General features: G+C 40.8%; 52 protein-coding genes (2 of these 52 only partly in view). 37 read left to right on the forward strand and 15 right to left on the reverse strand.

What is annotated here, in order from left to right; all coding sequences use genetic code 11:
• On the forward strand, positions 1-226 hold the final stretch of the coding sequence (mnmA, locus tag ACHLI0_RS14785; RefSeq protein WP_490749499.1) for a tRNA 2-thiouridine(34) synthase MnmA. It extends 908 nt beyond the left edge of the window; only the last 226 of its 1,134 coding nucleotides appear in the window; its start codon lies beyond the left edge, outside the window; the stop codon is at positions 224-226.
• A gap of 205 nt (positions 227-431) precedes the next feature.
• Here mnmA and ACHLI0_RS14790 read toward each other — a convergent pair whose 3' ends face one another.
• Positions 432-1,943, reverse strand: a complete 1,512-nt coding sequence (locus ACHLI0_RS14790) for a GH3 auxin-responsive promoter family protein (RefSeq protein ID WP_490749500.1) — start codon at positions 1,941-1,943, stop codon at positions 432-434.
• Positions 1,944-2,080: 137 nt separating this feature from the next.
• On the opposite strand from ACHLI0_RS14790, the gene ACHLI0_RS14795 reads away from it, so the two are divergent.
• Entirely contained in the window at positions 2,081-3,091 is a 1,011-nt protein-coding gene (locus tag ACHLI0_RS14795; RefSeq protein ID WP_008767561.1) for an ATP-dependent 6-phosphofructokinase, read from the forward strand.
• A gap of 43 nt (positions 3,092-3,134) precedes the next feature.
• On the opposite strand, the gene rnc is transcribed toward ACHLI0_RS14795, so the two are convergent.
• The 3 genes from rnc to ACHLI0_RS14810 are packed head-to-tail and all read right to left on the reverse strand — an operon-like array spanning position 3,135 to position 5,592.
• Positions 3,135-4,109: a ribonuclease III gene (rnc, locus tag ACHLI0_RS14800; RefSeq protein WP_490749501.1), complete on the reverse strand. Its 975-nt coding sequence runs from the start codon at positions 4,107-4,109 to the stop codon at positions 3,135-3,137.
• Positions 4,075-5,337 carry a beta-ketoacyl-ACP synthase II gene (gene fabF, locus ACHLI0_RS14805; RefSeq protein ID WP_008762962.1) on the reverse strand — a complete coding sequence of 421 codons (1,263 nt, stop codon included), beginning with the start codon at positions 5,335-5,337 and terminating at the stop codon, positions 4,075-4,077. The genes rnc and fabF overlap by 35 nt, the downstream gene beginning before the upstream one ends.
• An 18-nt stretch (positions 5,338-5,355) precedes the next feature.
• Entirely contained in the window at positions 5,356-5,592 is a 237-nt protein-coding gene (locus tag ACHLI0_RS14810; RefSeq protein ID WP_004291965.1) for an acyl carrier protein, read from the reverse strand.
• A 98-nt stretch (positions 5,593-5,690) separates the two neighbouring features.
• On the opposite strand from ACHLI0_RS14810, the gene purN reads away from it, so the two are divergent.
• A complete protein-coding gene (gene purN / locus ACHLI0_RS14815) occupies positions 5,691-6,317 on the forward strand; it encodes a phosphoribosylglycinamide formyltransferase (protein WP_202572915.1) in 627 nt (208 codons plus the stop codon).
• A 72-nt stretch (positions 6,318-6,389) separates the two neighbouring features.
• On the opposite strand, the gene pdxB is transcribed toward purN, so the two are convergent.
• The gene (gene pdxB / locus ACHLI0_RS14820) at positions 6,390-7,436 is read right to left on the reverse strand and encodes a 4-phosphoerythronate dehydrogenase PdxB (RefSeq protein ID WP_490749502.1); all 1,047 of its coding nucleotides are present in this window, start codon (positions 7,434-7,436) and stop codon (positions 6,390-6,392) included.
• 117 nt (positions 7,437-7,553) lie between these two features.
• Here pdxB and ACHLI0_RS14825 point away from each other — a divergent pair, with 117 nt between their 5' ends.
• The 8 genes from ACHLI0_RS14825 to ACHLI0_RS14860 all read left to right on the forward strand — a co-directional run bounded on the left by ACHLI0_RS14825 (position 7,554) and on the right by ACHLI0_RS14860 (position 16,727).
• Positions 7,554-8,159, forward strand: a complete 606-nt coding sequence (locus ACHLI0_RS14825; RefSeq protein ID WP_055219340.1) for a DUF4254 domain-containing protein — start codon at positions 7,554-7,556, stop codon at positions 8,157-8,159.
• 3 nt (positions 8,160-8,162) lie between these two features.
• Positions 8,163-9,194 (forward strand): glycosyltransferase family 9 protein, encoded by a 1,032-nt coding sequence (locus tag ACHLI0_RS14830; RefSeq protein WP_055219342.1) that lies wholly within the window; start codon positions 8,163-8,165, stop codon positions 9,192-9,194.
• A gap of 31 nt (positions 9,195-9,225) precedes the next feature.
• Positions 9,226-10,200 (forward strand): glycosyl transferase family 90, encoded by a 975-nt coding sequence (locus tag ACHLI0_RS14835; RefSeq protein WP_490749503.1) that lies wholly within the window; start codon positions 9,226-9,228, stop codon positions 10,198-10,200.
• A gap of 40 nt (positions 10,201-10,240) precedes the next feature.
• Positions 10,241-10,984 carry a BUD32 family EKC/KEOPS complex subunit gene (locus ACHLI0_RS14840; protein WP_032814211.1) on the forward strand — a complete coding sequence of 248 codons (744 nt, stop codon included), beginning with the start codon at positions 10,241-10,243 and terminating at the stop codon, positions 10,982-10,984.
• A gap of 20 nt (positions 10,985-11,004) precedes the next feature.
• The gene (locus ACHLI0_RS14845) at positions 11,005-13,044 is read left to right on the forward strand and encodes a glycosyltransferase family 2 protein (RefSeq protein ID WP_490749504.1); all 2,040 of its coding nucleotides are present in this window, start codon (positions 11,005-11,007) and stop codon (positions 13,042-13,044) included.
• A gap of 162 nt (positions 13,045-13,206) precedes the next feature.
• Positions 13,207-14,217: a glycosyltransferase family 2 protein gene (locus ACHLI0_RS14850; RefSeq protein ID WP_008767570.1), complete on the forward strand. Its 1,011-nt coding sequence runs from the start codon at positions 13,207-13,209 to the stop codon at positions 14,215-14,217.
• Position 14,218: 1 nt separating this feature from the next.
• On the forward strand, positions 14,219-15,460 hold the full coding sequence (locus ACHLI0_RS14855; protein ID WP_225657722.1) for a glycosyltransferase family 4 protein: 1,242 nt from the start codon (positions 14,219-14,221) through the stop codon (positions 15,458-15,460).
• 25 nt (positions 15,461-15,485) lie between these two features.
• On the forward strand, positions 15,486-16,727 hold the full coding sequence (locus tag ACHLI0_RS14860; RefSeq protein WP_490749505.1) for a glycosyltransferase family 4 protein: 1,242 nt from the start codon (positions 15,486-15,488) through the stop codon (positions 16,725-16,727).
• A gap of 4 nt (positions 16,728-16,731) precedes the next feature.
• Here ACHLI0_RS14860 and ACHLI0_RS14865 read toward each other — a convergent pair whose 3' ends face one another.
• A complete protein-coding gene (locus ACHLI0_RS14865) occupies positions 16,732-17,973 on the reverse strand; it encodes a glycosyltransferase (RefSeq protein ID WP_490749506.1) in 1,242 nt (413 codons plus the stop codon).
• A gap of 132 nt (positions 17,974-18,105) precedes the next feature.
• Between ACHLI0_RS14865 and ACHLI0_RS14870 the strand changes: the two genes are divergently transcribed.
• The gene (locus ACHLI0_RS14870) at positions 18,106-19,095 is read left to right on the forward strand and encodes a glycosyltransferase family 2 protein (RefSeq protein ID WP_413555489.1); all 990 of its coding nucleotides are present in this window, start codon (positions 18,106-18,108) and stop codon (positions 19,093-19,095) included.
• Positions 19,085-20,074, forward strand: a complete 990-nt coding sequence (locus ACHLI0_RS14875) for a glycosyltransferase family 2 protein (RefSeq protein ID WP_011108798.1) — start codon at positions 19,085-19,087, stop codon at positions 20,072-20,074. Before ACHLI0_RS14870 ends, ACHLI0_RS14875 begins: the two co-directional genes overlap by 11 nt.
• Positions 20,075-20,126: 52 nt before the next feature.
• Here ACHLI0_RS14875 and ACHLI0_RS14880 read toward each other — a convergent pair whose 3' ends face one another.
• Genes ACHLI0_RS14880 through ACHLI0_RS14900 form a run of 5 tightly spaced genes read right to left on the reverse strand, consistent with a single transcriptional unit; the run spans position 20,127 to position 25,033 of the window.
• On the reverse strand, positions 20,127-21,107 hold the full coding sequence (locus ACHLI0_RS14880; protein ID WP_062695836.1) for a glycosyltransferase: 981 nt from the start codon (positions 21,105-21,107) through the stop codon (positions 20,127-20,129).
• Between the two features lie 6 nt (positions 21,108-21,113).
• The gene (locus ACHLI0_RS14885; protein ID WP_008767578.1) at positions 21,114-21,557 is read right to left on the reverse strand and encodes a GNAT family N-acetyltransferase; all 444 of its coding nucleotides are present in this window, start codon (positions 21,555-21,557) and stop codon (positions 21,114-21,116) included.
• A gap of 3 nt (positions 21,558-21,560) precedes the next feature.
• Positions 21,561-22,760: an ATP-grasp domain-containing protein gene (locus ACHLI0_RS14890; protein ID WP_225011792.1), complete on the reverse strand. Its 1,200-nt coding sequence runs from the start codon at positions 22,758-22,760 to the stop codon at positions 21,561-21,563.
• Position 22,761: 1 nt separating this feature from the next.
• The gene (locus tag ACHLI0_RS14895; protein ID WP_011108801.1) at positions 22,762-23,922 is read right to left on the reverse strand and encodes a pyridoxal phosphate-dependent aminotransferase; all 1,161 of its coding nucleotides are present in this window, start codon (positions 23,920-23,922) and stop codon (positions 22,762-22,764) included.
• A gap of 1 nt (position 23,923) precedes the next feature.
• Positions 23,924-25,033, reverse strand: coding sequence for a DegT/DnrJ/EryC1/StrS family aminotransferase (locus ACHLI0_RS14900; protein WP_008762980.1), 1,110 nt, complete (start codon positions 25,031-25,033; stop codon positions 23,924-23,926).
• 244 nt (positions 25,034-25,277) lie between these two features.
• On the opposite strand from ACHLI0_RS14900, the gene ACHLI0_RS14905 reads away from it, so the two are divergent.
• From ACHLI0_RS14905 to ACHLI0_RS14930, 6 genes are all read left to right on the forward strand, one after another.
• The gene (locus ACHLI0_RS14905) at positions 25,278-26,156 is read left to right on the forward strand and encodes a beta-1,6-N-acetylglucosaminyltransferase (protein ID WP_032850643.1); all 879 of its coding nucleotides are present in this window, start codon (positions 25,278-25,280) and stop codon (positions 26,154-26,156) included.
• A gap of 219 nt (positions 26,157-26,375) precedes the next feature.
• The gene (locus ACHLI0_RS14910; RefSeq protein WP_011108802.1) at positions 26,376-26,756 is read left to right on the forward strand and encodes a GtrA family protein; all 381 of its coding nucleotides are present in this window, start codon (positions 26,376-26,378) and stop codon (positions 26,754-26,756) included.
• Positions 26,753-27,688 carry a glycosyltransferase family 2 protein gene (locus ACHLI0_RS14915; protein WP_008767584.1) on the forward strand — a complete coding sequence of 312 codons (936 nt, stop codon included), beginning with the start codon at positions 26,753-26,755 and terminating at the stop codon, positions 27,686-27,688. The genes ACHLI0_RS14910 and ACHLI0_RS14915 overlap by 4 nt, the downstream gene beginning before the upstream one ends.
• Before the next feature lie 8 nt (positions 27,689-27,696).
• On the forward strand, positions 27,697-29,028 hold the full coding sequence (locus ACHLI0_RS14920) for a DUF6056 family protein (protein ID WP_490749507.1): 1,332 nt from the start codon (positions 27,697-27,699) through the stop codon (positions 29,026-29,028).
• 190 nt (positions 29,029-29,218) lie between these two features.
• A complete protein-coding gene (locus ACHLI0_RS14925) occupies positions 29,219-30,916 on the forward strand; it encodes a DUF5722 domain-containing protein (RefSeq protein WP_008767586.1) in 1,698 nt (565 codons plus the stop codon).
• Between the two features lie 30 nt (positions 30,917-30,946).
• On the forward strand, positions 30,947-33,139 hold the full coding sequence (locus ACHLI0_RS14930) for a DUF5722 domain-containing protein (RefSeq protein ID WP_414203252.1): 2,193 nt from the start codon (positions 30,947-30,949) through the stop codon (positions 33,137-33,139).
• A 251-nt stretch (positions 33,140-33,390) separates the two neighbouring features.
• Here ACHLI0_RS14930 and ACHLI0_RS14935 read toward each other — a convergent pair whose 3' ends face one another.
• Positions 33,391-34,002 (reverse strand): HU family DNA-binding protein, encoded by a 612-nt coding sequence (locus ACHLI0_RS14935; RefSeq protein WP_054959935.1) that lies wholly within the window; start codon positions 34,000-34,002, stop codon positions 33,391-33,393.
• 640 nt (positions 34,003-34,642) lie between these two features.
• Between ACHLI0_RS14935 and ACHLI0_RS14940 the strand changes: the two genes are divergently transcribed.
• The 6 genes from ACHLI0_RS14940 (at position 34,643) to ACHLI0_RS14965 (ending at position 43,077) form a co-directional block, all read left to right on the forward strand.
• Positions 34,643-36,733, forward strand: coding sequence for a virulence-associated E family protein (locus tag ACHLI0_RS14940; RefSeq protein ID WP_414203253.1), 2,091 nt, complete (start codon positions 34,643-34,645; stop codon positions 36,731-36,733).
• Positions 36,734-36,868: 135 nt separating this feature from the next.
• Positions 36,869-38,704 carry an ABC transporter ATP-binding protein gene (locus ACHLI0_RS14945; RefSeq protein ID WP_225719350.1) on the forward strand — a complete coding sequence of 612 codons (1,836 nt, stop codon included), beginning with the start codon at positions 36,869-36,871 and terminating at the stop codon, positions 38,702-38,704.
• A gap of 60 nt (positions 38,705-38,764) precedes the next feature.
• Positions 38,765-39,553, forward strand: coding sequence for a polysaccharide deacetylase family protein (locus ACHLI0_RS14950; protein WP_414203255.1), 789 nt, complete (start codon positions 38,765-38,767; stop codon positions 39,551-39,553).
• Complete coding sequence (locus ACHLI0_RS14955; protein WP_414203256.1) at positions 39,550-41,451, forward strand: glycosyltransferase 87 family protein; 1,902 nt, start codon at positions 39,550-39,552, stop codon at positions 41,449-41,451. Before ACHLI0_RS14950 ends, ACHLI0_RS14955 begins: the two co-directional genes overlap by 4 nt.
• Positions 41,436-42,596, forward strand: a complete 1,161-nt coding sequence (locus ACHLI0_RS14960; RefSeq protein ID WP_272185862.1) for a glycosyltransferase family 87 protein — start codon at positions 41,436-41,438, stop codon at positions 42,594-42,596. Before ACHLI0_RS14955 ends, ACHLI0_RS14960 begins: the two co-directional genes overlap by 16 nt.
• A gap of 49 nt (positions 42,597-42,645) precedes the next feature.
• A complete protein-coding gene (locus tag ACHLI0_RS14965; RefSeq protein ID WP_008767594.1) occupies positions 42,646-43,077 on the forward strand; it encodes a GtrA family protein in 432 nt (143 codons plus the stop codon).
• A gap of 12 nt (positions 43,078-43,089) precedes the next feature.
• Here the strand turns inward: ACHLI0_RS14965 and ACHLI0_RS14970 are convergent, their stop codons facing one another.
• Positions 43,090-43,725 carry a ribonuclease H1 domain-containing protein gene (locus ACHLI0_RS14970; protein ID WP_008763654.1) on the reverse strand — a complete coding sequence of 212 codons (636 nt, stop codon included), beginning with the start codon at positions 43,723-43,725 and terminating at the stop codon, positions 43,090-43,092.
• Between the two features lie 138 nt (positions 43,726-43,863).
• Between ACHLI0_RS14970 and ACHLI0_RS14975 the strand changes: the two genes are divergently transcribed.
• The 6 genes from ACHLI0_RS14975 to ACHLI0_RS15000 all read left to right on the forward strand — a co-directional run bounded on the left by ACHLI0_RS14975 (position 43,864) and on the right by ACHLI0_RS15000 (position 48,934).
• Positions 43,864-44,466, forward strand: coding sequence for a nitroreductase family protein (locus ACHLI0_RS14975; protein WP_414203258.1), 603 nt, complete (start codon positions 43,864-43,866; stop codon positions 44,464-44,466).
• Positions 44,467-44,526: 60 nt separating this feature from the next.
• Positions 44,527-45,054 (forward strand): shikimate kinase, encoded by a 528-nt coding sequence (locus ACHLI0_RS14980; protein ID WP_055219379.1) that lies wholly within the window; start codon positions 44,527-44,529, stop codon positions 45,052-45,054.
• 117 nt (positions 45,055-45,171) lie between these two features.
• Positions 45,172-47,064, forward strand: a complete 1,893-nt coding sequence (gene speA / locus ACHLI0_RS14985; protein ID WP_008767598.1) for a biosynthetic arginine decarboxylase — start codon at positions 45,172-45,174, stop codon at positions 47,062-47,064.
• A gap of 59 nt (positions 47,065-47,123) precedes the next feature.
• Positions 47,124-47,897 (forward strand): acetylglutamate kinase, encoded by a 774-nt coding sequence (gene argB, locus ACHLI0_RS14990; RefSeq protein ID WP_061473291.1) that lies wholly within the window; start codon positions 47,124-47,126, stop codon positions 47,895-47,897.
• Positions 47,898-47,958: 61 nt separating this feature from the next.
• Entirely contained in the window at positions 47,959-48,468 is a 510-nt protein-coding gene (locus ACHLI0_RS14995; protein ID WP_008763658.1) for an RNA polymerase sigma factor, read from the forward strand.
• A complete protein-coding gene (locus ACHLI0_RS15000; RefSeq protein ID WP_414203261.1) occupies positions 48,458-48,934 on the forward strand; it encodes a PG0215 family putative anti-sigma factor in 477 nt (158 codons plus the stop codon). Before ACHLI0_RS14995 ends, ACHLI0_RS15000 begins: the two co-directional genes overlap by 11 nt.
• A 174-nt stretch (positions 48,935-49,108) precedes the next feature.
• Here the strand turns inward: ACHLI0_RS15000 and ACHLI0_RS15005 are convergent, their stop codons facing one another.
• A complete protein-coding gene (locus ACHLI0_RS15005) occupies positions 49,109-49,894 on the reverse strand; it encodes a head GIN domain-containing protein (RefSeq protein WP_490749508.1) in 786 nt (261 codons plus the stop codon).
• Between the two features lie 135 nt (positions 49,895-50,029).
• Here ACHLI0_RS15005 and ACHLI0_RS15010 point away from each other — a divergent pair, with 135 nt between their 5' ends.
• Complete coding sequence (locus ACHLI0_RS15010; protein ID WP_490749509.1) at positions 50,030-50,728, forward strand: YgjP family zinc-dependent metalloprotease; 699 nt, start codon at positions 50,030-50,032, stop codon at positions 50,726-50,728.
• A gap of 37 nt (positions 50,729-50,765) precedes the next feature.
• Here ACHLI0_RS15010 and ACHLI0_RS15015 read toward each other — a convergent pair whose 3' ends face one another.
• Positions 50,766-51,161, reverse strand: a complete 396-nt coding sequence (locus tag ACHLI0_RS15015; RefSeq protein ID WP_048698602.1) for a hypothetical protein — start codon at positions 51,159-51,161, stop codon at positions 50,766-50,768.
• 172 nt (positions 51,162-51,333) lie between these two features.
• Here ACHLI0_RS15015 and rimP point away from each other — a divergent pair, with 172 nt between their 5' ends.
• The 5 genes from rimP to sufB form a co-directional block, all read left to right on the forward strand.
• Positions 51,334-51,801 (forward strand): ribosome assembly cofactor RimP, encoded by a 468-nt coding sequence (gene rimP, locus ACHLI0_RS15020; RefSeq protein WP_008763664.1) that lies wholly within the window; start codon positions 51,334-51,336, stop codon positions 51,799-51,801.
• A gap of 2 nt (positions 51,802-51,803) precedes the next feature.
• The gene (gene nusA, locus ACHLI0_RS15025; RefSeq protein ID WP_008763665.1) at positions 51,804-53,123 is read left to right on the forward strand and encodes a transcription termination factor NusA; all 1,320 of its coding nucleotides are present in this window, start codon (positions 51,804-51,806) and stop codon (positions 53,121-53,123) included.
• A gap of 52 nt (positions 53,124-53,175) precedes the next feature.
• Positions 53,176-56,298 carry a translation initiation factor IF-2 gene (gene infB / locus ACHLI0_RS15030; RefSeq protein WP_490749510.1) on the forward strand — a complete coding sequence of 1,041 codons (3,123 nt, stop codon included), beginning with the start codon at positions 53,176-53,178 and terminating at the stop codon, positions 56,296-56,298.
• Between the two features lie 79 nt (positions 56,299-56,377).
• Positions 56,378-56,908: a CvpA family protein gene (locus ACHLI0_RS15035; protein WP_008767606.1), complete on the forward strand. Its 531-nt coding sequence runs from the start codon at positions 56,378-56,380 to the stop codon at positions 56,906-56,908.
• Positions 56,886-57,671: the 5' portion of a Fe-S cluster assembly protein SufB gene (gene sufB / locus ACHLI0_RS15040; RefSeq protein WP_008767607.1), read on the forward strand. The gene runs 669 nt beyond the window's last position; the window shows 786 of its 1,455 coding nt (coding positions 1-786); it begins with the start codon at positions 56,886-56,888; the stop codon falls past the right edge of the window. Before ACHLI0_RS15035 ends, sufB begins: the two co-directional genes overlap by 23 nt.

Raw genomic sequence — 57,671 nt, forward strand, 5'->3', positions numbered from 1 at the left:
ACTTAAAGATTGGAATATTGTTAATCGAGAACGTTTGTTAGGGCATGCGGATATCATTGTGAAGATTCGCTATCGGAAACAGGAAAATCATTGTACCGTGACAGTTACACCGGATAACTTCCTGCATGTACAACTTCGCGAACCGTTGACGGCAATCGCATCCGGGCAGGCTGCTGCCTTCTATAAAGATGGTTTGTTGCTAGGCGGTGGAATCATTGTAGAATAATCATTGCTTCAGTCTCTATAAAGTTTGAAAAAGTAAAAATCATCTGCCATCTGCAACAGAATCGACTCATCTTATTCTTTATTTTTTGCTTATAGCGTTGTAGATACCAGTTGCAAGCTGGTAATACAAAAAATTCCCACAGTGCATATTATGTACACTGTAGGATACTTTCTGTCATATAATGATTTAATTTGTTCGGATAACTTTATTCGTTGTTCAGCACCAGCATTGACTCTATATATTCGCGTGTATTGCTTAATCTGGGCACTTTGTGCTGTCCGCCTAATTTTCCCTTCCTTGCCAGCCAGTCATGGAACAATCCCGGACGCGCAACGATGACTTCCAGTGGTTGCAGAGCAATATCTTTCCAACGCTTCGCCTCATAGTCCGAATTTACTTCTTTCAATGTAGCATCAAGTATTGCGGCAAATTTCTCTACGGAATCCGGCATCTTGGCAAATTCTATCAGCCATTGATGACGGCATTTGGCGTGTTCGTCCATAAATACCGGTGCTGCAGAGTATTCGCTCACCTGTGCACCTGTCTCGGCACAAGCCTTAGCTAAGCCTTTTTCGGCATTATCTACAATCAGTTCTTCTCCAAAAGCATTGATGAAATGCTTCGTACGTCCTGTGATGACGAACTTATATGGGTTCTTGCTGGTAAACTTCACCGTATCACCGATCATGTATCGCCACAATCCGCAGGACGTAGAAATCACCATTGCGTAATTCTTGTTAAGTTCCACCTCTTCGAGGCAGTAAGCGCGTGGATTTTCCTTATCAACTTCTTCCAGCGGAACGAACTCGTAGAAAATACCGTAGTCGATCATCAGCAACATGGCAGGGTCTGAAAGATCGTTCTGCGTACCAAAGTACCCTTCGGAAGCGTTGTAGGTCTCTACATAATGCATCTTCTTTGAGTGAATCACCTGCTTGTACTGCTCACGATAAGGGGTGAAAGCCACTCCGCCGTGGAAGAATACTTCCAGATTCGGCCAAACTTCCTCCAGTGTTTGCTTGCCGGTCTTTTCGAGAATACGCTTGATAAGTACCAGCATCCATGAGGGTACACCGGACAAACTGGTCACATTGACAGGAATAGTACTGTTGGCTATTGCTTCTATTTTGGTTTCCCATTCGCTCATCAAAGCGATTTTCTTGCTCGGCACACGAATGAAATTGATTAACGGATTGACGTTCTGAATCAGAATCGCCGACAAGTCTCCCACCAAACTATGGTTGGAGTTGAGGTTCGGACTATGGCTGCCTCCCAGAATCAACCCTTTTCCCGAGAAAAAGTGGCTGTCCGGATTGATGCGGAAGTAGAGTGCCGCAGCATCTTTACCGCCTCTATAGTGAATGTCTTCCAGAGCTTCTTTGCTGACAGGCAGGAATTTGCTTTTATCATTGGTCGTTCCGGATGATTTGGCAAACCAGCGTATTTCCGATGGCCAAAGCAGATTCTGTTCCCCCGCCCGCAAGCGTTCTACATAAGGCTTTATTTCCTCATAAGTCTGTATTGGAAGGCGGTTTCTGAAATCCTCATAGCTACGGATGGAGGCGTAGTCGTACTTTTTTCCCCACTCTGTCTGTGCAGCTTGGTTCACTAAGCGACTCAGCACACGGTGCTGTATCTCACTAGCCTGACTAGCATAAAGGTCTATTTGTTTTAAACGGGAATCGAAAGTCTTACTAATAATCTTTGTAATATTCATTTCTGCTTTAACATAATAATGTTTAGTCGTGCAAAAGTAACCTTATTTATCTTTTTTTTCTATCTTTACGACGGAAATAATCGTTAAAATTTGGCGACTTTTCTTGAATCCCGAGTTTCTGACTAAAAAAAACGACAATGAGAATTGGAATCCTGACTTCCGGAGGAGACTGCCCCGGTATAAATGCCACTATTCGTGGCGTGTGCAAAACTGCCATCAATCACTATGGGATGGAAGTAATAGGAATTCATAGTGGTTTTCAAGGTTTGCTGACAAAAGACATAGAATCCTTTACTGATAAATCCTTATCCGGATTGTTGAACCAAGGGGGTACAATGCTGGGTACTTCGCGCGAGAAACCTTTTAAAAAAGGAGGCGTCGTCTCGGATGTCGACAAGCCGGCACTGATTCTTCAGAATATTCAGGAAATGGGACTGGATTGTGTCGTCTGCATCGGAGGAAACGGAACGCAGAAAACTGCCGCTAAATTTGCCGCAATGGGCGTCAACATCGTATCGGTCCCCAAAACCATTGATAATGATATTTGGGGAACGGATATTTCCTTTGGATTTGACTCCGCCGTGAGCATCGCTACGGATGCCATCGACCGCTTGCATTCTACCGCCAGCTCGCACAAAAGGGTGATGGTTATTGAAGTGATGGGGCATAAAGCCGGCTGGATTGCCCTGTATTCGGGCATGGCGGGTGGCGGCGACGTCATTCTTGTCCCCGAAATCCCTTACAACATCAAGAATATAGGAAATACAATCCTCGAAAGGCTGAAAAAAGGCAAACCCTATTCCATCGTAGTGGTGGCAGAAGGCATCCTGACGGATGGCCGGAAACGTGCCGCGGAATACATCGCACAGGAAATAGAATATGAAACGGGTATCGAAACACGTGAAACCGTATTGGGATATATTCAGCGTGGCGGTTCGCCTACTCCTTTCGACCGTAACCTGTCTACCCGCATGGGAGGACACGCGACAGAATTGATTGCCAATGGGCAATTCGGACGAATGATTGCCTTAAAAGGAGATGACATTTCGTCTATTCCTCTTGAAGAAGTTGCCGGTAAATTGAAGTTGGTAACTGAAGATCACGATTTAGTGATTCAGGGCCGCCGCATGGGGATTTGTTTCGGTTAACTTATAATTTACTCTTTTGTCGTTAGGATGGTAGTTGGAGTTGTCATTCCTTCTCAGTTTCTGTTGCTTCGGCCTCATTAACAGTCGTTTCGACTTTGCCTGCAGTCGTTTCCGCTTCCAGTGCTTCGGTCTCCAAAGTATCCGGTTCCATGGTTTCCGACTCAGTCAATTCAGGTTCGACCGACTCTGTTTCCACTTCTGACGGCTTCGAATGCTGCGACTTCGCTTCATTGACTGTATCCATGAATGTCTGGTCTTTTACCTTCTTGATAGCCATTTGCGCGGCATTCTGCTGAGATTCTTTCTTGGAATAGCCCGTACCGGTTCCGGCAGGAAGCCCTTCGATACGAACCTCTGTCTGGAAAACGGGATTACTGTCATGGTCGAGGAACTGCTCGATCAACTCAAAGGAAACCTCCATCTTGTTCTTCTGGCTCCATTCGATGAGCTTGGACTTGAAGTTGACCTCTTTGCGGGAGATTTTGTCCAGATCAATATAACGGTTGATGATTCGCTGCTCCATAAACTGCTTGCAACGTTCATACCCCTGATCCAGATAAATGGCTCCGATAAATGCTTCGAAAGCATTCCCGTACATATAACTGTTGTGAGAAGAGGAGCGGGTAGAATATTTGATAAGTTTGTCCAGACCGATCTCCACGGCTAACTTGTTCAAAGTCTCCCGTTGTACGATCTTGGAACGTGTGTTTGTCAGGAAACCTTCCCGTTTTCCTTCGAAACGTTTATAGACAATATCTCCTACGATGGCGTCGAGGATGGCGTCACCCAAAAACTCCAGTCGCTCGTTGTTCAGCGGACGTCCCTTCTCGGAGCGGACGGCAGATGACTTATGCAGGAGCGCTTGTTCGTAGATCTGGATATTGTGCGGATAAAATCCGAGTATCCGGTAAAAACAAAGATAAGACTCTCTGTCTTTGCGGAACAGGAGTCTTATCTTATCTATTTGGTTACGTAACACGATTTTACTCAGCGTATTTCTTGAAGATAACGCACGCATTGTGACCACCGAATCCAAATGTGTTGGACAGGGCAACATTAACCTCACGTTTCTGAGCTTTGTTGAACGTGAAATTAAGGTCGTAGTCAATGTTCTCGTCGTTGTCACCTTCTTCGTGGTTGATAGTCGGAGGAACAATGCCGTTCTTGATGGCAAGGATGCTTGCGATAGATTCTACCGCACCGGCAGCTCCCAGCAAGTGACCAGTCATTGATTTTGTAGAACTGATGTTCAGTTCGTATGCGTGATCACCGAATACTTCCTTAATTGCTTTCGCTTCAGAAATATCACCTACCGGAGTAGATGTTCCGTGAACGTTGATGTAATCTACTTCTTTCGGATCCATTTCTGCATCTTCCAGAGCGTTCAGCATTACCAGTTTGGCACCAAGACCTTCCGGATGGGAAGCTGTCAGGTGATGAGCATCTGCAGACATACCTACACCGGCAACTTCTGCATAGATTTTCGCACCACGGGCCTTAGCGTGTTCCAGTTCTTCCAAGATCAGGCAACCGCCACCTTCGCCCATGATGAAGCCGTCACGGCTTGCGCTGAATGGACGTGAAGCCTTGCTAGGCTCATCGTTGCGTGTTGACAGAGCATGCATAGCGTTGAAACCGCCTACGCCTGCAGGGAAGATGGCTGCTTCCGAACCACCAGATACGATTACGTTTGCTTTACCCAGACGAATCAGGTTGAAGGCATCCGCAATGGCATTGGTAGAAGTAGCACATGCTGAACAAGTCGCGTAGTTAGGACCATGGAAGCCATACATGATAGAAATCTGTCCGGCAGCAATATCCGAGATCATCTTCGGGATGAAGAACGGATTGAACTTGGGACCTATTTCCTGATGAGTGTAGTAGTTGCCTACTTCTTCCTCGAATGTATGTATACCACCGATACCGGCGCCAAAAATAACACCGATTCTGTTCAAATCTTCTTTTTCGACGTCAAGACCGGAGTCCGATACCGCTTCTTTGGCAACAGCGACAGCATACTGAGTGTATAAGTCCATCTTTCTTGCCTCTTTACGGTCGATATATTTAGTTACATCGAAGTTTTTCACTTCGCATGCAAACTGGGTCTTGAATTGCGACGCATCAAAATGAGTAATAGGCCCTGCTCCACTAACCCCGTTCACTAGATTTTCCCAGAATTCGGGTACATCATTGCCAACAGGAGTAATGGCGCCAAGGCCTGTTACTACCACTCTTTTTAATTCCATATTGATGAAATCGGATAATTACTTAGCGTGTTCTTCGATATAAGATACAGCATCACCTACAGTACCAATCTTTTCTGCTTGGTCATCAGGAATAGAGATACCGAATTCTTTTTCGAATTCCATGATAAGTTCTACAGTGTCAAGAGAATCTGCTCCCAGGTCGTTAGTGAAGCTTGCTTCGTTAGTAACTTCTGATTCTTCTACGCCTAATTTATCAACGATAATCGCTTTTACTCTTGATGCAATTTCAGACATAACTTTAAGTTTTTAATTAATAATTAGTTTTATTTCTTTAAATTTGCGGTGCAAAGGAATGAATATTTATCGTTTTGCGCAAATATTTGACTAAATAAATGCAGTCTTTTGCACATTTTTCACTGTTTTGTGCATTGAATTCGAGTATAATGAAGAAAAACATCGCCATTTTCGCTTCCGGTTCCGGCTCAAATGCCGAGAATATAATCCGGTATTTCCAAAAGAGCGACTCCGTTGAGGTGTCGTTAGTACTTTCTAATAAAAGTGATGCCTACGTTTTGGAACGTGCGCATCGTTTGAAAGTGCCCTGTAACGTATTCCCGAAGGAGGACTGGATAGCCGGAGATGAAATTCTGGCTATTTTGCAGGAATATCGCATTGACTTTATCGTGCTGGCAGGTTTCCTTGTCCGCGTGCCGGATTTGCTTTTGCATGCTTATCCCGATAAAATCATAAATATACATCCAGCTCTCCTGCCCAAGTTCGGTGGAAAAGGTATGTATGGCGACAAAGTTCACCAAGCCGTAGTAGCTGCAGGCGAAAAAGAAACTGGCATTACTATACATTATATTAATGAGCACTACGACGAAGGAAGCATCATCTTCCAAGCCACCTGCCCCGTACTTCCCGATGACTCACCCGAAGAGGTGGCTAAAAAAGTACACGCTTTGGAGTATGAGCATTTCCCACATGTTGTAGAAGAAACAATAAGTATTAAGTATTAGGTATTAAGTATTAACCATGCGGACTTTTGCCGAATGGAAGTTTAAGCAACTACGGTTAATACCTAATACTTATTACTTAATACCTATTATATTATACGCCTTCTCTTCTCTCCTCAACGGATAATCTCCCCGTAAGGTTTCGAATAGTTCCGGATGGGATTTTAATCGGTTGCTGTCTTCGATGGGATTGTACATTTTCAGCAGAGCTTCTTCATGGTCTTTTGCTTCAATAAGAGGCGAAGATGGGGCGGGAGGGGTGATTTCATAAGTTGCGCTTAGGTGGAAGAAACGGCAGATGGAGTCCAGCGACATTCGGGTGGCATTTGCTTTTCCGTCGGCGGAGTATCCGGCGATATGCGGGGTGCCTATCAGTACCTTTTCTAATAATTCACGGTTAATTTCCGGTTCATGTTCCCATACGTCGATTATTGCGTCCGAGATTGTACCGTTGTTGATGGCTTCCAGCAGGGCGTTTGTTTCGATCACTTCACCTCTTGAAGTGTTAATAACAACAGGCTTTCGTTGGAGAGACCGGAAGAAATTCCCGTCTGCCAGATGGTACGTTTTATATTTCCCTTCCTTATATAAAGGTACGTGAAAGGTGATGATATCACATTCTTCGGCTATTTTCTCTAGTGAGGTGAAGGCAATGTTTCCTTCTTTCTCTTCTCTTGGCAGGTCGTTCAGTAGTACACGCATACCGAAATCCTGTGCGACTTTGGCCACCTTGCTTCCTACATTACCTACACCAATAATGCCGATCGTCAGTTCGTCCGGCTTTTTATTCCGAAGAGATTTCCAGATCAGAAGAGAGGATTGTATATACTGAGCCACCGAGGCGGAATTGCATCCCGGGGCATTCGCCCACTCGATACCCGCCTGTTTGCAGTATTCGGTGTCGATATGGTCAAATCCGATGGTTGCTGTGGCGATAAATTTTACTTTGCTGCCTTCCAGCAATTCGCGGTTGCAGTGAGTGCGGGTCCGGATGATGAGTGCGTCCGCATCCTGTACCAGTTCCCGTGTAAAATCCTTTTCCGGTGCGTAGATTACCTCTTCGGCAATTTTCTCTGCTGCCTCTTTTATATAAGGTATCTTATCATCTATAATAATTTTCATATACAATTCCTTTTTTGCTCAGACAAAGGTAAGAAATAAAAAAGTAAGAAACGGTTGCTTGTCTGAAAAATATTACATAGCTTTGTCCTATTATACATCTATTAGCTAGTTAAGATTATGACATTTAGTAACCTTTGCAATGATATTTTTTGGAAATCGACGACAGATTACCATGTGACGGACAGCGTAGATGCGCCGATGAACAATCCTTACGAGTTGAAGTCGATAGAGTATTATTTGTATCTGAAAAACTGGATTGATGCCGTACAATGGCATTTCGAAGATATCATCCGTGACCCGCATATTGATCCGGTGGCAGCCGTAGCTTTGAAGAGAAGAATCGATAAATCCAATCAGGACCGTACGGATCTGGTGGAGCTGATCGACAGCTATTTTCTTGATCAATATAAGGACGTAAAGCCGCTGGCAGATGCTACCATCAATACGGAAAGTCCTGCCTGGGCAGTAGACCGTCTCTCTATTCTTGCTTTGAAAATTTACCACATGCAGCAGGAAGTGGAGCGTACGGATACGACGGAAGAACATCGTGCACAATGCCAGGTAAAACTGGATATTCTGCTGGAACAACGGAAAGACCTTTCTTCGGCTATCGATCAGCTGCTGGCTGATATTGAGGCAGGGAAGAAGTATATGAAAGTATATAAACAGATGAAGATGTATAATGACCCGGCGCTGAATCCGGTGCTTTATGCAAAAAAATAACGAATGGCGCGTATTCTCATTATCCGTTTCTCAGCTCTTGGCGATGTAGCCATGACGATACCGGTAGTACATTCGCTGGCAGTACAATATCCTCAACTTGAAATTACGGTGTTGAGCCGTGCTGTATGGCAGCCGCTTTTTCAGGGACTTCCTGCAAATGTGAGTTTTATCGGTGCTGACCTGACGGGTAAACATAAAGGATTATGGGGGTTGAACACCCTTTATTCGGAACTGAAAGCAAAGAGTTTCGACTATGTGGCAGATTTTCACCATGTGCTTCGTACGAAATACCTGTGTTTGAGGTTCCGGCTGGCTAATATACCTGTGGCATCTATCTATAAAGGTAGAGTGGGAAAAGAAAAATTAGTTCGCCGCCGGCATAAAGTATTGGAGAACCAGAAAAGTTCTTTCCGTCGTTATGCCGATGTGCTGGAGAAACTGGGTTTCCCTGTATTGTTGAACTTTTCTTCGATTTATGGAGATGAAAAAGGGAACTTTGCAGAGATAGAACCTGTCACAGGAGCGAAAGATAATTTGAAATGGATTGGTATAGCTCCATTTGCCAAACACATGGGTAAGATATACCCTATTGAATTGCAGGAGCAGGTAGTAGCCCATTTTGCCGCCGATCCAAAGGTGAAGGTTTTCCTTTTCGGTGGTGGCAAGAGTGAACAGGAAGTATTCGATGGCTGGGTGGCGAAATATCCTTCCGTCGTTTCTATGATTGGTAAGTTGAATATGCGTACCGAACTGAATCTAATGAGTCATCTGGATGTGATGCTCTCGATGGATTCGGCGAATATGCATCTGGCTTCGCTGGTCAACATTCCGGTGATCTCTGTCTGGGGAGCTACTCATCCATATGCCGGGTTTATGGGATGGAAACAGTTGCCGGTCAATACGGTACAGCTTGACCTGTCATGCCGTCCCTGCTCCGTATACGGACAGAAACCATGCTGGCGGGGCGATTATGCCTGCCTGAGAGAAATAAAACCCGAACAGGTGATAGCGAAGATTGAAGGAATAATCAATTAGGAGCCAGGTACTCCTGAGATATGGAACAAGAATGAAGAATAAACTTTTATATAAGTTGCGTAGCGGGAAGAATCCTAAGTTCATTTACTACTCGGTAAATGCTCTCAGACTTATCATTCCGAAAGGCATTTTCCGGCTACGGTTACAAGGAAAGTTGTCTTCACTATCCCGCCGGAAGGACAAGGAGTATATAGAACATCGTGTTGACTATTATAACAAACTTTCCGGAACGGTGCAATTACCTTCTTCTGCTCCGCATCTTTCAGAGCACAAGATGAGCAAACAAAAAGTGTATTTCTTTGATACTTATCAATATACCCGCTGGTTTTCCGATCAGTTTCAGTGGGGATTTTGTCCCGGTGATGTGACATTTGTTCCCGACTATCCCTCTATTGTGAAAAGTCGTCCGCTGACAGATGATAACGCGAATTCGATTGTGATGAAACTGGATAAGGTTCGTCATTTTATATTTGTGGACGACAAGAAGGCTTTTACTGAGAAGAAAAATATGGTAATCTTTCGTGGAAAGGTAAAAGGAAAACCTTCCAGAAAGCTTTTTATGGAAATGTATTTTCATCATCCGATGTGCGATCTGGGAGATGTCAGCAAAAATACGACTGATCCGGCAGAGTGGCGTACGGAGAAGAAAACGATTAATGAGCATTTGGATTATAAATTCATAATGGCTCTTGAAGGAATCGATGTGGCCAGCAACCTGAAATGGGTGATGTCATCAAATTCAATAGCAGTGATGCCCCGGCCTACCTGTGAGACATGGTTTATGGAAGGCACGCTTATTCCCAATTATCATTATATTGAAATAAAACCGGATTTCTCTGATCTGGAGGAACGGTTGAATTACTATATAGAGCATGTAGACGAATCATTGGAGATCATCAGACATGCCCATGAATATGTGTCCCAGTTTAAAGATAAGAGAAGAGAAAATTTGATATCACTGCTTGTGTTGGATAAATATTTTAAGATGACCGGGCAAAAGAGTTGAGAGATGAAGAGAAGTATGACCATTCTTGTTTTTTCGTAAGATGAAAATAATGATTAACCCCAAATACGAATATCTGAGAGAATATGTAGAACGTATTCCGAAAGATTTTGAGACAATAGGAACGGTAATTCATTCCGGGCGAAATTTGATAAAGATGATCACGGTGGATGGATTGGATATTAACGTGAAACGGTATACGATACCTCCACTGATAAATCGGATCGCTTATGCTTTCTTTCGCCCTTCGAAAGGGAAACGGGCTTTTGTTTATCCGGAGAAACTGTTGGAGAAAGGGTTTGAAACCCCATGTCCTATTGCCTATATAGAAGAGACAAAAATGGGTTTGATTGGTCATTCATATTTTATGAGCATACAATCTCCCTATCGATATAATTTTTGCCAGTTTGGCAATGCGGATATAAAAAGCTGCGAAGATGTAGTGACCGCTTTTGCGGAATTTACAGCGCGTCTGCATGAAGCCGGAATTCTGCATCTGGACTATTCGCCGGGAAACATCCTGTATGACAAGATAGGAGAGGAATATCATTTCTCACTGGTGGATATTAACAGAATGCATTTTGGCGAAGTGGATATTAAGAAAGGTTGTGCGAATTTTGCCCGTTTATGGGGGCAGACACCCTTCTTCATCTTGTTGGGAAAAGAGTATGCCCGTTCGAGAGGGATGGATGAAGAAGAATGTGTGCGTTTGATTCTGCATTACAGAAAGAAATTCTGGAACAGATATCGTCGCAGACATCAGGTCTGGTTTCAGTTGGATATTTAATGGCTAAAGGAGGGTAATTAATGATAGTAGCTTTTGAAAATAATGTTGTTTGTTCGGATGAAAAAGTACGGGACTACTTGCTGGCTCATCATGCTGACTTGAAAGAAGATCAGGATGAGGACGCATTATGTCTGGTTCGTTTGCATAAGGAGGAAGACATTGATGGCACTGATCGTGTGGACTTAGCCGGATGGAGGGAGCTTTCGAGAGAACTTTATTGGGCTGGGGAACAGATGGAGTGCAATTATTCTATTATCCGTTTTAGCCGGAAGACTACTTCTTTGCAGATGTCGGTCGTACTGTCAACCTGCAACCAGCTTGAATGGCTGGAGAAGGTGTTGTGGGGATATGAAGCCCAGGATACTAAGAACTTTGAATTGATTGTTGCCGATGATGGTTCGCGGAAAGAAACTTATGATATGTTGCAGAGGATAACTCCGCAATTATCCTTTCAGGTGAAGCATGTATGGCACGAAGATAAAGGATTCCGTAAATGCGATATTCTGAATAAAGGCATACTGGCTGCACAAGCAGATTACCTGCTTTTCAGTGATGGCGATTGTATTCCACGTAAAGACTTCGTCTCAACTCACTTGCGTCTTCGCCGTAAAGGACGTTTCCTGTCCGGCGGATATCATAAGTTGAGTATGGATTTGTCGAAAGATATTACAAAGGACGATATATTATCCGGCAGATGTTTTGATCTGCAATGGATGAGAGGAAAAGGGATGCCTGCCTCTTTTAAAAATAATAAACTGACTGCTACAGGATTTAAAAGGTGGGCATTAAATACATTTACTCCTACCAAAGCAAGCTGGAACGGGCATAACGCTTCCGGTTGGCTAAGCGATATTCTGGCTGTGAATGGTTTTGATGAGCGTATGCAGTACGGTGGACAAGACCGTGAATTTGGAGAACGTCTGGAGAACTATGGAATTCATGGTATGCAGATACGTTACTCTACCGTATGCCTCCATTTGGATCATGCAAGAGGGTATAAGACGAAAGACTCTATCCAGAAGAACCGGAACATACGAAAGCATACTCGTGGAGCAAAGGTTCAATGGGCTTCTCTGGGCATTGTAAAGGATGTACTGAGAGGTCAGTCTGTGAAGGTGAACAGTTATTATGATCGCTATACACGGGAAGAAGAGAAGCTGACTTCCTATAAGGAAAAAGGAGGATTCTACCGACATATCTATTCTTTGCCTTGTAGGTGGAGAAGAGCAAAGTATCATGATAAAGTGGTGCGTGCTTATCAGCAAGACACTGATGCTCCGGCATTATCGAACCATTCGGGAGTCATTGTCTCGTTGACGACATTTCCTCCCCGTATTTCTCAGCTTCATCTGATGTTGAAATCGATTCTGTGGCAGACTTGTCCGCCCGAAAAGATAATTGTATGGTTGTCGGAACTGGAGTTCCCCGGACGGTTGAATGATCTGCCGGAAGAACTTAAAACATTGATGGCTAAAGGAGTAGAATTCAGATTTGTGTCTGAGAATTTCCGTTCACATAAGAAGTATCATTATGTTTTCCGTGAATATCCGGATAGTAAAGTGATAACAGTGGATGATGATTTGATTTATCCCCGGAATACGGTTGAGCGTTTGCTTTCCTTATCGTATCAGTATCCGGATACAGTTTGCGGAAACGTTATCCGGAAGATTCATATGGATGGAAATTCTTTTTCGGTATATAGAAAGTGGGCGAAAGTGTTTACGATGCCGGTGAATAGCTCTTTGCAGAATGTGGCAATCGGATGTGGCGGGATTTATTATCCTCCCCATTGGTATGGAGAGGAGTTGTTTGACTGGAAAATAATCAGTGAACATTGTCCGTCTGCGGATGATTTATGGCTGAAAGCGAATGAATTAAAGAGGCGGGTCAAGGTGACAGGAGGGGGTGAATTCTATCCCCGGCCGATAGAGCTGCCTCAAACGCAGAATAATAGCTTACAAAAGAAAAATAATGGGAAAACTAACCTGAATGATAAACAGTGGAAATCTTTGAATGAACTTTGGAAACTAGACGAATTATACTGTATAAATGGCAAATAAGAGGTAATTGTTTGATTTGAGAGTGTTTAGATTGTATTATCGAATCACATACGAGTGTGAAATTTATTTAAAATAGAGGGTAGTTTTGCAGTATTCCTTGTTATATAGCATTCTATATAGAAGGGGCTGCAGTAAAAATAAAAAGTTGACAAGTAGAATAATATGAATACTAATATCTCTGGACCATTGATTAGTCTTATAGTGCCTGTTTATAATGTAAAGGACTATTTGAAGACTTGTCTGCAATCTATATTGGAGCAGACCTATAAGAACCTTGAGATTATCTTAGTTGATGATGGTTCTGACGACGGCTCTTCCGGTATCTGCGATGAGTATGCGCGTATGGATCAGCGCATTAAGACTATTCATTTGCCTCATAGTGGGGTGAGTGCTGCCCGTAATGCCGGTTTGGCTGCAGCTACGGGAGAGCTTTTGGGCTTTGTCGACAGTGATGACTGGATTGATCATGATATGTATCAGTATCTTTACACTTTGATGCAAGAGCATGATGCAGATGTTTCTGCTTGTACTTATCTTCTTGAGCAGGAGGGAAGACCTTCTAAAATAATCAACAACACGGGTAAGTTGTATGTTTTCTCCAGAAAGGAGATTATACGTGCTTTGGTAAAGAATGACTTGGTAAAGAACTATTTATGGGCGAAGCTCTTTAAACGTAAATTGTTTGACCGCCTTTCATTCCCTGTCGGACGGGTTTATGAGGACGTAGCTGTATTATATAAAGTATTTTATAGCTCTCAGAAAGTGGTATTGAGTTGTGTCTCTAAATACCATTATATGATTCATAAGAATGAAAGCATTACTCGTGGTGGTTATGATCCGGTAAAGGAATATCATTATTTCCTGAGTCTTTATGAACAGGATAAGTTTATTCAGAATGCGGAACTTGGAGGTGAATCTTCCGTTGGCGTACTTAAGAGGGGGATTCATTTGATTAACCATACTTTGTTGTGCCCTCCGTCACCGGCTTTTGAGGATATAATAGATGAAACGATGTTGAAAATGCGTGAATATCGTCATATTACTCCTTGGCAACTAGGCCCGAGTATGTCAATCAAACGATATTTTATGTGTAAACACTTCGGCTTCTATAGGATGCTATATCGTGGTTATCGTGCTATATTTAAGAGAAAGCACAAATTGTTGATTGACTAGAATGACTAAGGAAAAGATAGCTTTTATAGTAGTTCGTTATGGAAAAGATATAAACGGAGGTGCTGAATATCATTGTCGTATGCTGGCCGAAAGGCTGGTTAACGATTATGATGTTGAAGTATTGACTACGTGTGTCAAGAATTATGTTACCGGTGATAATGAATATCCTGAAGGAGAAGAAATCCTGAATGGAGTTTTGGTACGTCGATTCTATTCAGATCCTGTTGAACCGGACTTACATAAAAGCTATGTCAGGCAGGCGGCTCCGGCAAAGAAGTGGAGGCACTTCTTGTACAGATGTCGTCTTTTGAAGCCTTTGTCTTATGTGAAACCGATTTGGCATTATAAAGAACAAGAAGAAATAAAGGCCTTGAATAGTCAGGTTTTTTATTCATCTTCAATGTATGCTTTTATAAGAGAGAATAAAGCTTCTTATAGAGCATTCATTCCGCTTTCCTTTTTCCCTCATACTTATTATACTGCACTATATGCACCGGAGAAGACGATTCTGATTCCTACTATGCATAATAACGGTTCATCCTTTCGTTCTATTATTACTTCTGTTTTCTCTGAGGTTGCCTATATTGGATTTAATATAGAAGCAGAACAGAAATTGGTAGAGAATATAGTTGGAAAGCCTTTGGCTGCTCACGGCATTATAAGTGTAGGTATAGAGAAGACGAAAGCTGCTGATTGGGAGCAAACAAAGGTAAAATATAATTTGCCGGAAGATTATCTATTGTATGTAGGGAGAATTGATGCTATAAAGTTGAATAATATAGTTGAGTATTTTTTAAGCTATAAAAAGAAATATGTAGATTCTCGATTAAAGCTAGTTTTAGTCGGAGGTATTTTTGGAAAGACAGTCGAACATCCGGATATAATTTACACAGGTTTTGTTGATGATGCGGAGAAAGTAGCGATTCAGTTGAATGCTAAAGTAATAGTGAATCCTTCCAGATATGAAAGTTTATCACTTATTTTACTTGAAACGATGAGCGAAGGTAAGGCGATGTTGGTCAATGGCAGGTGTAATGTGTTGAGAGAACATTGTGAAAAGAGTAATTATGCAGCTTTGTATTATATGAATCGTAGAGATTTTATGCGAAAATTGCATCACCTTGAGAACTCAGAAACATTACGTCAACAGATGGGAGAGAAAGGGCGTCACTATGTTCAGGAGAATTATAATTGGGAGATGATTATAGGACGGATGAAAAATGTGATTCAGATGCTCTCATAAGTAGAATGTTGTATTAAGGGAAGCTATGAAGAAAGAGAAAGTTGCTTTTGTTGTTGTCAGATATGGCAAAAATATAAATGGCGGGGCTGAATATCATTGTCAGATGTTAGCAGAACGGTTAGTACCTGATTATGATGTGGAAGTACTTACTACCTGTGTCAGAGATGTTGCGACGGGTGAAAATATATATCCGGAAGGTGAGGAGGAATGGAATGGAGTGGTGATTCGTCGTTTTAGGACGAATCCTGTTCAGCGTGAAAAGGAACGCTATTTCGCAAAGAGGGCTAAACCAGCAAGAAAACTACGCCAGTTCCTTTTTAAATTAGGAATCTTGAAATACTTGTCTTATTTGATTCCTGTATGGACTTACAAGAATGATGATGAAGTGCAGGCGATGAAGAGTGATAAATTCTATTCGTCCGCATTGAATGATTATATTCGTGATCATATAGATGAATATAAAGCATTTATAGCAATGTCTTCTGATTATGTCACCTTTTATTATACTGCATTGTATGCAGGTAGAAAAACAATAGCTATTCCTACAATGCATAATATGGGTATTTCTTTCCGTTCTGTATTAACATCTGCTTTTTCAAATATAGCTTATGTTGGTTTTAATACCGGAGAGGAACAGAGGCTTGCTGAAAATATTCTGGGTAAGGCTTTGGGGGCTCATGGGATATTGAGTGTAGGAATAGAGGAGTCTTTATCCGCAGATTGGGCGATGACAAAAGAAAAGTTTCAATTACCAGAGAAATATTTGTTATATATTGGTCGTATTACTCCTAAAAAGATTCATCGTTTACTTACATATTTTGTGAACTATAAGAAAAAATATTCAGATTCAACATTAAGATTAGTATTGGTAGGTGGGCTGGCTATGGAGCGATTTGAGCATCCTGATGTTATATACACAGGCTTTGTCAGTGATGAAGAGAAAATGTCAATTCTACAGCATGCCGATATTGTAGTGAATCCTTCTCGTTATGAAAGCCTTTCTTTAATACTTTTAGAGGCTATGAGTCAAAAGAGGCCAATGCTTGTAAACGGACATTGTAAGGTCTTGAAAGAACATTGTTTAAAAAGTGATTTTGCTTCTTTTTATTACATGAATAATCGTGGGTTTAATCAGGCACTTCGACGGATTGAACAATCGGAAGATTTGAGAGAGGAGATGGGAGAGAAAGGTGTATTTTATGTGAAATCGAACTATAATTGGACTTTGATTATGGGGCGCTTAAAGCAAGCTATCAAGAGTATCTAAATCTTTATATATTTTCGATAACATGCTTTAGTTTATTCATTATTATGTTCCAGTCGTAATTACTGTTAACGTAAGAATATCCTTTTTCTCCCATCTCTAATCTAAGATTGGTAGAAGAGTCTAGCATATGAAGCTTATCAATGAAACTTTTTTCATTAGTGTAGTATAAAGCAGCATTATTACTTTTATGGCAATGTTCTTTCAATACATTACAATTGCCATTGACCAGCATCGCTTTTTTTAAAGCCATTGCTTCCAGTAATATAAGTGATAGGCTTTCATACAGTGATGGGTTGATTACAATCTTTGCATGTTGAATGATTGATATCTTTTCTTGTTCTTCAACAAAATTAGTATATATAATATCCGGATGATTAAAAGGATCACTATATTGTTTGCCTACAAGAACAAACTTTAAATCAGAATTAGGATATACCTTTTTATAGTTGAGGAAATAAGTATACACATTGTTAAGTTTGCCTTGGTCTACTCTCCCTACATAGAGCATATATTCATCAGGAAGATTATACTTTTCTTGGGTCACTGCCCAGTCTGATGGAGCACTTAGCTCTATCCCTACGCTTACAATACTGTGGGGTGCCATGTGCATACCAAATATTTTTCTTGCTAGTTTTTGTTCTGCTGTTGTGTTGAAAGCGATGTAGGCTGCCTTTGTAAAGACTTGTGTCAAGGTTGAGCGAAATGCAGTTTTGTGATAATGCATTGTAGGGATTACAATAGTCTTTTCTGGTGCATATAAAGTTGTGTAATATAAATGAGAATAATCTATTGTAATAGGGATGATTGCTTTGTAATTATCTTTATTTTCTTTTATGAAATTGAAGAGAGCCGGAGAATGGAAAACTTGGCTACCGAGTGCTTCTAGTTCTTCTTTTTCTTTGAAATGCCAAACAGGGAAAAAGTAAGAAGCAATAGCTAGAAAGTGGCATTTGTATAAAAAACGTCTTAATTTATAAGCCGGTTTAGCTTTCTTTTTATAAAAGTTTTCAAGTTCAGGATGAGTGGGATTAGTTTTAAAACGGCGAACAATGACTTTATTGATAATCTCTTTTTCCTTAAACTTAAGATTTTCTCCAGTTCTATAATTATCTACACAAGTAGTTAGAACTTCAACGTTATAATCATTGGTGAGTCTTTCGGCTAGCATTCTACAATGATACTCTGCTCCTCCATTGATATTTAATCCGTAACGTACAACAACAAATGCTATATTTTCCTTACTCATATTAATATAATAAGCTTTCCGGCAAAGATACGATTATTAATGATAACCTGGGAACTTAAAATCTGGTTTTTATTTTACTGATAATACTATATTCTCTATCTTTGTGCGTAAGTTTATTAATGGAGAGCATGCATGGAGAATAATTATTTGATAAGTGTGATTGTACCTGTACATAATACAGTTAATTATTTGCGAAAATGTATTGAATCTATACGGAATCAGTCTTTAGAAAATATAGAGATAATTCTGGTAGATAATTTATCAACTGATGGATCTTCTGAGATATGTGATGAATATGCAAGTATGGATACTCGGGTAAAAGTAATCCATCTTTCGGTAGCTAATGCATCTGTAGCTCGTAATGCTGGCATTGATATGGCTTCTGCTCCATATATAGGGTTTATAGACAGTGATGATTATATTGACGTCAATATGTATGAGGAATTGCTTGCTGCAATTAGTTCATATGGTGTTGATTTGGTATATTCCAATTTTCAGATTGAACATGACGACGGGCATATAGACTCTTTTGAACCTAATAGTGGTATGGTCTGTGAAAGATCTTCGAAGGAGGTGGTGTATGATATGATGTGTGATCGATTGAATAGCTCTTGTTGTACGAAACTCTTTAAGAAGACACTTTTTTCTTCATTAAAATTTCCTATACATAATATGTATGAGGATCGTCTTATCTTGCATCAGTGGATATTAGAGTCTGAAAAAGTAGTGTGGATTGATAAGGCATTTTATCATTATGTAAAAAGAAGCTCTAGTATTTGCCATGTTATTTCGCCATTACAACGTTACCATTTCTTTTTAGCGCAATTTTGCCGCTTGGAGTTTATTAATAATAATCTATTGTTCGATACGGAAGAACAATATAATATGAAAACATCCCTTGTTAAGAGCTGCTTAAGGACTTTTAAAGAGATGCGTTCTTTTCCTTTTAGCGAAAGTCGTGCCTATGTTGTTGATATGAAGAATAATTTGAAGAAATTAATTCCTCTGTCTAAAAAGGAACTTGATATTAAATGTTATAAACGGCTGAGAAAGATTGTTTATTTTTGGCCTATTTATTATTGGATACATTTTAAACTTAAAAAGATAAATAGTGGAGAATAAGTATTTGGTTAGTATAATAGTGCCTGTTCATAATACCGCTGATTATTTGCATAAATGTATTGAATCATTACGTAGTCAGACATTACAGCAGATTGAAATAATCTTGGTTGATAATTTATCTGTTGATGGTTCTTCTGAGATATGTGATGAATATGCGAAAATTGATAAACGTATTAAAGTGCTTCATCTTTCTATAGCTGGACTCTCTATTGCCCGTAATGCTGGCATGCGTATAGCTTCTGCTCCTTACATTGGTTTTGTTGACAGTGACGACTATGTTGAACCTGCAATGTTTGAGAAAATGTTAGATGCAATGGTACAAAGTGATGCGGAAATTGCATATTGTAATTTTCTTCTTGAATATGAATTTAAACCAAACGAGTCTCCTTACCGGAATTCTGGAGATATTGTTATTCGAGATCCAAAGAATGTATTACAAGATATGATGATGGAAAAAGTTAGTTGTTCTGCTTGTACAAAGCTTTATAAGAGTGGCTTTCTGACATCATTACAATTCCCAGAGGGGAAAAATTATGAAGACAGGCTTGTAATGTATGAATGGGTTGCTCTATGTAAGAAAGTTGTATGGGTAGATAGCCCTTTTTATCATTATGTAGAACGACAAACGAGTATATGTCACACGATGTCTCCTATGAATCTTTATCATTATTTTTTGGCAGAATATGCCCGCATGAGGTTCATGGAGAAATATTCTCTATTTGAAGAAGAAGATCTTTTTAAAATTAGGACTAGGTTGATTGGGACTTGTCTTACAATATTTAAGGAGATACTTTTGAAGGTGAATTTGAGAGAATTCAAAGAACCTGTTAAGGATATGAGGCAGAAAATGAAAGAGATAGCTGCATTGCCTGAAGATACATATGAATTGAAATATCGCAGGAGGGTAAGAAAAATAGCTTATCATTGGCATTTGTACTACTTGACTCATTTCCTGTTTAAAAAAGGTGGAGATTCGTGAATAGAAAAAGGGATATTTACTTAATATCTCACTAGATAGTTTTTTTCCCTTTTTACTTCCTTTCTTTTCCTTTTATATCGAACCATTTTGCTAATCTTATCTGAATGAATCTGAGATGGAATCGGCGGACTCTTCTCCGCATACGTGCGGATACATAACTAGGATTAATGAGTTTTGAATAGTGTCTGGCCTTTTTATACATGCCCAGACACATATACTTATCGTATAGATCATAGTAAAAGCAACTTAAGGATCGTAAGTATGGCTCTGTTAATGGAGTATTAAATTTGTGGATATAAAATGCAGTTATATCAATGGTCGATAATATGAATCTTTCATATTTCTGTATATCATTAGAATGACTTGCTGACTCTTCTAAGACACGGTATACTGTAGTGCTTTCCGGAATAAATTTTATTTTGTGATAATATGATATCCATAGCCACATAGGATAGTCTCCCATTAGCCAGTTTTTGCTCTTGGGTTCCACTTCTTTCAAGTACTCCATTACTAAGGCACTGCGTATGCAAGATGTAAGGGTTGGAATACAATTTCCGGATAATAACTCTATATAACCATTAAATTCCCGTCCAATAATATCTTTTTCTATTTTGCCTTCCTTTTGGTTATATACCTTGCTGGTAGTATATATCATGCCGTAATCAGGATTGTTCTCTAGAAAATCGATTTGTTTCTGAAGTTTTAATGGGTCAATCCAATAATCGTCTCCTTCGCATATTGCAATATACTTTCCTCTGACTCGTGAGCATTGGTATTTGGCAAAGATATCTTCTTTCTTTGAGTATTTGTTTTCTTTCTGATATATGGGTCTTATGACTTGAGGGTGATTATGCTCGTACTCGCGAATGATATCAGGAGTATTATCAGTGGATGCATCATCATGGATTAGAATTTCAAATGGAAAATTGGTCTTTTGCATTAGAAAACCATCTAGACACTGGGATATATATAATCCATGATTATATGTGCTACAAATTATACTTACTAATGGAGTATTTGCTATATCTTTCATTCAATATTAACTTTTGTGTACCTCTTTCTTCATTAAATACTTCTCATCCCTATCCTCAGCCTCATAAAATCCCATTTTATGATATGCATGAAGTGCATTGTTATTGTCTTTTCTAACTTCAAGCAATATCTCCTGAATGTCCGTAGAAAGATGTTCTATGATATAATTAATTGTTTTTTTAGAGATCCCATGACCTTGATGGTCAGGGTTTACACAGACATAGGGTATATATAAAAATCTCTCTTCTCTATTGTAATAGCCAACAATTAAAGATATAATGTTAGATCCGGAAATAGTATAGTACATAGAGCCGTTATGGTACATTTTTAATATCCATTCATCCAGGTTGGGCATCTGTAACAGAGAAGGAACAAACCAGTTTGCAGAGGATATGATAAAATCCCTGAATTCGGTATATGCTAGAGGTTCTGTATGGATTGTTATGCTCATATTTTAATCAATAATAATATGTACAAACTGGTCCATGTTTTCTATAACATTAAACATTTCTTCTTTCGAAGAATATTTGAGGATAAGTGTCCCCAATGCATCGCCAGCATCACGGAAAGCATGAACATTATCTCCACTTTTCAGTTCTGTTACACAATCTACCAGATTGTTTTTTGCAAAGTTTTCATCAAATGATATTTCTTTAAACCGTCCGGTCTGTTTGCTATGTAACATATAATTAGACCAATATCCCCTTGCAGGTGACATCTCTATTTCGGAGCAATCTTCTCCCAAAGCTGCTTTTATCACATATTTAACCATGTTGACTCCTGTTGCCAGTTCTGTAATCTGAGGTATTAAACTGCCACCGCTTCTGGCACCTAACTCCAGTATATACAATTTCCCGTTTTTACCAAGAATAGCCTCGACATTATATGCGGTTGTCCCCATTTTTAGTTCAGAAATCAGACGCTGTATGTCCTTTTCCAGTTCTGTTATAATTTCAGGTTTCATTTGGAAAGGCCAGCATTCACCAAGTGGGGCGAAATCTTTGACAACTGAAGAACTGTAGTATTCGTTTCCAAAACAGTGGAATTTTAAAATTCCGTCTACGGAAAAGGCATCTCCTGATATCTGATATCCGTCCTTCTCTATGAATTCCTCAATAATAATGCGTTTTTCACGGGAATATGAGAGGGCATCTTCTATAAAGTCTTTTAGTTGATCTACGTTAGTCAGTTTATTGATGCCTTTACTTCCTGATGAATCGACAGGCTTTATCATAACAGGAAGGGTTAAATTCTTGATTTGTTCCAAAGCCTCCGTGTATGAAGAACATCCGACGTATTTGGGAACATTGAAATTATGTTCAGCCAGATATCGTCTGAATAAGTCTTTCTGAGAAAGAATTTCTACAGAAGTATAGGGGCTGGTGGGCAATCCTAGTTTCTCACAAACATAAGCAGCTGTAGGAGCTGCAGGATCTGAAGCATATGCAACGACGCCATCTACTTGAAGTCTTTTGGCTAACTCGTAAACAGCTTCCTTATCTGTTGTGCTGACATTATAATATTCGTGGGCATACTGATGTCCTGGGTTATTCGGCAAGTAATCGCAGGTGATTACATAATATCCCATTTTTACAGCTTCTTTAATCGCATAGACCTGATATAAAGAGCCTCCTAGCATTAAAACTTTTTTCATCTTATAAACTTTCGACAAATCGCTTAAGTCTTTGAATTCCTTCTTTAATTTTATATATATCTAATGTAAAAGCAATCCGGATAAAATCCTCGCAACAATCACCGTAAGTTATTCCAGGAACCACTGCCACTTGTTCTTTTTCTAAAAGGGCATATGCGAACTCCTCAGATTTTAATCCGGTAGATTTTATATTTAACATTGCATAAAAGGTTCCTTGTGGCGCATCGACTGTTATTGTTTTGATTTTGGCAACTTCTTCCAATAAAACATTTCGGCGGAGAGTGAATTCCTCAATCATACCAGCCGAATATTTCTCCGAATTTCTTAGTGCTTCTATAGCTGCATACTGAGACGGCAATGGAGCACAAGCAGCTATGTTCTCTTGAAACATTGTCATCACTGATATTAACTCTGAAGGTGCAGCTATATAACCCAAACGCCATCCGGTCATACAGAATTCTTTTGATAAACTATTGATAACAACAGTGCGTTCCTTCATCTTGTCGCATGTAACAATACTTTTGAAATGAGCATTATCATAAAGTAGTGTTTTGTATACCTCATCTGTTATTACTATCAAATCATTTTCAATAGCTATCTGTGCTATTTGTTGGATGGAGTCATCAGAAATTATCCGCCCGGAAGGGTTGCTGGGCGTATTTAAAATAATAGCTTTTGTTTTAGGAGTGATTGCCTTCCTTATATTTTCTATAGATATCGATAAGTCATTGGTGCTGACAGGAGCTGTGATAATGGGCTCTCCACTACACATACATACCATCTGTACATAGTTTATCCAATATGGAGCTGGTATAATGACTTCATCCCCTCTGTTTAGAATGGCTAGCAGGGTTAAATATAATCCTTCCATTCCCCCAACTGTAACCATAATCTCATTTGTCGGGTTGTATTCTATATTATATTGTAACTTGTATCTGGAAGATATTATTTCTCTTAATTCTAATAATCCGGCATTAGGGGAGTATCTTGTACGACCTTCCAGTATCGCTTTACAGCCAGCTTCTTTTATTTTATCGTGTGGATGTATATCCGGGTCTCCCAATGTGAAGTCTATAACATTGTCATATTTTTGGGCCAAATTAAATAGACGCCTTGTTAAGGAAGGGGATATAGAGTTTGTTATTTCTGATAATTGTATCATACTATTTCTTTATAATTTGGAGGATATACTCGACTTCATTTTCACTTAAAGCATGGTGCATTGGCAAGCAGATGACGTTATTGGACATTTGGGTTGCTATTGGCAGATTGTCAGGGTTAGCAGAATCTAATCCGCGATATGTTGAGAATGTACTGATTAGCGGATAGAAATAACGGCGTCCGAATACATTATGTTCCTTCATCTTAAAATAAAGTTCATCACGCGTCATTCCATATTCTTCAGCATTTATGAAAATTGGGAAATAAGAATAATTGTGGCGTACTCCTGGTATATCATTGAAAAAGGTTATCCCTTTAACACCTTGAAGTTCATCTCTATATCTTATGGCTACTTTGCGACGGGAATTGATTGCATGATCTACTTGCTTAAGGTTAAGTAATCCGTATGCAGCGCGTACCTCATCTACTTTACTATTAATACCGGGGGCTACAACTTCAGTTTCACTGGCAAAACCAAAGTTCTTTAGATAGTCGATGCGCTTTTTAGTCTGCTCGTCATGAACGACTAATGCTCCACCTTCCAAAGTATTGTAAACTTTCGTTGCATGAAAACTCAGAGTAGCCATATCTCCAAAGTTTAAAATGCTTTCCCCGTTTATTTCTACTCCAAAAGCATGAGCGGCATCATATATGACTTTTAATCCATATTTATTGGCAATTTCTTGAATCTCTTTCGTTTTACAAGGCTTCCCGTAAACGTGTACAGGCATGATAGCTGTAGTCCTGGGGGTAATGGCCGCTTCTATTTTACTAGGATCCAGATTACAGGTTTCTGGCTCAATGTCTACAAAAACAGGTTTGATTCCATTCCACCAAAGAGAATGCGTTGTTGCTACAAAGCTAAAGGGAGTAGTTATCACTTCACCGGTAATTCTCATTGCTTGTAAAGCGGTTATTAAAGGTAGAGTTCCGTTCGTAAACAAACTGAGATAGGGAACTTTAAGATACTTAGCTAATTCCTCTTCTAGTTTTTGGTGGAAGTTGCCATTATTTGTCAGCATTTTGCTTTCCCATATTTCTTTTAATAAGAAAGTAAAATCTTCCAAAGAAGGCAGTAGGGGGGAAGTCACATATATAGGTTTATCTATCATTGTAATTATGGATATTATTGGTCTATATAATAGTTGTTTAGGTTAATGACGTTATTGTCTTTGTCTCCATTAAGAATCGGGTGTCAGCTCCAATTTAATGATTTAAGACTTAAATTTCACAAAGATAGATAGATTCCAATACTTATCAAAATATATGTTTGGAATTTATCTAACTATTGTTGTATTGGAATTCTATCTGTTGTATCTTTGCATGATAATGAACTTATTTAATGATGCAAAGGTAATGAGACATGCTTTTTTAATTCTGGCCCATAATGAATTTCAAATATTGAAGATACTACTTTCTATGCTTGATGATGGGAGGAATGATATATATCTGCATATTGATAAGAAAGTCGTGCTCGGACCTTTAGAGCAAGATTTATTTCGGCTTGCAAAAGCTCGTCTTTTTGTACTTGAGCAACGTCTTGACGTAAGATGGGGTGATATTAGTGTGGTAAAGGCTGAACTGTTGTTACTTGAGACAGCCAGTATGAAAGGTCCTTATGATTATTATCATTTGTTGTCAGGAGTCGATTTGCCGATAAAGTCACAAGACTATATCCATCATTTCTTCGAGAAAAATAAGGGGTATGAGTTTGTGCCTTACTCTTGTGGTGAGGCTAATTTAAAAGATCTCGAAAGAAAGGTTTTTAAATATCATTTGTTCTGTCGTTATTATAAAATTCCACCTCGTATTTTTAAAAAGCAAGTACAATCTCTTCGAATAAACTTTTTAAAGTTGCAGGATTTCTTCCATTATAACCGACCTAAAGAAATTGAATTTAAAAAGGGTTCCAATTGGGTTAGTATTACGCATGAGTTGCTAACAATTATATTAGCCCAAAAGTCTTTTATTTTAAGGCGTTTTAAAAATGTTTGCTGTGGTGACGAAATATTTCTTCAATCTATATTGTGGAACTCAGAAAGGCGGAGTCATATTTATCCAGGTAGTGAGCAGTTGAATGCCGGACTTCGTGCAATTGATTGGGAACGGGGGAATCCTTATGTTTGGAAAATGGAGGATTTGCAATATTTATTAGAAACAGAGCATTTGTTTGCTCGAAAATTTGATTCGCAGAATATGGATGTTGTGATCAAAATAAGGGAGCTTTTTTCTTGAATGTATAAAGTGATGTGTGGTGGTAACTCATGAAGATGAGTAGAGAAATTGCACCTTAGATATCATTCTATGATTTAATCTAATGGAGAGGTGATATTATTTATTTTTGTATATTTAGTTATACTTTTTTGCTGGTCTTATATATTATTTATAATATTGTACCGTTTTATAAGTCTCCTGTAGGTAGTTGGATCAAAATCAATAAAAGAGTATTGGATGATGTCTGTTTTTAATAAGCGTAGAGAGTTTGTTCGTTTCATATTGGTTGGTGTTCTGGCAACTGCTACTCATTATGGTATTTATTTCTTTTTATGTGTATTGATGTTACCAGCTATTGCATATACTATTGGTTATGCTATTAGCTTTATTCTGAATTTTTACTTGTCTAATATATTCACCTTTAATACTAAGCCTACTGTTAGGAAAGGAATAGGATTTGGCATCAGTCATTTTATCAATTATTTGTTGCATATCGGGCTGTTGTCGCTATTTATATGGATCGGAGTTCCCGAGAGATGGGCACCTCTTCCTGTGTTTGCATTAGTAGTGCCGGTTAATTTCCTTCTTGTTCGTTTTGTTCTAAAATCTAAAAAAATATGAGTAAAGTTAGTGTTTTAATACCTGCATACAACGAGGAACTCTCTCTTCCGGAGCTCTATTCGAAGCTAAAAGAAATGATGGATTCTTATGCAGAATATGAGTGGGAGATTTTGTTTGTTAATGATGGCAGCCATGATAAAACATTGGAAGTTATTAAATTTTTGAGATCACAAGACGAGAGAATTAATTTTGTCGACCTGTCGCGCAATTTTGGAAAAGAAGTAGCAATGTTAGCTGGTTTCGATTATGCTACGGGCGATTGTCTGGTGATTATGGATGCTGACTTGCAACATCCTCCTCACTTAATCCCTGAAATGTTGAAATATTGGGAAGAAGGGTATGATGATGTATACGCAAAGCGAATAACCAGAGGCAAGGAGAGTTTGATGCGTAAATATCTGTCCTTGTTATTCTATAAGTTATTGCAGAAAACGACCCGTGTGGAGATTCTCCCGAATGTCGGTGATTTCAGACTGTTAGATCGTTGTTGTATAAACGCTTTGAAACAGATGCGTGAGAGCCAAAGATATACTAAAGGTATGTATTGCTGGATTGGATTTCGTAAGAAAGAGATCAAATTCGAGCAGGAAGATCGTGTTGCCGGTACATCTTCGTTTAACTTTTTCAGCCTTCTGAGCTTGGCTGTGGAAGGGGTGACCTCCTTTACTGTAGCTCCTTTACGCATTTCTACTTTTGCTGGAATTATAGTTTCCTTGGTTGCTTTCATATACATGTGCTTCATCATGTTTAAAACATTGATATGGGGCGAAGTAGTACAGGGTTTCCCTACTCTGATGGTCGTGATTCTTTTTCTAGGTGGGATACAGTTGCTGTCCTTGGGAGTCATAGGGGAGTATATAGGACGTATTTTCAATGAAACAAAGAATCGTCCTACCTACATTGCAAGAGAATATAATGGTGTGAAACAATAACTAAGATTATGAGTAAAAAAACGGTTCGGATTGGTATTGGCGCATTTCTGTTGATAATAGGAAGTTTATTTTACCTGATGAATATGTACACTCCGATATGTGGAGATGATTATCTTTATTCATTCTATTTGACTCCTGTGGCAGCTAAGTCTTTCTTTGAAGGCGCATCGATAGGATTTGAGCAGAAGATATCATCATTTACCGATGTTATTTTTTCGCAATATAATCATTATTTTTATGTGAATGGCCGTACCATTCCTCATATTCTGGAGCAGTCGTTTGCCGGACTTTGGGGGGAGAATTGTTTTAATTTAATCAATGTATTCGCTTTTCTGTTACTTAATATGTTGGTTATATGGATTTCCGGAAAAAGAAATCTGACAAAATTCGGTTACTGGGTTGCTGCAGTTTTCTTTATATGGTTCTTATTGCCTTGCCCGGTTGATCTCTTTTTACTGATGAGTGGTGCTCTCAATTATACTTGGAGCGCCGTTCTTTGTTTGGCTTTTCTGCTTGTTTATACTAAAGTGCGGCAAATGGAAAGGGTGAATTGGGGAGTTGCTTTTCTTCTTTTTTTGCTGGGCGTCATTTCTGGTTGGACACATGAATCTTTGGTTATTGGCATTTCCGGGGCTTTGTTTATTATTTATTGTGTACAATATAATAAGAGGAAGCCCAAATCACCTGAAGTAGCTTTGGTTGCCGGCTTTTGGCTTGGGACCTTGTTGTTGTGTTTATCGCCTGCTGCCCGCGGGCGCGCGTCGTTTGATCATCCTTCCATCTGGGAAACCTTCTTATTGATAATCGGTGAGCTTCGGGCATTTTATGTTCTTCTGTTTTTGCTGGTATATACTTTTTTTCGTGAAAAGAGAAACAACAATAATCATACTCTGAGAAAGTTTTTCTATGATAATCAACTTTATTTTTATGTAATCTTAATTGAACTTGTTTTTAGCTTGGTTATAGGATTTCGAAATGTCCGGCAATTGTTTGGAATAGAGTTGTTTTCTGTTGTGATTTTAATCAAGCTGATCAGTGAACAGACTTCATTTAATGCGGTTTGGTGTAGAAGTGTATCAATTGTGGCAGCAAGTGCGATCGTTTTGCATATGGCATTTGTCATTCCATGCGCAAAACGTTCTCATGCGCAATTTCAGGATATAGTGACCACTTATCTCCACTCAGAAGACGGTGTTGTTTCTTTCAGATACGAAGAGTTTCCCTGTTGGGTCGATTCTTATGTCTGGCGATTCGGAGGGCATGCGGATTGGGAAGCTTTTTGTATTTCCGTCTATTATATGGGAGACAAAAAGCCAATGAAAGCTTTGCTGGTTGATTAGTATTCATTTGTGATAATAGATGATTGCCAGTTAAGATGTTTTTCGGTAGTAATATTTTTTGCTGTGTATAAAAATTGTAAAAAGAAGTAGGATTTTGCATGTGTTCATATTAATAGCTCTATATTTGTACAATTAAACCTAAACCCTTTTACAGTTTACTTATGGAGCTATTGAAAAGTCATTTTTTAAAATGAGAAAGGCTTATATTGAGTCGTTTATTATTCTTTTGTTTCTGTCCTGCTGTCCTTTCATTGTTTCTTCCTGTCACGAGGAAGAGAAAGAGGAGATACCTGAATCTCCTTTTGACGAAGAAGATATTCAACACGAACAAGATCTGAATGCTTATTTGGGAAAAAGCTATTCGTGTAAAATTTCTCAGGTCTCAGTAATGGAATCTTCCGTTCGCGTTACTGGTGAATATACCGGTGAAGGCAACTTCTTTTTAGGTGAGATTCCTCCTTATTTGGATATCATAGATGTGAAGAAGGCTCCTTATAAGTTGAAGTTAGAAGATTCATCTTTTGAAATTAAGTTAGAGCGTTATGTAGAAAGGGATGGAGCATTATATGACCGTCTTTTGTCAAAGTGGGCTATTTATAAAGAGGGAGTAGAAAGAGACCAACTGGTTTCTCATGCGCATCAAGCGGATGAAATTCATGCGTTTCAGAATCTTCCGGCTATCAAACTGACTTCAAAGAAAGGGTTGGGTGGAATTATTCCTAACCAATATATATCGGATTTTACTTCGTTGGGGATAAGCAGTGCTACGATTAATGTTTGTATCACTCAGTTTATGCATCTGACGCCAAGAGCGGGAGATATTGCGCATACTTATGGGGGAAGAACCTATTATATGGATGAAGGTTACCTCAAGACTGTGCTTGACGTTCCTCTTTTAGAAGCAGCCAAACGGAATATTGCTGTTGCTGCCATCATTCTTGTCGAACCGGCAGCTAAATGTGTAGACCCTGACTTGGGGGCATTGTTGCAACATCCGGATTATGAAAGAGGGGTTTATACAATGCCTAATATGACTACTCTGGAATCGGTAAATTGTTATGCGGCGGCATTTGATTTTCTGGCGAAAAGATATTGTACGGCGGACAATCGCTACGGGCGTATAGCTCATTGGATTATGCATAATGAGGTAGACGGCTGTATAGACTGGACAAATATGGGAGTAAAACCTCTTACTGTATTTACGGACACCTATATAAAATCAATGCGTATATGTTATAATATAGTACGCCAATATGATAAGCAGGCAGAGGTTTTGGGCTCCTTTACACATTCCTGGACACAGATAGCGAATGTGGGATGGTGGCTCTATACAAGCAAGGAAATCATTGATTTGTTGAATGTTTATAGTCGGGTAGAAGGGGACTTTCAGTGGGGATTAGCTTATCATAGCTATTCTCAGGATTTGACGAATCCATGTGTTTGGATTGATCCGAACGCAACGTTTTCCATGGATACCCAATTTATTACGTTTAAGAATCTGGAAGTTCTGAGTAAGTGGGCGCTTACCAAAGAAAATAAATATAAAGGGACTATTAAGCGCTCTGTCTGGCTTTCTGAGGCTGGAGTAAATTCTCCTACTTATTCGGATGAAGATTTTCAGAAGCAAGCGGCTAGTTTGGCTTTCGCCTGGAAGAAAATCAATGCATTGGAAGGGATTGATGGGCTACAATGGCATAATTGGTTTGATCATCCGGGAGACGGAGCTTGCTTCGGATTGCGTAAATACTTGGATGAATCTTACAGAGGGGAAGCCAAACCTGTGTGGGAAGTTTATCGAAAAGCAGGCACAAATGAAGAAGATGAATACTTCGAACAATTCTTACCTTTAATTGGAATTCCTGATTGGAATATTATTGAGAATTTTTAATCAACGACATTATTAACTAAAACTGAAATTATGGAAAATTTGAAAGCTTTCTTTACGAGAAGGCCTGAACGCCTGTTAGGGCGATGTGGCATGTTGTTTTTAATGGCATTTTTTGTGATGAACTTGTCTTCCTGTAATGATGACTTTATTGAAGATGATGGGGGAGAAGTTATTCCTCCTGAGGATATTGTTATCCCGCCTGTTTATATGTTATTGGATGGGCCCTATAAGTCGGGAGTAACGTTAACTCAGAATGAAGACAGTAGTTATACGATAGAAACTACTAATGGTGATCCTTGGGCGACTGCCGGTTTGTTTAAAGAAGATGTTCCCGAAGAATGTAATGTTCTTGAATTTGAATATCAGACGGAAATGGGGATGAGTAACCTTGAACTCTTTTTTGCTGATGCAAAAAATGGGATTGATGCTACTCATAGCATGAGTGCGGGAACCGTTCCTGCTTCTACGGAATGGGCTTCATTCAGCGTTCGTCTAAAGAAATATAGACAGGAGTTTGATTGGGGAAAAGTGAAAGATTTTCTGCGTCTGGATTTTGGAGACCAGCCTAATAATATCATACAAATGCGTAATATACGCCTACGTATGATGAATGATGAGGAAAAACAGGCGGAAGAGGACGAGAATAATGAAGCACTTAATAAAGAGAAGTACGAACAAGGAATTAAAGATTATCTGAATAAAGAATATGATTGCCATGTAACTGATGTGGTGGTAGGAGAGAGTACGATCAGTATTCAAGGTAACTATACGGGAGAAGGTACTTTCTTCTTGGGAGAGATTCCACCATTTGTGGATATGTTCAAAGTGGAAAAGGTGGAAAATAAAACACCTTTATCAAACGGCTCTTTTAACGTTCAGTTGGATAGATATGTTACTATAGGTGACTATAAGTATGATCGTTTATTGTCTAAGTGGGCTATATACAAAGAAGGAGCTTCCAAGGATGAGATTGTTTCTCATGCCCGCTATGCGAACGTGGATAAAATACACGTAAAACAAAGTGTTGAGGCTATTCCTTTAAAATCTAAGAAGGGGTTGGGAGGATTGATAAACCATGGATTCCTTGCATCTGATTTGGATGATTTGGGTATTGCCAGTGCCACCATCAACATTCCTATTTCTCATTTCATGCATCTTTCTCAACAGGAAGGAGATATTCCGCATACTTACGGTGGCAGGACATATTATTTTAATGAGGGATATATGAAGAGTTCATTTGATGCTGTGTTGGAGCAAACGAGTAAACGTGGAATCTCTGTAGCAGGTATTTTGCTGGTTCCTCCTACCGGAGATGCCGGTACTCTTTTGAAACATCCGGATTTTAATGGTATAGCTCCTTATACAATGCCCAATATGACCACAATAGAGTCTACAAATTGTTACGCTGCAGCACTTGACTTCCTGGCAGAAAGATATAGTGACCCTAATATGCGCATAGCGCACTGGATTATACATAACGAAGTGGATGGAGGAAGTCATTGGACCAATATGGGTGACAAACCGATTGCCACGTTTATGGATACTTATCTCCGTTCGATGCGTATGTGCTATAATATTGCGCATCAATATGACCAGCACTCAGAAGTCTTTATCTCTTTCTCGCATGGATGGAATATCGCTGCCGGTGGCGGTTGGTATAAAGTAAGAGATATGCTCGACTTTATGAATCAGTTCAGTGAAAGCGAAGGTGATTTCTTCTGGTCATTGGCGTGTCATAGTTACCCGGCTCAGTTAGGTAACCCGTGCACTTGGGATGATGAACAGGCAACTTATTCTATGGACACGGAATATGTGACCTTGAAAAATTTGGAGGTTTTGGATAAGTGGGTAAGTCTCTCCTCCAATAAATATAAAGGAACAGTGAAACGTTCTGTCTGGCTTTCTGAGGCAGGAACATGTTCTCCAAGTTATAGTGATAATGATTTGCAGGATCAGGCTGCCGGCTTTGCTTATGGCTGGAAAAAGATTAATAATCTGGACGGCATTGATGGAATACAATGGCATAGCTGGTTTGATCATTTGGGAGATGGTGCCTGTTTGGGTTTGCGTAAGTATACCGAAGCGCCTCATAATGGTGAAGCCAAGCCTGTATGGACAACCTATCAAAAAGCGGATACAGATGAAGAAGATGATTATTTTGAACAGTATTTATCTCGAATAGGGATTGATAGTTGGGAAGGAATTATTCAAGATATTCCATAAGCGATATTAGGTAAAAGAGGAAACTCATTTGGGCTTCCTCTTTGGGTGTTGTGACTAGATCTAAGTCCGCTATAAAAGAATTTTTTTAGTCTTACGGTCTCACTACTTTTACATAATCGCCAAATAATTAAGATATTATAGAATGAGAGATACTTTTTACAAAGGTATCTCTCATTCTTTTCTCACTGGAATTACTCTATTTTAGTCTATCTCTCATGCTGTTTTTGGGTATCTCTCATTCTATTTTACAACTATTTCCCGTAATGTCCTGGACACGGCACATAAATCGGTTGCGTACGAATTCCGATATTCTGCAAAGAACCTTCTTCTTTCAACCTGCGAATATGGCGTGCCGCCATACTGTGTGTGAATTGGCAAAGTGACTGCATATCAGAGCGGGTCAAAACCGTATGTGTAGCGAAGTACCCGGTTAATTTTTTGTCTATTTCTTCTTGGGAGAGGGTAGCCGAGTGGGGTTTATACTTTGAGCGTTGTGCGTGCATACCTATAAGCTCACCTTTTAAATCTCTGTCCGCCAGGAAACTGACCGATTTAAACTTCACTTTGTCAGCGTGTGCGGCCATGGAATGTATCGGCTCTGTTGCTTGTAATGTGATCTGAAAATAACCGACCCCGTCAAGATGTACTCTTTGCCCTTCGCGTAAGTGGTTGCCCATGCACCGACTGAGTTCCATTAACATTGCTTCCACTTCGGCCTTGCCAAAGGTAGTTGCCGAGTGAATTTCGGCTGCCAGTCTTTGGGTAGTCACGTGTTGAAAATTCACGACTCTGGGATGATAACTTGTTTCCCCCTCTTCTTCTCCCTGAACGGGATTCTTATAAAATTCGAATTGTACTGCCATCTTAATTGTTGTTTATCTATTGTTTATATATGGTGTTACTTATCTCTTCGGCATTTAAAGCCTTTATCTGCGTGTCATCTTACTGACATCTTCATCGTTCTACCTGGGTGAACCGATCATTGCACCTTCGAGAACGTATCTGTGTACCTGGGTGAACAGGTCGGTTCACCCGGGTAGTATGATGAATAACGTCTTTCAAAGATACAACAATAATAGTTGTAAAACAAGCAATTATAGGATTGTTTGCATGATAATGAATGGTAAAATATATGCGCCTTAAAGTACTTCTAAAAGGAGAAATGTATAGGTCTGAAATTAAATAATGGAAGTTGGAAAGCAGAATGAGAGATAATCAAAAAAGGTGAGAGACAGGTTAGAAGAGAGTAATTTCAGTGGGGAAATGATGAGAGATACCTCTGTAAAAAGTATCTCTCATCCTATAATATATTAATTATTTGGTGATTATGTAAAAGTAGTGAGACCGTGAGACTAAAATCTATTTTTTCTTTTCTAGTAGAAGGAGAGGAGATGGGAATGAAACTTATGATCAGAAACTTGTTTACATAGAATGTTTACAGTACTTTTGTGCAAAATATATATTGCCCTACACACGCAAGCAGGACAAACAGCGAAAGAAAAAATGAGAATAACACAAGTGAGAGACGATGGCAAAGTAAATACGATGCGTACGTTGAAGATTGAACAGCTCGTAGAGCAGATGAAAAAGGAAACTAAAGCACAACTGGTCTCTAATATGAGAGAAGTCCTGCCTTATATACTTCCCGGTGATAAAAATGATTATATAGAGAGGGTCCCGAAGATACTTCCGGCGGCAGCTTTTGTCAGAAAAAACGGGGTGATGGCGATGGCCGAATATAATGGAATCGTTATGCTTCAGGTCAACGGGTTGTCCGGACGTATGGAAGCTGATGAGGTGAAGGAGTGTGTGAAGGAACTGCCTCAGACGTATCTTGCTTTTATCGGTTCTTCAGGAAAGTCTGTAAAGATATGGGTTCGTTTTACGTATCCCGACAATCGTCTGCCTGATAATCGCGAACAGGCGGAAGTCTTTCATGCGCATGCTTATCGTCTGGCTGTGAAATATTACCAGCCCCAACTCCCGTTTGATATCGAATTAAGAGAGCCTTCGCTGGAACAGTATTGCCGGCTGACTTTCGATCCAGAGCTGTATTTTAATCCCGAAGCCATGCCTGTTTATCTGAAACAGCCAGCATCTTTGCCGGGGGAAACCACCTATCGAGAGCAGGTACAGGCGCAGGCTTCTCCTTTACAGCGGCTTGTTCCCGGATATGATAGTTACGAAGCACTTTCTGTTCTTTTTGAAGCAGCATTTGCCCGGGCATTGGCCGAGCAAAAAGGATACCGCCCAGGCGATGATATACACTCATTGCTTGTTTGTCTGGCTGAGCAGTGTTTTCGTGCCGGTATTCCACAGGAAGACACCGTGCGATGGGCACGTGCTCATTATCGTTTACCGAAAGATGAATTCCTGATTCGCGAGACGGTGAAGAACGTGTATGGTACGTGCGAGGGTTTTGCCGATAAAAGTAGTTTGCTGCCGGAGCAATTGTTTGTCATGCAGACAGATGAGTTTATGAAACGCCGCTATGAGTTTCGTTTCAATATGCTGACTTCGAGCGTGGAATACCGTGAGCGGAACAGCTTCAACTTTTATTTTCGCCCCATAGACAAACGGGTGATGGCAAGTATTACGATGAATGCGATGTATGAGGGCATCAAACTTTGGGATAAGGATGTGGTCCGATATCTGAATTCCGATCATGTTCCCGTTTATCACCCTGTCGAGGAATTTCTTTATGATCTTCCCCATTGGGACGGTAAAGACCACATCCGTGACCTGGCTGAAAGAGTTCCTTGTGATAATCCTCATTGGGGACAACTTTTTCGTCGTTGGTTTCTCAGTACAGTGGCGCACTGGCGTGGAGTTGACAAAAATCATGCGAACAGTACTTCACCTATTTTAATCGGTCCGCAGGCTTATCGTAAGTCCACCTTTTGCCGTCTGATTTTGCCTCCTTGTTTGCAGGCGTATTATACGGACAGCATTGACTTTAGCCGTAAAAGGGACGCCGAGTTGTATCTGAATCGTTTTCTTCTCATCAATATGGATGAGTTTGATCAGATAGGTGTCAATCAACAGTCATTCCTTAAACATATTTTGCAAAAACCGGTTGTTAATACCCGTCGCCCGAATGCGTCAGCTGTAGAATCACTTCGGCGGTATGCTTCTTTTATCGGGACGAGTAATCATAAAGACTTACTAACAGACACTTCCGGTAGTCGCCGTTTTATCGGCGTCGAAGTGACGGGAGTGATTGATGTGGTGCGTCCCATTGATTATGAGCAGCTTTATGCACAAGCAATGACGGCGCTTTATAAAAATGAACGGTATTGGTTTGATGCAGAAGAGGAAGCTATTATGACGGAGTCTAATCAGGAGTTTGAGCAATCTCCTGCGATCGAGCAATTGTTTCAGGTATATTATCGGGCGGCGGCCGACGAAGAGGCAGGAGAATGGTTGCTTGCTGCGGATTTGCTACAACGAATACAGAAGGCTAGTAAGATGAAGTTTTCACCTCGGCAAGTATCTTATTTGGGGCGTATTCTGCAAAAGCTGGGAGTGAAATCGTACCGGAGATCTCATGGGGTTTATTATCATGTGGTGCCCATATCTTTTGATAATGAGTAGTGTTGGAGTGAAATAGACGAATAAATGGTCAAGAAGGTGGCTATTATATAATTCGTATTAATTATTAAAAGAAACCTTCAACTGTTAGACAGTTTTATTGTATCTTTGCAGCCTTAACTTATTTTATTTCAAATAATGAAGGAATTTTTGCAACTGATGCGACGTTTTGTGTCGCCATATAAGAAGTATATCGGATGGGCTATTTTGCTGAATATCTTGTCAGCTGTATTCAATGTGTTTTCATTTACTTTGTTAATTCCGATTCTGGACATTTTGTTTAAAACAGGAGAGAATAATAAGGTATATGAGTATATGGAATGGGGAACTGCCGGTTTTAAAGATGTTGCGATAAATAATTTCTATTATTATGTTTCCCAAATGATTCAGGATAATGGTCCTACTACTGCTTTGATTTTTCTGGGACTGTTTCTGGCTTTGATGACTTTATTTAAAACTTCCTGTTATTTTGCATCTTCAGCTGTGATGATTCCATTACGTACAGGAGTTGTCAGGGATATCCGTATCATGGTATATGCGAAGGTAATGCGTTTGCCGATGGGCTTTTTCTCAGAGGAGAGAAAAGGAGATATTATAGCTCGTATGAGTGGTGATGTGGGAGAGGTGGAAAACTCTATTACCAGCTCATTGGACATGCTGATAAAGAGCCCTATCATGATTATATTGTATTTTATAACATTGATTGCTACCAGCTGGAAGTTAACTCTTTTCACCGTTTTGGTATTACCGGCTATGGGCTGGCTGATGGGTAAGGTCGGAAGAAAACTAAAGCGTCAATCACTGGAGGCACAAGGTAAGTGGAGTGATACAATGTCTCAGTTGGAAGAAACATTGGGTGGTTTGCGTATTATCAAAGCGTTTATTGCAGAAGACAGAATGATAGATCGTTTTACGAGGTGTAGTAATGAACTCCGTGATGCTGTCAATAAAGTGGCTATGCGACAAGCTTTGGCTCATCCGATGAGTGAGTTCTTGGGAACAATTCTGATTGTATCTGTATTATGGTTTGGTGGTGCTTTGATTTTAGGGCATAATTCGTCATTGACTGCACCGACGTTTATATTTTATATGGTTATTTTGTATAGCGTGATAAATCCGTTGAAAGACTTTGCCAAGGCAGGTTACAATATCCCCAAGGGGCTTGCTTCTATGGAACGCGTGGACAAAATATTGAAGGCTGAGAATAATATTAAAGAAATTCCTAATCCGAAACCATTGACTGGAATGAATGATCGGATTGAGTTTAAAGATATAAGCTTTAGCTATGATGGTAAAAGAGAAGTGTTGAAACATGTGAACTTAACAGTGCCAAAGGGAAAGACAGTTGCTTTGGTAGGACAGTCAGGCTCAGGAAAATCAACGCTCGTAGATTTATTGCCACGTTATCATGATGTGCAAGGAGGAGATATTACCATCGATGGTACAAGTATTAAAGATGTACGTATTGCCGATTTGCGCAGTTTGATTGGCAATGTCAATCAAGAAGCCATTCTTTTTAATGATACATTTTTCAATAATATTGCTTTTGGCGTAGAAAATGCAACTATGGAACAAGTCGTAGAGGCTGCTAAGATTGCCAATGCCCATGATTTTATTATGGAAAAGCCGGAAGGATATAATACAAATATCGGTGACCGTGGCGGCAAACTTTCCGGTGGACAGAGACAGCGTGTCAGCATCGCCCGTGCTATTCTGAAGAATCCTCCCATCTTGATTCTGGATGAGGCTACTTCAGCACTGGATACTGAATCGGAACGTTTGGTACAGGAAGCATTGGAGAGATTGATGAAGACGCGTACCACGATTGCAATTGCTCACCGTCTTTCTACTATCAAAAATGCGGATGAGATTTGTGTGCTCTATGAAGGGGAAATCGTAGAGCGTGGACGTCATGAAGAATTATTGGAATTAGATGGTTATTATAAAAGACTAAACGATATGCAAGCATTATAGGCTGTGGCTGTATATTTGCAGCAACTCACAGCAACAAACGTAAACTAGACTAATATTGGAATGATTTTATTAAGTTTTGACATTGAGGAATTTGATGTGCCCAAAGAACATCAGGTGGACATATCAATGGAAGAGCAAATTAAAGTTTCTGTAGAGGGGACTACCCGAATTTTGGATTGCTTGGAACGGAATCAGGTAAAAGCGACCTTTTTCTGTACGGCAAATTTTGCTCTTCATGCTCCTGATATAATAAAGCGCATTCAGGAGGGAGGTCACGAGATTGCTTCTCATGGCTTCTATCATTGGACCTTTAAAGTGGAAGATCTGAAAAGGTCGAAAGATCAGTTGGAGGAAATCACCGGAACCAAAGTTTATGGCTATCGGCAGGCACGCATGATGCCTGTGTCGGAAAAAGCTGTATATGAGGCGGGGTATATATATAATTCTTCCTTGAATCCGACATTTATCCCGGGAAGATATATGCGGCTCTCTACTCCTCGTACTCCTTTTATAAAAGACCGTGTGATGCAAATGCCGGCATCAGTTACTCCTTTGCTGCGTTTTCCTTTATTTTGGCTTTCCTGCCATAATTTGCCTGCTTCACTTTTTCGTTGGCTGTGTAAATACGCTCATCGGCATGATGGATATTTTGTGACATACTTTCATCCGTGGGAATTTTATCCGTTAAATGAACATCCGGAATGGAAACTGCCATTTATTATACGAAATCATGCAGGAGAAGGAATGGAAAAAAGGCTGGATGCTTTCATCCTATATTTTAGGAAAAAGAATGTTAGTTTTGGTCGTTTTATAGATTATATAAAACTAAACAAGGATATAATGAAATGAAAGATATAATAAGATTTATACTAAGGTTAGTGCAAAATCCTATTGTATTAGCAATTTTGTGGTTTGGGGTGGCTATCAGGGGATTTTGGGTAAGCTGGACAGAAGGACTTGCAAATAACTACTTGATATTTTCCCGTTCATTTTTTCATGCTTTGGAGCAAACGCCTTTATATGTAGAATATCCTAAAGAATATTTTGATTTATTTCTATATGGCATTCCTTTTACTTTATTGATTGCTCCTTTTTCAATCATGCCAACAATGGTGGGTTCTGCTTTGTGGAGTTTGTGTAATGCTCTTTTATTGTACTTTGCTATAAAAAAGTTAGAGTTTGAAAAATGGAAAACAGCCATTATTGTTTGGTTGTCATATAATGGCTTATATTTATCTGTTGTGACTCAGCAGTATAATGCAGCAGTAGCCGCTTTCATTCTTTTTACTTTTATTCTTGTCGAGAGAAAAAAAGATTTTTGGGCTGCATTGATGATTGTGTTAGGCACATTAACCAAAATTTATGGGATTGTGGGGTTAGCTTTTTTCCTTTTCTCTAAAAGAAAATTATATTTTCTGTGGGGAATTCTATTTTGGGCATTCGTTCTATTTGTAGTTCCAATGTTTTATACTTCTCCACAATATGTATTTGATTCTTATAAAGAATGGGTTAGTATTCTTGTAGTTAAGAATGATGTTAATGAGTTGAGCTTTTATCAGAATATCTCTTTATTAGGAATGGTTCGAAAGATTACTCATGCTGTTGAATATAGTGATATGTGGCTGATAATTCCTGGAATTGTTTTATTCTTATTACCTTATTTTCGTATTGGACAATACGAGAATAGAAATTTTCGGCTTTCGTTTTTGGCATCAGTTCTGTTATTTATGGTCTTGTTTAGTACGGGAACGGAAGAATGTGGATATGTGGGAGCTCTAATTGGTGTGGGTATATGGTATGTAAGTACGCCAACGTATAAAAAATCGTTTGTGCTGAATACATGCTTATTGCTATTCTGTTTTGTGTTGACGGCAGCGTCTTCAAGCAGTATTCTTTTTTCAAAACATTTCAGGACTGAATACATAACTTCATTTGCACTTAAAGCTCTCCCATGTGCTATTATCTGGTTTAAAATCATCTGGGAACAATTAACTCAGGACTATACATCAAGAACCCCAACTCCTTTTCTACATAAAAAAGATGATGAACGGATTGACGTCATATTGCCCTGTTATAATCCTCATGAAGGATGGGAGCAGCAACTGATTGAGAAACATAAAGAGTTGGAAGGGATGCTGAATGGGTACAATATTCGCTTTATCGTAGTAAATGATGGTTCCAAACGCGGATTTACGGAAGAAGCTGTACTTCGTTTGACAAATAACTTACCCAACACTATCATTGTAGACAATAAGATAAATCAAGGGAAAGGAGCTGCTGTTCGTGATGGTATAGCACATTCTGATTCAGAGCTGGCTCTTTATACAGATTATGATTTTCCATATAAGATTGAGTCTGTTTGTCAGGTGATTAAATATCTTGAGGAAGGGTATGATGTAGTTGTAGCAAATCGTAATCATACGTATTATTCACAACTTTCTACCCGTAGAAAGTTGGCGAGTCATGCTTCACGTTTCTTGAACTTTATGCTGTTAGGGCTGACCCACACAGATACGCAGGGGGGATTAAAGGGGTTTAACTGTAAGGGAAAAGCTTTTCTTGCGTCCACTCGTATTAAACAGTTCTTATTTGATACGGAGTTTATATATAAGGCTTCTCTTGATGATACCACCTTCATCAAAGAGGTTCCTGTAGACTTAAGAGGCGAAGTGATGTTGCCTGATATGAAAAAGGGGGTATTTGTAAATGAACTAAAAAACTTATTGATGATATGTTGGAGAGGTTGAAAGGATATGTGCAGAATCCCGTCTTTCTATTCATCTTGTGGATGGGAGTAGGATTAGCTTGCAGTTTATCATTGATGATGAAGGGGACATATAGCAATTATGTTATATTTAGCCAGTCTTTTTGGCATGCGATATCTTCTTCTTCTTTATATGTAGAATATCTTCAGGAACAGAAGGATTTCTTTCTGTATGGTATTTCTTTCACTGCGTTGATTTCTCCTTTTGCGGTTCTTCCCAGACCCTTGGGGATGATCCTTTGGTGCCTGGTGAATTGTGGTTTTCTTTATTATGCTATCAGCAAGTTAGATTTGAAAAAGTGGCAATTTGCTGTTGTTATATTAGTTTCTGTAAATGACGTTTTTACAGCTGTTTTGTCTCAGCAATATAGCATAGGTATTACGGCTATGATTATATTCTCGTATGTGCTGATCGAGAAAGAAAAGGATTTTTGGGCTGCTTTGATGATTGTATTAGGAACTATGACCAAACTTTATGGGATAGTCGGACTGGCTTTCTTTTTATTCTCGAAACATAAAATGAAACTCACCGGCGGATTAGTCTTTTGGGCAGTGATCGTTTTTCTGCTTCCGATGCTCTATGCTTCTCCGGAATATGTCGTTCATTCGTATAAGGAATGGTTCGATGTGCTTGTCTATAAGAATGGGCTGAATCAGTTTAGCGTCAATCAAAACATATCTTTGCTGGGTATGTTACATCGGATAACGGGAGCCTCATTCAGCGATTTATGGATAATCGTGCCCGGAATGATTTTGTTTGCCCTTCCTTATTTACGCATCCGGCAATATCAATATGAATCTTTCAGATTCTTATTTTTGTCTTCTGCGCTTTTGTTTATGGTACTGTTCAGTACCGGAACGGAAACTTATGGCTATCTGACTGCTATGGTTGCTGTTGGAGTCTGGTATGTAAAGACACCGACAAAAGCTGCCACACCGATATTGAATCTGTCATTGCTTATATTCTGTATTCTACTGACTTCTTTGTCTACTACCGATCTTTTTCCAAGATTTATAAGAGCGGAATATGTGAAACCTTATGCTCTGAAGGCTCTGCCTTGTACCTTGATATGGCTGAAAATAGTGTGGGAACAACTGACTCAGGACTTTGCGCGTCCATCTGACTGAATGAAAATGAAACATCTGAACTGAACTATAAAACTAAAACTACTTACTAATGGAAATTGTAAAATCAGTATTTCAATCGAAGGGTAAACGTTACCAGTTTATTCGTTATTGCACGGTGGGAACGTTGGCTGCCGGAATACATTATGGGGTTTATTATCTGTTGCAGGAATACGAAATGACCAACTTGAATATTGCCTACACGATAGGCTATGTGACGAGTTTTATCTGTAATTTCTTTCTGACTTCTTATTTCACGTTTCGTAGCAACCCTTCTTTGAAAAGGGCTTTGGGATTTGGAGGCAGCCATTTGGTGAACTATCTGATACATATGGGATTGTTCAATTTGTTCCTGTATCTGAATGTAGATCAGGAGATAGCTCCCTTGTGTGTGCTCGCTGTGGCTGTTCCCACTAATTTTCTGATGCTCCGCTTTGTGTTTAAACATAAGAAGGAACAGGCTGCTGATCAAGTCGCAGAATAGACTTTCCGGCTATTATTTTCTGCCGAAGTCTGCCGGAATCTCTCCCCACACTTTGGTTTCCCATTTAAGAATACGGGTGGTGTAAGTGTTCTCCCTGAGCCACTTCTCTGCCCGTTCTATCACTGTGAAGAGTTCTTCAGTCTCTTCATTCCGCGGAAGTTTGGTTTTGCATTTTTTCTGTCGCACCCAGCTGATGGCATTCACGCTGTCGCTATAAATGGGCATATCAAATCCTTTCTGTTTCAGCAACGCCAGTCCGTGCACGATGGCCAGAAACTCTCCGATATTGTTTGTACCTTTCATCGGGCCGAAATGAAAAATTTCCTGGCGGCTTGCCACGTGTACTCCCCGATACTCCATCGGACCGGGATTGCCACTGCACGCAGCATCGACTGCCAGACTATTGTCAATGACGGAAGCAGGCAGTGTATCGGAACCGGTTCGGGCAGCTTCCGTTTTTTTCTTCGCATTCTTGCCGATGTAGGCGTAAGGTGACGAGGCCAGTGCACGTTCCGCCTCTTCGCGGGTGTCGAACGATTTGTACTTTGCACCTTCATAACCCTTGATCTGGAGCTGGCAATCCGTCCAGGAAGCATATACTCCCGGCGTCACTCCTTCCCATACTACGTAGAACTTTTCTTTAGCCATTTTCTGATAATGAATGATTATGTCAACAGCATTGACGGTGCGAAGGTACAAATATATTCCGGAATCGAACAAGTTGGCAGAGAAGCTTGTTCTAATTTATAAGGAGTTTAAGAAAATAAAATTAAGAAAGGAGCCATTATGGAAAGAACTTTTAGTGAAGCTTTGAAGAATCGTCGGACTTATTATTCGATTACCGACCAGTCACCTATTCCGGATCAGGAGATAGAATGCATTATCAATCTGGCAGTGAGACACGTGCCGTCGGCATTCAATTCTCAATCTACCCGTGTGGTGCTTCTTCTTGGCAAGTCTCATAAAAAGTTATGGAACATTGTAAAAAATGCGTTGAGGAAGATTGTGCCGGGAGAAGCGTTTGCGAAAACCGAAGAAAAGATTGACAATTCCTTTGCCTGTGGATATGGTACGGTGCTGTTCTTTGAAGATCAGAAGGTGGTGAAGGGGCTTCAGGAAGCTTTCCCGTCTTATCAGGAGAATTTCCCCGGATGGTCATTACAAACCTCAGCGATGCATCAGCTGGCTGTTTGGGTCATGCTTGAAGATGTGGGCTTCGGTGCTTCCCTGCAACATTATAATCCATTGATTGATGATGAGGTGCGTCAGGCATGGAATTTGCCTGCACATTGGCATCTGATTGCGGAAATGCCGTTTGGAGTGCCCGTCAATCAGCCGGGAGAAAAAGAGTTCCAGCCACTGGAAGAACGGATAAAAGTTTTTAAATAATAGAGAATCATTCTTCATTATTCATTAAATGATTAATTTTGTGAGCAAAATTAATCATTTATGGTTCGTATCTTCCTTACCGGCTATATGGGTGCCGGAAAAACTACTTTGGGCAAGGCTTTTGCCCGCAAACTGAATATCCCGTTCATTGATCTGGACTGGTATATCGAAGAACGTTTTCATAAAACTGTCGGAGAACTTTTCACGGAACGGGGTGAAGCCGGATTTCGTGAGTTGGAAAGAAACATGCTTCATGAGGTAGCTGAGTTTGAGAACGTCGTTATCTCTACAGGTGGGGGGGCACCCTGCTTTTTTGACAATATGGAGTTTATGAACCGGACGGGAAAAACCGTTTTCCTGAATGTGCATCCCGATGTGCTGTTCAGACGCTTGCGTATTGCCAAGCAGCAACGTCCCATTCTTCAGGGAAAGGAAGATGAAGAATTAATGGATTTCATCATTCAGGCGCTTGAAAAGCGTGCACCTTTTTATACGCAGGCGCAATATATCTTTAATGCGGACGAACTGGAAGACCGCTGGCAGATTGAATCATCTGTGCAACGTCTGCAGGAACTGCTGGAATTATAAATTAAGACCGGTTATATAAACCAATTGGAAGAAATAATATCCAATTAATTGGCAACCTGTAGATAAATCTGTATTTTTGCCATCCAATTATTTACTAAAAACACTGAATAACAGAAAATGAGAAAGTGGCGTATTGAAGATTCTGAAGAACTCTACAACATTACGGGTTGGGGTACTTCGTACTTTAGTATTAATGACGCAGGTCATGTTGTTGTTACACCGCGGAGAGATGGAGTGACCGTCGACCTGAAGGAACTGGTTGACGAGTTGCAATTGCGGGATGTGGCATCTCCCATGCTGTTGCGTTTCCCGGATATTCTGGACAACCGTATTGAAAAGATGTCTTCCTGTTTTAAACAGGCTGCCGAAGAGTACGGTTATAAAGCCGAGAATTTTATCATCTATCCCATTAAGGTCAACCAGATGCGTCCTGTGGTAGAAGAGATTATCAGCCACGGAAAGAAATTCAATCTCGGACTGGAAGCCGGTTCCAAACCGGAACTTCATGCGGTGATTGCCGTCAATACGGATTCTGACTCATTGATTGTTTGTAACGGCTATAAAGACGAAAGTTATATCGAACTGGCGCTCCTTGCCCAAAAGATGGGCAAACGTATCTTCCTCGTAGTAGAGAAGATGAACGAACTGAAGCTGATAGCCAAAATGGCGAAGCAGTTGAATGTACAGCCCAATATCGGTATTCGTATAAAACTGGCTTCTTCCGGCAGTGGAAAATGGGAAGAATCGGGTGGTGATGCCAGCAAGTTCGGTCTGACTTCCAGCGAACTGCTCGAAGCGCTTGACTTTATGGAAAGCAAGGGGTTGAAAGATTGCCTGAAACTGATTCATTTCCATATTGGCAGCCAGGTGACGAAGATTCGTCGCATTAAGACGGCTTTGCGCGAAGCTTCTCAATTTTACGTGCAGCTTCACTCTATGGGATTCAATGTGGAGTTTGTGGACATCGGCGGCGGGCTGGGCGTTGATTATGACGGAACCCGTTCTTCCAATAGTGAAGGTAGTGTAAACTATTCCATTCAGGAATATGTGAATGACTCCATTTCTACATTGGTAGATGTCAGCGATAAAAACGGCATTCCGCATCCGAATATCATTACCGAGAGCGGTCGGGCATTGACGGCTCATCACTCTGTCTTGATCTTCGAGGTGCTCGAAACAGCTACTCTTCCGGAATGGGATGATGAAGAGGAAATCGCTCCGGATGCACATGAGCTTGTGCAGGAACTGTACAGTATCTGGGATTCGTTGAACCAGAATAAGATGCTGGAAGCATGGCATGATGCACAACAGATTCGGGAAGAAGCGCTCGACCTGTTCAGTCATGGTATTGTGGATTTGAAGACCCGTGCTCAGATCGAACGTTTGTATTGGTCCATTACGCGGGAAATTAATCAGATCGCCGGAGGCTTGAAACATGCGCCGGATGAATTCCGGGGATTGTCCAAGTTGCTGGCGGATAAATATTTTTGTAATTTCTCATTGTTCCAGTCCTTGCCCGACTCTTGGGCGATTGATCAGATATTTCCGATTATGCCTATTCAGCGGTTGGATGAGAAGCCGGAGCGTTCGGCTACCCTGCAGGATATCACCTGTGATTCGGACGGAAAGATTGCAAACTTTATTTCTACCCGGAATGTGGCTCATTATCTGCCTGTGCATAGTCTGAAGAAAACAGAACCTTACTATCTGGCTGTTTTCCTGGTCGGAGCTTATCAGGAGATTTTGGGAGATATGCATAATCTGTTTGGAGATACGAATGCTGTTCACGTTTCTGTGAATGAAAAGGGATATAATATCGAACAGATTATTGATGGTGAAACAGTAGCGGAAGTGTTGGATTACGTACAATATAATCCTAAGAAGCTGGTACGTACCCTTGAAACATGGGTGACCAAGTCTGTAAAAGAAGGAAAGATATCATTGGAAGAGGGTAAAGAGTTTCTGTCCAACTATCGTTCGGGACTTTACGGATATACTTACTTAGAATAACCGGCAAGGTGCCGGAGCTGAGTTCTCCATTCGGCAAACTTATTAGAATTGAATAAAAAATGAGGGAAAAACTAACTGTAATTAAGGTGGGTGGAAAAATCGTAGAAGAGGAAGCCACCCTTCTTCAGTTGTTGAATGACTTTGCCGCCATCAGCGGACATAAAGTGCTGGTTCACGGCGGCGGTCGCTCGGCAACAAAGATTGCCGCACAACTAGGTATTGAAAGCAAAATGGTAAATGGTCGTCGTATTACCGATGCGGAAACGTTGAAAGTGGTAACGATGGTATATGGTGGTCTGGTAAACAAGAATATTGTTGCCGGGTTGCAGGCCCGTGGAGTGAACGCTCTTGGACTGACCGGGGCGGATATGAATGTGATCCGATCGGTAAAGCGTCCGGTGAAAGAGGTTGATTATGGTTTCGTGGGCGATGTGGAGAAGGTAGATGCTTCTTTGCTGGCTGATCTGATTCATAAAGGAGTGGTGCCCGTGATGGCACCGTTGACACACGACGGTCAAGGCAATATGCTGAATACAAATGCGGATACCATTGCCGGAGAGACGGCAAAGGCTTTGTCGGCGCTGTTTGACGTGACGCTGATGTACTGCTTCGAAAAGAAAGGAGTGCTGCGTGATGAGAATGATGACGATAGCGTGATCCCTGAGATTACCCGTTCCGAATTCGAACAATACGTTGCCGACGGCGTTATTCAAGGTGGCATGATTCCTAAGTTGGAAAATTCTTTTGAAGCAATTAATGCAGGAGTTACAGAAGTTGTAATTACCTTAGCATCAGCGATTAAAGGCAGCGAAGGAACGCGGATAAAAAAATAATTCAAAAAAAAGTAATGGGCGTCTGTAACTTTTCGTATCCCAGCCCGTCATTATTATAGAGATGCAAGAGATCAGCTTCCGAAACGATATTTTGCCGTTGAAGGATAAACTCTTTCGACTGGCGCTCAGAATAACCCTAGATAGGGCAGAAGCCGAGGATGTCGTTCAGGACACCATGATAAGAGTGTGGAACAAGCGTGATGAGTGGTCGCAATTTGAATCGGTTGAAGCCTATTGCCTGATAGTAGCAAAGAATCTGGCTATAGACCGGAGCCAGAAGAAAGAAGCTCAGAATGTGGAAATCACCCCCGAAATGGAGGAAGAACCTGATGCAAACAGTCCGTATGACCAGTTGGTTCATGATGAGAAAATGAACATTATCAATAGACTGGTGAACGAACTTCCCGAAAAACAGAGGCTTATCATGCAACTGAGGGACATTGAAGGTGAAAGCTATAAGAAGATTGCAACTCTTCTGAATCTGACAGAGGAACAAGTGAAAGTGAACCTTTTCAGAGCCAGACAAAAGGTAAAACAAAGGTATTTAGAAATTGACGAATATGGATTATAAGGATATAGAACAGCTCCTGGAGCGATATTGGCAATGCGAAACTTCCGTGGAGGAGGAATTTGTGTTGCGCGACTTCTTCTCAAAGGAGGAAGTACCCGCTCATTTGCTCCGCTATAAAAACTTGTTTGTTTATCAGCAGGTTCAGCAGGAGGTAGGACTGGGTGAAGACTTTGACGCACGTATTCTGGCGCAGGTGGAAACTCCGGTAGTGAAGGCAAAGCGTCTGACACTGACAGGAAGATTCATCCCCCTGTTTAAAGCTGCTGCTGTGATTGCAATTATCCTTTCATTAGGAAATGTAGCGCAACATTCTTTTTCCGGAGATGACGGAAGAGTATTGGCAACGGATACTATTGGTAAACAAGTGACCACACCGTCGGTAGCTCTGTCAAATGAGCTGAAAGCAGATCAGGCATTGGCTGACAGCCTTGCAAAGATCAACAAGGTGCAGGTTATGAAAGAATGACATTTTCATTTGCTTTAAACATATAATATAGTTAGTGTGCTTTAATTAAAACAACATCGAAAGCGAAACTGTGAAGTTTTCAATTCTCTCAAATTTTTTATAATGAAACTAACTAAATAAATGGGCTACCGCGAGATGCAGTAGCCCTTTTATGTTTTTGGGATGTTTACGGATTTAGTCCAGTTTGCGGAGCTTCTTGTGGGGGAAATCAATAGCCTGAGGATTTCCTTTGTAAGCGACGTTGCCGCTTCCGCTGACGTGCCCGCCTAGTTTGCCGTTGACGAAGCAGCTGATGTTACCCGAACCTGAGATACCTGCATATACGTCTGTAGCTTCCAGATCGGCGGCTTTGATATTGCCGGATCCTGATATGTTGTACTTTGCTGCGCCTGTCATGCCGTTAAGGGTGATGTTGCCCGATCCGGAAATGCTTGCAGAACAGGTCTTGCTGTCGATTTGTTTGAGCCTGACATCGCCCGAACCATGAATTGCAATGGCCAGATGACCGGTGTCGAATGTACTTCCTCCTAAATTGCCTGAACCGTTAATTGTTACTTTAAGATCTCCCTTGGTGTGAATGCCGTTCGCAAAGAGAATGCCACCCGATCCGTTGAGTGTTAGCCTGTTCAGGTCTGGTGAGAAAACTTTGATCTCTAGTTTGCCTTTGTCGATGATATTGACATTCTTTTTAAACTTTATATTCAATGTTTCTCCGTTTACTTTTGTTTCCAGGAGCTCTACGATATTGTCCGAACCGTAAATCTCAATACGGGAGGAGGAGTCTTGCTGGTAGATGATGTTGGCACTTCCCGACATATTGATGTCATTGAAGTGCTCCAGATTCTCTTTTTTGGTGATGTAGTTTTTACTGCCTTTCACAATAGGGCCATTAAAACAGGAGGTAGCGGAGAATATCAGGATTATCCCGAGCAGCCATGCAGTCAATGTGTTTCTTTTCATAATTTATAGTTGATTTTAATATGAGTATATATGGATTAGACGTTGCGAGTTGCTATAAAGTTGCATTGAATATCACTTTTTTCGCCATCGGCTTCTTTTTTTATTATTTTTGCAGCATCGGTTAAGGAGGAGAAAATGGATACAGTGATAGAAGATGATGAATTGGGAAGTTTGATAGTGCGTGTCAATCCACGTGCGCGCAGTTTGGTGTTTCGTACCAAAAGCGATGCGGTCTACGTTTCGGTGCCTCCCGGCACCACGACGAAAGAGGTGAAGCGTGCCATTGAGAATCTTCGTAGTAAGTTGCTGCTTTCCCGTCAGAAGGTTGCCCGTCCGTTGATTGACTTAAACTATAAGATTGATGCCGAGCATTTCAAACTATCTCTTATCTTAGGTGAAAAGGAGCAGTTTCTGGCTAATTCGCGATTGGGTGTCATGCAGATCGTATGTCCTCCTCAAGCGGATTTTACTGATGAAAATCTACAGAACTGGTTGCGTAAAGTGATTGAAGAATCTTTGAGGCGGAATGCGAAAAGTATTCTTCCTCCTCGTTTGGAGCATCTTTCGGCACAATGTGGATTGTCTTATGCCAGCGTGAAGATAAACTCCAGCCAGGGACGCTGGGGGAGTTGCTCGGCGAGAAAAAATATAAATCTGTCCTATTATCTTGTTCTGTTGCCTTCTCACCTGATCGACTATGTGCTTCTGCACGAGTTGTGTCATACTCGTGAGATGAACCACAGTGAGCGTTTCTGGGACTTGCTGAACCGGTTCACAGATGGCAAGGCTCTTGCTTTGCGTAAAGAATTGAAGAAGTATCGTACAGAGATATAAGGTGCTTGGAATAAGGACTTCTGATATTAATCAGATCTTATTTAGCAAGCTGTTTGATTCCGTCCGTTTCTTTTTCAAACTGATAAGTTCCTCCCTTCTCGCTGAGATCGAAAACGGATGCAATTTCCGTTTTATTGTCTACAATCATCAGTGCGCTTTGTTCTGCAAATCGACCGACCTCTATTGTAAAGGCTTCTTCCTGCATGACTTGATTGGCGATAAGGCTGTCATTGACGAACAGCGAAATGGAATCTCCGGCAAATCCTTTTACCAGGCTGATCGTATAAGTTTCAATATAATGTCGTTCTGCCTGGTTTTCCCGTTGCAGACGTAAGCTCATATAAATGAAAATAACTACGACAAAAATGACGGCAAAAGCCAGAATGCCGTTGCCGACCATAAACTGTTTGTTGGTGTTGAGATGATGTGCCATAGCTCTTGGTTTTTAAAATTGCGGCGTAAAGATACGAATATACGACTGTTAATTCATACTTTTTTTCTTTAATGTTTTGTAGTCGAATAGATTATTTATATCTTTGCAACCGAAATGGATGAAAGGTGGAGGGGCGATTAAGCTCCTTTTTTTGTTCTTATATAGTTAATAAATGATAGAAAAGAAAACTGTTTGTCAGATTGTTGAAGAGTGGCTGGAAGGAAAAGACTACTTTCTGGTAGAGGTGACCGTGAGCCCGGATGACAAGATCGTGGTCGAAATAGACCACGCAGAAGGAGTTTGGATTGAAGACTGCGTAGAGCTTAGCCGCTTTATCGAGTCGAAACTGAACCGTGAAGAGGAAGATTATGAACTGGAAGTGGGCTCTGCCGGTATCGGACAACCCTTTAAAGTGCTGCAACAGTATTACATCCACATCGGACAGGAAGTGGAAGTAGTGACCAGAGACGGACGTAAACTGGCAGGTATCCTGAAAGATGCCGATGAAGAGAAGTTTACGGTAGGCGTAGAGAAGAAGGTAAAACTCGAAGGTTCCAAGCGTCCGAAGCTGATCGAAGAGGACGAAACCTTCACTTATGAGCAAATAAAATATACTAAATACTTAATTAGCTTTAAATAGTTATGGCCAAAAAAGAAGAAACAATCAGCTTGATTGATACATTTTCGGAATTTAAGGAACTGAAGAATATCGATAGAACGACGATGGTTAGCGTACTTGAAGAGTCGTTCCGTAGCGTAATCGCGAAAATGTTTGGCACCGATGAGAATTACGACGTGATCGTGAACCCGGACAAGGGTGACTTCGAGATATGGCGTAACCGTGAAGTTGTGGCCGATGAAGATTTGACAAACCCCAATATGCAGATTTCGCTGACGGAAGCACAGAAAATCGATGCTTCATACGAAGAAGGCGAAGAAGTGACTGATGAGGTGATCTTTGCCAAGTTCGGACGTCGTGCTATCCTGAATCTCCGCCAGACATTGGCTTCAAAGATTCTGGAACTTGAAAAGGACAGTATTTATAATAAATATATTGATAAAGTAGGTACAATCATCAACGCGGAAGTATACCAGATCTGGAAAAAGGAAATGTTGCTTCTGGACGATGAAGGAAACGAACTGCTGTTGCCTAAGACTGAACAGATCCCGAGCGACTTTTATCGCAAAGGTGAAACAGCCCGTGCAGTGGTTGCCCGCGTAGACAACAAGAACAATAATCCGAAGATTATTTTGTCACGTACTTCTCCCGTTTTCCTGCAACGTCTGTTCGAAATGGAAGTACCTGAAATCAATGATGGTTTGATTACCATTAAAAAGATTGCCCGTATCCCTGGCGAACGTGCCAAGATCGCAGTGGAATCTTATGATGACAGAATCGATCCCGTAGGCGCCTGCGTAGGTGTAAAGGGGAGTCGTATTCATGGGATTGTTCGTGAATTACGCAATGAAAATATCGACGTGATCAATTACACATCGAACATTTCATTGTTTATCCAGCGTGCTTTGAGCCCGGCTAAGATTTCTTCTATCCGTCTGAATGAGGAAGAGAAAAAGGCTGAGGTATTCCTTAAACCGGAAGAGGTATCGCTTGCTATTGGTAAAGGCGGTTTGAATATCAAGCTGGCCAGTATGTTGACTGAGTACACTATCGACGTGTTCCGTGAATTGGATGAGAATGTGGCTGACGAGGATATCTATCTCGACGAGTTCAGAGATGAAATCGACGGATGGGTGATCGATGCAATCAAGGCTATCGGTATCGATACTGCGAAGGCTGTGTTGAATGCGCCTCGCGAGATGTTGATTGAAAAGACGGACCTGGAAGAAGAGACAGTGGACGAGGTAATACGTATTTTGAAATCGGAGTTTGAAGAAGAACCGGCAGCAGAGATGGAGCCTGAGACAGAGGCGGAACCTGAAGCTGAACCAACACAAGAGTAATATGCATTACGATTGAATTTTCTTCGCTCCATTTATTCATTAAATTTTAAATATGACGATAAGGTTAAACAAAGTTACAAGAGATTTGAATGTAGGAATCGCGACGGTAGTTGAGTTCCTGCAAAAGAAAGGGTATACCGTTGAGGCTAATCCTAATACCAAAATTAGTGAGGAGCAGTACGCTGTGCTCGTTAAAGAGTTTAGTACAGACAAGAACCTTAGACTTGAATCGGAGCGTTTCATCCAGGAACGTCAGAATAAGGAACGTAATAAGGCATCGGTATCTATCGAGGGCTTCGAGAAGCAGCAGGAGAAACCGAAGTCGGAAGATGTGATTAAGACAGTCGTACCGGAGGATGCACGTCCTAAGTTTAAACCTGTCGGAAAAATAGATTTGGATAAATTCAGCGGTCGGAGAACAGATAAAGTAGAAAAAGCGCCGGAAAAGAAAGTAGAACCTGTAGTAGAACAACCTGTGGTAGAGCAACCCGTTGCTGAAAAACCAGTCGTTGAGAAACCAGTGGTTGAATCCGAAGTGAAAAAGGAAGAGCCGAAAGTGGAAAAGGTGGAAGTAATTGCACCGAAACCTGCACCGGTAGAACAGCCAGTAGTAGCGCCGAAACCTGCAGTGGAGACAAAACCGGTAGAAGTTGAGAAAGTAGTAGTGGAAGAAGTAAAGAAAGAAGAGCCGAAGGTGGTAGAAACTGCACCTGTGAAGGCAGAAGAACGTAAAGTAGAAAGAACGGCAGAAGTAACTGCAACAGTGACAACTCCGACTGAAGAAAATGCGTCGAAAGAAAATGAGGTGTTTAAAATCCGTCAACCGGAACTGGGAGCGAAGATCAATGTCATCGGTCAGATTGACCTGGCTGCATTGAATCAGTCTACCCGTCCTAAGAAGAAATCGAAGGAAGAAAAACGCCGTGAACGCGAAGAAAAAGAAAAAGTTCGTCAGGATCAGAAGAAACTGATGAAGGAAGCTATCATCAAGGAAATCCGTAAAGAGGACAGTAAACAGGCAAAACCGGGCGTAAAAGATAATAATGCCGATGCTGCCAGAAAGAAACGGAATCGTATCAACAAAGAAAAGGTGGATGTCAACAATGTGACAACTTCCAACTTTGCTGCTCCGAGACCCAATACTCAGACCGGTAAAGGTGGTGGCAACCATCCCCGTCCTCAGGGTCAAGGCCAGGGACAGGGCAATAATAATAACAACAACAAGAAGAATAATAATAAGGATCGCTTCAAGAAGCCGGTTATCAAGCAGGAGGTTAGCGAAGAAGATGTAGCAAAGCAGGTAAAAGAAACTTTGGCACGTCTGACAACCAAAGGCAAGAACAAGACTTCTAAGTACCGCAAGGAAAAACGTGAAATGGCTTCCAACCGTATGCAGGAACTGGAAGATCAGGAAATGGCAGAAAGCAAGGTACTGAAGCTGACTGAGTTCGTAACGGCTAACGAGTTGGCAACGATGATGGACGTATCAGTCAATCAGGTTATTGCAACTTGTATGAGTATTGGTATGATGGTTTCCATCAACCAGCGTCTGGATGCGGAAACAATCAATCTGGTAGCCGAAGAGTTTGGTTTCAAGACCGAATATGTAAGTGCGGAAGTGGCACAGGCTATCGTGGAAGAAGAAGATGCTCCGGAAGATTTGCAGCCACGTGCTCCAATTGTAACGGTGATGGGACACGTTGACCACGGTAAGACATCCTTGCTTGACTACATCCGTAAGGCGAATGTAATTGCCGGTGAAGCCGGAGGTATTACACAGCACATCGGTGCTTACAACGTACAGTTGGAAGACGGACGCCGTATTACGTTCCTGGATACTCCGGGTCATGAGGCGTTTACTGCTATGCGTGCCCGTGGTGCGAAAGTAACGGATATTGCGATCATTATTGTGGCAGCCGATGATAACGTGATGCCGCAGACGAAGGAAGCGATCAATCATGCGATGGCAGCAGGTGTACCTATTGTATTTGCAATCAATAAGGTAGATAAGCCGACTGCTAATCCGGACAAGATTAAAGAAGAACTGGCTGCAATGAACTATCTCGTGGAAGAATGGGGTGGTAAATACCAGTCACAAGATATCTCTGCCAAGAAAGGTATGGGTGTGGAAGATTTGATGGAAAAAGTATTGCTGGAAGCTGAAATGCTTGATTTGAAGGCAAATCCGAACCGTAATGCGACAGGGTCCATCATTGAATCTTCATTGGATAAGGGACGTGGTTATGTAGCTACGGTGCTGGTATCGAATGGTACTTTGAAAGTAGGAGATATCGTATTGGCAGGAACCAGCTACGGACGTGTGAAAGCTATGTTCAACGAACGTAATCAGCGCGTGAAAGAAGCGGGACCGGCCGAACCGGCATTGATTCTGGGACTGAACGGTGCTCCTGCTGCAGGTGATACGTTCCATGTAGTTGAAAGTGATCAGGAAGCCCGTGAAATCACGAACAAACGTGAACAGCTGGCTCGTGAACAAGGCTTGCGTACACAGAAGATCCTGACTTTGGACGAACTTGGCCGTCGTATTGCTTTGGGTAACTTCCAGGAATTGAACATCATCGTCAAAGGTGACGTGGACGGTTCTGTAGAAGCATTGAGCGACTCGTTGATCAAGTTGTCTACTGAACAGATCCAGGTAAATGTGATCCATAAAGGCGTGGGTGCTATCTCCGAATCGGATGTATCACTGGCTGCTGCTTCGGATGCGATTATCGTCGGATTCCAGGTACGTCCTTCGGGTGCTGCCGCTAAGATGGCGGAACAGGAAGGTGTCGATATCCGTAAGTACTCCGTCATCTACGATGCAATCGAAGAGGTGAAGGCCGCTATGGAAGGTATGTTGGCTCCGGAACTGAAAGAACAGATTACGGCTACGATCGAAATCCGCGAAGTGTTCAATATCACGAAAGTGGGACTTGTGGCCGGTGCGGTAGTGAAGACCGGAAAGGTGAAACGAAGCGACAAGGCTCGTCTGATCCGCGATGGTATCGTTATCTTCACCGGAAACATCAATGCACTGAAACGCTTCAAGGACGACGTGAAGGAAGTAGGTACAAACTTCGAGTGCGGTATCAGTCTGGTGAACTGCAACGACATGAAGGTAGGCGATATGATCGAGACATTCGAAGAAATAGAAGTGAAACAGACGTTATAAATTGTACTGAATCGAGAATATACGGAGGCACAGAGTGGATTTACAACTCCGTGCCTCCTTTTTCTTTTAAAAAGAGATAATGACAACGATTGATATAATCATCCTTATTATAATAGGTGCCGGTGTGGTGGCGGGCTTTATGAAAGGCTTTATCCGTCAGCTGGCTTCTATTCTGGGATTGGTCGTCGGTTTGCTGGCAGCAAAGGCTTTGTATGCAACGTTGGCGGAGAAGCTTTGTCCGGCTGTGACAGACTCGATGACGGTTGCACAGGTATTGGCTTTTATTGTCATCTGGATCGCTGTTCCGCTGATATTCACGTTAGTGGCGTCCTTGCTGACGAAAGCGATGGAAGCTATTTCACTGGGGTGGCTGAACCGTTGGCTGGGAAGTGGATTGGGAGCACTCAAATTTCTGTTGCTAACGAGCCTTGTGATCTGTGTGATAGAGTTTATCGATAGCGATAATAAGTTAATTAGTGCAACAAAAAAGAGCGAATCATTGTTATATTATCCTATGGAAACGTTTGCGGGAATCTTTTTCCCTGCTGCTAAGAATATAACGCAACAATATATATTAGATAATAAAGATGCAACAAGAAGAACCCAATAAATATGTAAAGGAACTGACGCAGGAGAAGTATAAATATGGCTTCACCACGGAGGTACACACCGATGTTATTGAGCGTGGACTCAACGAAGATGTAGTCCGTCTGATTTCATCGAAAAAAGATGAACCCGAATGGCTGCTGGAGTTCCGACTGAAAGCGTATCGCCATTGGCTGACGCTGGAAATGCCGACTTGGGCACATCTCCGTATTCCGGAGATCGATTATCAGGCAATTTCGTACTATGCCGATCCGACGAAGAAGAAAGAAGGACCGAAGAGTATGGATGAAGTAGATCCGGAACTGATAAAGACATTCAATAAACTGGGGATCCCCTTGGAAGAACAGATGGCATTGAGCGGAATGGCTGTGGATGCAGTGATGGACTCGGTATCTGTAAAGACTACTTTCAAAGAGACACTGATGGAGAAAGGCATTATATTCTGCTCCTTTAGTGAAGCGGTACGGGAACATCCGGACCTTGTGAAGAAATATATGGGCTCGGTAGTAGGCTATCGGGATAACTTCTTCGCTGCTTTGAACTCGGCCGTGTTCTCTGACGGTTCTTTCGTTTACATACCGAAGGGAGTACGCTGCCCGATGGAGCTTTCTACTTATTTCCGTATCAATGCCCGTAATACGGGACAGTTTGAACGTACGCTGATTGTGGCGGACGACGATTCGTATGTATCTTATCTGGAGGGATGTACCGCACCGATGCGTGATGAAAATCAGTTGCATGCGGCTATCGTGGAGATTGTGGTACAT

Source organism: Bacteroides sp. RCH18, from assembly GCF_058231005.1.

What these genes read in the sequence shown, in the direction of transcription:
- ACHLI0_RS14790 (WP_490749500.1), bottom strand. Translation starts at nt 1,943, where the DNA reads ATGAATATTACAAAGATTATTAGTAAGACTTTCGATTCCCGTTTAAAA.
- ACHLI0_RS14795 (WP_008767561.1), top strand. Translation starts at nt 2,081, where the DNA reads ATGAGAATTGGAATCCTGACTTCCGGAGGAGACTGCCCCGGTATAAAT.
- rnc (WP_490749501.1), bottom strand. Translation starts at nt 4,109, where the DNA reads ATGCGTGCGTTATCTTCAAGAAATACGCTGAGTAAAATCGTGTTACGT.
- fabF (WP_008762962.1), bottom strand. Translation starts at nt 5,337, where the DNA reads ATGGAATTAAAAAGAGTGGTAGTAACAGGCCTTGGCGCCATTACTCCT.
- ACHLI0_RS14810 (WP_004291965.1), bottom strand. Translation starts at nt 5,592, where the DNA reads ATGTCTGAAATTGCATCAAGAGTAAAAGCGATTATCGTTGATAAATTA.
- purN (WP_202572915.1), top strand. Translation starts at nt 5,691, where the DNA reads ATGCAGTCTTTTGCACATTTTTCACTGTTTTGTGCATTGAATTCGAGT.
- pdxB (WP_490749502.1), bottom strand. Translation starts at nt 7,436, where the DNA reads ATGAAAATTATTATAGATGATAAGATACCTTATATAAAAGAGGCAGCA.
- ACHLI0_RS14825 (WP_055219340.1), top strand. Translation starts at nt 7,554, where the DNA reads ATGACATTTAGTAACCTTTGCAATGATATTTTTTGGAAATCGACGACA.
- ACHLI0_RS14830 (WP_055219342.1), top strand. Translation starts at nt 8,163, where the DNA reads ATGGCGCGTATTCTCATTATCCGTTTCTCAGCTCTTGGCGATGTAGCC.
- ACHLI0_RS14835 (WP_490749503.1), top strand. Translation starts at nt 9,226, where the DNA reads ATGAAGAATAAACTTTTATATAAGTTGCGTAGCGGGAAGAATCCTAAG.
- ACHLI0_RS14840 (WP_032814211.1), top strand. Translation starts at nt 10,241, where the DNA reads ATGAAAATAATGATTAACCCCAAATACGAATATCTGAGAGAATATGTA.
- ACHLI0_RS14845 (WP_490749504.1), top strand. Translation starts at nt 11,005, where the DNA reads ATGATAGTAGCTTTTGAAAATAATGTTGTTTGTTCGGATGAAAAAGTA.
- ACHLI0_RS14850 (WP_008767570.1), top strand. Translation starts at nt 13,207, where the DNA reads ATGAATACTAATATCTCTGGACCATTGATTAGTCTTATAGTGCCTGTT.
- ACHLI0_RS14855 (WP_225657722.1), top strand. Translation starts at nt 14,219, where the DNA reads ATGACTAAGGAAAAGATAGCTTTTATAGTAGTTCGTTATGGAAAAGAT.
- ACHLI0_RS14860 (WP_490749505.1), top strand. Translation starts at nt 15,486, where the DNA reads ATGAAGAAAGAGAAAGTTGCTTTTGTTGTTGTCAGATATGGCAAAAAT.
- ACHLI0_RS14865 (WP_490749506.1), bottom strand. Translation starts at nt 17,973, where the DNA reads ATGAGTAAGGAAAATATAGCATTTGTTGTTGTACGTTACGGATTAAAT.
- ACHLI0_RS14870 (WP_413555489.1), top strand. Translation starts at nt 18,106, where the DNA reads ATGGAGAATAATTATTTGATAAGTGTGATTGTACCTGTACATAATACA.
- ACHLI0_RS14880 (WP_062695836.1), bottom strand. Translation starts at nt 21,107, where the DNA reads ATGAAAGATATAGCAAATACTCCATTAGTAAGTATAATTTGTAGCACA.
- ACHLI0_RS14885 (WP_008767578.1), bottom strand. Translation starts at nt 21,557, where the DNA reads ATGAGCATAACAATCCATACAGAACCTCTAGCATATACCGAATTCAGG.
- ACHLI0_RS14890 (WP_225011792.1), bottom strand. Translation starts at nt 22,760, where the DNA reads ATGAAAAAAGTTTTAATGCTAGGAGGCTCTTTATATCAGGTCTATGCG.
- ACHLI0_RS14895 (WP_011108801.1), bottom strand. Translation starts at nt 23,922, where the DNA reads ATGATACAATTATCAGAAATAACAAACTCTATATCCCCTTCCTTAACA.
- ACHLI0_RS14900 (WP_008762980.1), bottom strand. Translation starts at nt 25,033, where the DNA reads ATGATAGATAAACCTATATATGTGACTTCCCCCCTACTGCCTTCTTTG.
- ACHLI0_RS14905 (WP_032850643.1), top strand. Translation starts at nt 25,278, where the DNA reads ATGAGACATGCTTTTTTAATTCTGGCCCATAATGAATTTCAAATATTG.
- ACHLI0_RS14910 (WP_011108802.1), top strand. Translation starts at nt 26,376, where the DNA reads ATGTCTGTTTTTAATAAGCGTAGAGAGTTTGTTCGTTTCATATTGGTT.
- ACHLI0_RS14915 (WP_008767584.1), top strand. Translation starts at nt 26,753, where the DNA reads ATGAGTAAAGTTAGTGTTTTAATACCTGCATACAACGAGGAACTCTCT.
- ACHLI0_RS14920 (WP_490749507.1), top strand. Translation starts at nt 27,697, where the DNA reads ATGAGTAAAAAAACGGTTCGGATTGGTATTGGCGCATTTCTGTTGATA.
- ACHLI0_RS14925 (WP_008767586.1), top strand. Translation starts at nt 29,219, where the DNA reads ATGAGAAAGGCTTATATTGAGTCGTTTATTATTCTTTTGTTTCTGTCC.
- ACHLI0_RS14930 (WP_414203252.1), top strand. Translation starts at nt 30,947, where the DNA reads ATGGAAAATTTGAAAGCTTTCTTTACGAGAAGGCCTGAACGCCTGTTA.
- ACHLI0_RS14935 (WP_054959935.1), bottom strand. Translation starts at nt 34,002, where the DNA reads ATGGCAGTACAATTCGAATTTTATAAGAATCCCGTTCAGGGAGAAGAA.
- ACHLI0_RS14940 (WP_414203253.1), top strand. Translation starts at nt 34,643, where the DNA reads ATGAGAATAACACAAGTGAGAGACGATGGCAAAGTAAATACGATGCGT.
- ACHLI0_RS14945 (WP_225719350.1), top strand. Translation starts at nt 36,869, where the DNA reads ATGAAGGAATTTTTGCAACTGATGCGACGTTTTGTGTCGCCATATAAG.
- ACHLI0_RS14950 (WP_414203255.1), top strand. Translation starts at nt 38,765, where the DNA reads ATGATTTTATTAAGTTTTGACATTGAGGAATTTGATGTGCCCAAAGAA.
- ACHLI0_RS14955 (WP_414203256.1), top strand. Translation starts at nt 39,550, where the DNA reads ATGAAAGATATAATAAGATTTATACTAAGGTTAGTGCAAAATCCTATT.
- ACHLI0_RS14960 (WP_272185862.1), top strand. Translation starts at nt 41,436, where the DNA reads ATGTTGGAGAGGTTGAAAGGATATGTGCAGAATCCCGTCTTTCTATTC.
- ACHLI0_RS14965 (WP_008767594.1), top strand. Translation starts at nt 42,646, where the DNA reads ATGGAAATTGTAAAATCAGTATTTCAATCGAAGGGTAAACGTTACCAG.
- ACHLI0_RS14970 (WP_008763654.1), bottom strand. Translation starts at nt 43,725, where the DNA reads ATGGCTAAAGAAAAGTTCTACGTAGTATGGGAAGGAGTGACGCCGGGA.
- ACHLI0_RS14975 (WP_414203258.1), top strand. Translation starts at nt 43,864, where the DNA reads ATGGAAAGAACTTTTAGTGAAGCTTTGAAGAATCGTCGGACTTATTAT.
- ACHLI0_RS14980 (WP_055219379.1), top strand. Translation starts at nt 44,527, where the DNA reads ATGGTTCGTATCTTCCTTACCGGCTATATGGGTGCCGGAAAAACTACT.
- speA (WP_008767598.1), top strand. Translation starts at nt 45,172, where the DNA reads ATGAGAAAGTGGCGTATTGAAGATTCTGAAGAACTCTACAACATTACG.
- argB (WP_061473291.1), top strand. Translation starts at nt 47,124, where the DNA reads ATGAGGGAAAAACTAACTGTAATTAAGGTGGGTGGAAAAATCGTAGAA.
- ACHLI0_RS14995 (WP_008763658.1), top strand. Translation starts at nt 47,959, where the DNA reads ATGCAAGAGATCAGCTTCCGAAACGATATTTTGCCGTTGAAGGATAAA.
- ACHLI0_RS15000 (WP_414203261.1), top strand. Translation starts at nt 48,458, where the DNA reads ATGGATTATAAGGATATAGAACAGCTCCTGGAGCGATATTGGCAATGC.
- ACHLI0_RS15005 (WP_490749508.1), bottom strand. Translation starts at nt 49,894, where the DNA reads ATGAAAAGAAACACATTGACTGCATGGCTGCTCGGGATAATCCTGATA.
- ACHLI0_RS15010 (WP_490749509.1), top strand. Translation starts at nt 50,030, where the DNA reads ATGGATACAGTGATAGAAGATGATGAATTGGGAAGTTTGATAGTGCGT.
- ACHLI0_RS15015 (WP_048698602.1), bottom strand. Translation starts at nt 51,161, where the DNA reads ATGGCACATCATCTCAACACCAACAAACAGTTTATGGTCGGCAACGGC.
- rimP (WP_008763664.1), top strand. Translation starts at nt 51,334, where the DNA reads ATGATAGAAAAGAAAACTGTTTGTCAGATTGTTGAAGAGTGGCTGGAA.
- nusA (WP_008763665.1), top strand. Translation starts at nt 51,804, where the DNA reads ATGGCCAAAAAAGAAGAAACAATCAGCTTGATTGATACATTTTCGGAA.
- infB (WP_490749510.1), top strand. Translation starts at nt 53,176, where the DNA reads ATGACGATAAGGTTAAACAAAGTTACAAGAGATTTGAATGTAGGAATC.
- ACHLI0_RS15035 (WP_008767606.1), top strand. Translation starts at nt 56,378, where the DNA reads ATGACAACGATTGATATAATCATCCTTATTATAATAGGTGCCGGTGTG.